Origin of the sequence: Xenorhabdus anantnagensis, from assembly GCF_028598555.1 — a bacterium.
In the GTDB taxonomy this organism is placed as follows: Bacteria; Pseudomonadota; Gammaproteobacteria; order Enterobacterales; family Enterobacteriaceae; genus Xenorhabdus; species Xenorhabdus anantnagensis.
The window spans coordinates 1-57,671 of the sequence record NZ_JAQRFN010000013.1; the positions used below are offsets into that span (position 1 = coordinate 1).

At 44.1% G+C, this 57,671-nt stretch carries 42 protein-coding genes, 3 pseudogenes and 1 CRISPR repeat array (1 of these 46 running past the window's edge); of the genes and pseudogenes, 23 read left to right on the top strand and 22 right to left on the bottom strand.

The features are described 5' to 3' along the window. Positions 1-367 precede the first annotated feature (367 nt). From PSI14_RS11415 to fes, 5 genes are all read right to left on the bottom strand, one after another. A complete protein-coding gene (locus PSI14_RS11415) occupies positions 368-3,487 on the bottom strand; it encodes an autotransporter outer membrane beta-barrel domain-containing protein (RefSeq protein WP_273576004.1) in 3,120 nt (1,039 codons plus the stop codon). 303 nt (positions 3,488-3,790) lie between these two features. Next, positions 3,791-5,077: an enterobactin transporter EntS gene (gene entS, locus PSI14_RS11420; RefSeq protein WP_273576005.1), complete on the bottom strand. Its 1,287-nt coding sequence runs from the start codon at positions 5,075-5,077 to the stop codon at positions 3,791-3,793. A gap of 56 nt (positions 5,078-5,133) precedes the next feature. Continuing rightward, positions 5,134-13,833: a non-ribosomal peptide synthetase gene (locus PSI14_RS11425; RefSeq protein ID WP_273576006.1), complete on the bottom strand. Its 8,700-nt coding sequence runs from the start codon at positions 13,831-13,833 to the stop codon at positions 5,134-5,136. 62 nt (positions 13,834-13,895) lie between these two features. Beyond that, positions 13,896-14,123, bottom strand: a complete 228-nt coding sequence (locus tag PSI14_RS11430; protein WP_273576007.1) for an MbtH family protein — start codon at positions 14,121-14,123, stop codon at positions 13,896-13,898. A gap of 46 nt (positions 14,124-14,169) precedes the next feature. Beyond that, complete coding sequence (gene fes / locus PSI14_RS11435; protein WP_273576008.1) at positions 14,170-15,498, bottom strand: enterochelin esterase; 1,329 nt, start codon at positions 15,496-15,498, stop codon at positions 14,170-14,172. Positions 15,499-15,815: 317 nt separating this feature from the next. On the opposite strand from fes, the gene PSI14_RS11440 reads away from it, so the two are divergent. The 6 genes from PSI14_RS11440 to PSI14_RS11465 all read left to right on the top strand — a co-directional run bounded on the left by PSI14_RS11440 (position 15,816) and on the right by PSI14_RS11465 (position 23,306). Further along, positions 15,816-18,002, top strand: coding sequence for a TonB-dependent siderophore receptor (locus tag PSI14_RS11440; protein ID WP_273576009.1), 2,187 nt, complete (start codon positions 15,816-15,818; stop codon positions 18,000-18,002). 139 nt (positions 18,003-18,141) lie between these two features. After that, positions 18,142-19,362: an isochorismate synthase gene (locus PSI14_RS11445; protein WP_273576010.1), complete on the top strand. Its 1,221-nt coding sequence runs from the start codon at positions 18,142-18,144 to the stop codon at positions 19,360-19,362. Further along, the gene (locus PSI14_RS11450) at positions 19,359-21,011 is read left to right on the top strand and encodes a (2,3-dihydroxybenzoyl)adenylate synthase (RefSeq protein ID WP_273576011.1); all 1,653 of its coding nucleotides are present in this window, start codon (positions 19,359-19,361) and stop codon (positions 21,009-21,011) included. The genes PSI14_RS11445 and PSI14_RS11450 overlap by 4 nt, the downstream gene beginning before the upstream one ends. Positions 21,012-21,030: 19 nt before the next feature. Further along, positions 21,031-21,921, top strand: a complete 891-nt coding sequence (locus tag PSI14_RS11455) for an isochorismatase family protein (RefSeq protein WP_273576012.1) — start codon at positions 21,031-21,033, stop codon at positions 21,919-21,921. After that, on the top strand, positions 21,918-22,691 hold the full coding sequence (dhbA, locus tag PSI14_RS11460) for a 2,3-dihydro-2,3-dihydroxybenzoate dehydrogenase (protein ID WP_273576013.1): 774 nt from the start codon (positions 21,918-21,920) through the stop codon (positions 22,689-22,691). The genes PSI14_RS11455 and dhbA overlap by 4 nt, the downstream gene beginning before the upstream one ends. 120 nt (positions 22,692-22,811) lie before the next feature. Next, the gene (locus tag PSI14_RS11465; RefSeq protein WP_273576014.1) at positions 22,812-23,306 is read left to right on the top strand and encodes a TIGR00645 family protein; all 495 of its coding nucleotides are present in this window, start codon (positions 22,812-22,814) and stop codon (positions 23,304-23,306) included. A 57-nt stretch (positions 23,307-23,363) separates the two neighbouring features. On the opposite strand, the gene PSI14_RS11470 is transcribed toward PSI14_RS11465, so the two are convergent. From PSI14_RS11470 to PSI14_RS11490, 5 genes are all read right to left on the bottom strand, one after another. After that, positions 23,364-23,849: a tellurium resistance protein TerW gene (locus PSI14_RS11470; protein WP_273576015.1), complete on the bottom strand. Its 486-nt coding sequence runs from the start codon at positions 23,847-23,849 to the stop codon at positions 23,364-23,366. A gap of 191 nt (positions 23,850-24,040) precedes the next feature. Further along, entirely contained in the window at positions 24,041-24,964 is a 924-nt protein-coding gene (locus PSI14_RS11475) for an HpcH/HpaI aldolase/citrate lyase family protein (RefSeq protein WP_273576016.1), read from the bottom strand. Further along, complete coding sequence (locus PSI14_RS11480; RefSeq protein WP_273576017.1) at positions 24,964-26,043, bottom strand: cysteine protease StiP family protein; 1,080 nt, start codon at positions 26,041-26,043, stop codon at positions 24,964-24,966. The genes PSI14_RS11475 and PSI14_RS11480 overlap by 1 nt, the downstream gene beginning before the upstream one ends. Then, the gene (locus PSI14_RS11485) at positions 26,036-26,839 is read right to left on the bottom strand and encodes a hypothetical protein (RefSeq protein WP_273576018.1); all 804 of its coding nucleotides are present in this window, start codon (positions 26,837-26,839) and stop codon (positions 26,036-26,038) included. Before PSI14_RS11485 ends, PSI14_RS11480 begins: the two co-directional genes overlap by 8 nt. After that, positions 26,832-28,001, bottom strand: coding sequence for a phosphoribosyltransferase domain-containing protein (locus PSI14_RS11490; RefSeq protein WP_273576019.1), 1,170 nt, complete (start codon positions 27,999-28,001; stop codon positions 26,832-26,834). Before PSI14_RS11490 ends, PSI14_RS11485 begins: the two co-directional genes overlap by 8 nt. A 461-nt stretch (positions 28,002-28,462) precedes the next feature. On the opposite strand from PSI14_RS11490, the gene PSI14_RS11495 reads away from it, so the two are divergent. From PSI14_RS11495 to PSI14_RS11515, 5 genes are read left to right on the top strand one after another with little or no spacing between them, the layout of a single operon-like run. Further along, the gene (locus PSI14_RS11495) at positions 28,463-29,053 is read left to right on the top strand and encodes a TerD family protein (protein WP_273576020.1); all 591 of its coding nucleotides are present in this window, start codon (positions 28,463-28,465) and stop codon (positions 29,051-29,053) included. Continuing rightward, the gene (locus tag PSI14_RS11500) at positions 29,053-30,201 is read left to right on the top strand and encodes a TerD family protein (protein WP_273576021.1); all 1,149 of its coding nucleotides are present in this window, start codon (positions 29,053-29,055) and stop codon (positions 30,199-30,201) included. The genes PSI14_RS11495 and PSI14_RS11500 overlap by 1 nt, the downstream gene beginning before the upstream one ends. Positions 30,202-30,243: 42 nt before the next feature. After that, on the top strand, positions 30,244-30,699 hold the full coding sequence (locus PSI14_RS11505) for a tellurite resistance TerB family protein (RefSeq protein WP_273576022.1): 456 nt from the start codon (positions 30,244-30,246) through the stop codon (positions 30,697-30,699). Positions 30,700-30,726: 27 nt separating this feature from the next. Continuing rightward, the gene (locus tag PSI14_RS11510) at positions 30,727-31,755 is read left to right on the top strand and encodes a TerC/Alx family metal homeostasis membrane protein (RefSeq protein WP_273576023.1); all 1,029 of its coding nucleotides are present in this window, start codon (positions 30,727-30,729) and stop codon (positions 31,753-31,755) included. A gap of 54 nt (positions 31,756-31,809) precedes the next feature. After that, positions 31,810-32,388, top strand: a complete 579-nt coding sequence (locus tag PSI14_RS11515) for a TerD family protein (RefSeq protein ID WP_273576024.1) — start codon at positions 31,810-31,812, stop codon at positions 32,386-32,388. A gap of 421 nt (positions 32,389-32,809) precedes the next feature. On the opposite strand, the gene PSI14_RS11520 is transcribed toward PSI14_RS11515, so the two are convergent. Beyond that, complete coding sequence (locus PSI14_RS11520; protein ID WP_273576025.1) at positions 32,810-33,484, bottom strand: tyrosine-type DNA invertase; 675 nt, start codon at positions 33,482-33,484, stop codon at positions 32,810-32,812. 731 nt (positions 33,485-34,215) lie between these two features. On the opposite strand from PSI14_RS11520, the gene PSI14_RS11525 reads away from it, so the two are divergent. Continuing rightward, the gene (locus PSI14_RS11525; RefSeq protein WP_273576026.1) at positions 34,216-34,566 is read left to right on the top strand and encodes a hypothetical protein; all 351 of its coding nucleotides are present in this window, start codon (positions 34,216-34,218) and stop codon (positions 34,564-34,566) included. A 124-nt stretch (positions 34,567-34,690) separates the two neighbouring features. On the opposite strand, the pseudogene PSI14_RS11530 reads toward PSI14_RS11525, so the two are convergent. Continuing rightward, a pseudogene (locus PSI14_RS11530) lies at positions 34,691-34,870 on the bottom strand (SDR family oxidoreductase); the annotation flags it as partial. Positions 34,871-35,077: 207 nt separating this feature from the next. Here PSI14_RS11530 and PSI14_RS11535 point away from each other — a divergent pair. The 5 genes from PSI14_RS11535 to PSI14_RS11555 all read left to right on the top strand — a co-directional run bounded on the left by PSI14_RS11535 (position 35,078) and on the right by PSI14_RS11555 (position 40,902). Then, the gene (locus tag PSI14_RS11535; protein WP_273576027.1) at positions 35,078-35,407 is read left to right on the top strand and encodes a DUF3761 domain-containing protein; all 330 of its coding nucleotides are present in this window, start codon (positions 35,078-35,080) and stop codon (positions 35,405-35,407) included. 692 nt (positions 35,408-36,099) lie between these two features. After that, a complete protein-coding gene (locus PSI14_RS11540; protein ID WP_273576028.1) occupies positions 36,100-36,873 on the top strand; it encodes a protein bax in 774 nt (257 codons plus the stop codon). 286 nt (positions 36,874-37,159) lie between these two features. Next, positions 37,160-38,581 (top strand): MBOAT family O-acyltransferase, encoded by a 1,422-nt coding sequence (locus PSI14_RS11545; RefSeq protein WP_273576029.1) that lies wholly within the window; start codon positions 37,160-37,162, stop codon positions 38,579-38,581. Next, positions 38,568-39,704 (top strand): SGNH/GDSL hydrolase family protein, encoded by a 1,137-nt coding sequence (locus PSI14_RS11550; RefSeq protein ID WP_273576030.1) that lies wholly within the window; start codon positions 38,568-38,570, stop codon positions 39,702-39,704. The genes PSI14_RS11545 and PSI14_RS11550 overlap by 14 nt, the downstream gene beginning before the upstream one ends. Beyond that, entirely contained in the window at positions 39,691-40,902 is a 1,212-nt protein-coding gene (locus PSI14_RS11555) for an SGNH/GDSL hydrolase family protein (RefSeq protein WP_273576031.1), read from the top strand. The genes PSI14_RS11550 and PSI14_RS11555 overlap by 14 nt, the downstream gene beginning before the upstream one ends. Positions 40,903-41,076: 174 nt before the next feature. On the opposite strand, the gene gntU is transcribed toward PSI14_RS11555, so the two are convergent. The 10 genes and pseudogenes from gntU to PSI14_RS11605 all read right to left on the bottom strand — a co-directional run bounded on the left by gntU (position 41,077) and on the right by PSI14_RS11605 (position 50,365). After that, on the bottom strand, positions 41,077-42,414 hold the full coding sequence (gntU, locus tag PSI14_RS11560) for a gluconate transporter (RefSeq protein WP_273576032.1): 1,338 nt from the start codon (positions 42,412-42,414) through the stop codon (positions 41,077-41,079). Between the two features lie 104 nt (positions 42,415-42,518). Continuing rightward, a pseudogene (gene gntK / locus PSI14_RS11565) lies at positions 42,519-43,040 on the bottom strand (gluconokinase); the annotation flags it as partial. Positions 43,041-43,292: 252 nt separating this feature from the next. Continuing rightward, complete coding sequence (gene gntR / locus PSI14_RS11570) at positions 43,293-44,288, bottom strand: gluconate operon transcriptional repressor GntR (RefSeq protein ID WP_273576033.1); 996 nt, start codon at positions 44,286-44,288, stop codon at positions 43,293-43,295. A gap of 196 nt (positions 44,289-44,484) precedes the next feature. Then, positions 44,485-44,682, bottom strand: a pseudogene (locus PSI14_RS11575) (substrate-binding domain-containing protein); the annotation flags it as partial. Next, the gene (locus PSI14_RS11580; protein ID WP_273576034.1) at positions 44,654-45,961 is read right to left on the bottom strand and encodes a 6-phospho-beta-glucosidase; all 1,308 of its coding nucleotides are present in this window, start codon (positions 45,959-45,961) and stop codon (positions 44,654-44,656) included. The pseudogene PSI14_RS11575 and the gene PSI14_RS11580, both read right to left, overlap by 29 nt. A 15-nt stretch (positions 45,962-45,976) precedes the next feature. Continuing rightward, positions 45,977-46,333, bottom strand: coding sequence for a PTS lactose/cellobiose transporter subunit IIA (locus tag PSI14_RS11585; RefSeq protein ID WP_273576089.1), 357 nt, complete (start codon positions 46,331-46,333; stop codon positions 45,977-45,979). Positions 46,334-46,357: 24 nt separating this feature from the next. Then, complete coding sequence (locus PSI14_RS11590) at positions 46,358-47,659, bottom strand: PTS sugar transporter subunit IIC (protein ID WP_273576035.1); 1,302 nt, start codon at positions 47,657-47,659, stop codon at positions 46,358-46,360. A gap of 24 nt (positions 47,660-47,683) precedes the next feature. Next, on the bottom strand, positions 47,684-47,989 hold the full coding sequence (locus PSI14_RS11595) for a PTS sugar transporter subunit IIB (RefSeq protein ID WP_273576036.1): 306 nt from the start codon (positions 47,987-47,989) through the stop codon (positions 47,684-47,686). 547 nt (positions 47,990-48,536) lie between these two features. Beyond that, positions 48,537-48,863 (bottom strand): hypothetical protein, encoded by a 327-nt coding sequence (locus PSI14_RS11600; protein ID WP_273576037.1) that lies wholly within the window; start codon positions 48,861-48,863, stop codon positions 48,537-48,539. 506 nt (positions 48,864-49,369) lie between these two features. Beyond that, positions 49,370-49,825: a CRISPR direct-repeat array (repeat unit 29 nt; unit sequence CGGTTTATCCCCGTACTCACGGGGAACAC). Between the two features lie 294 nt (positions 49,826-50,119). Beyond that, a complete protein-coding gene (locus PSI14_RS11605; protein WP_273576038.1) occupies positions 50,120-50,365 on the bottom strand; it encodes an AbrB/MazE/SpoVT family DNA-binding domain-containing protein in 246 nt (81 codons plus the stop codon). 464 nt (positions 50,366-50,829) lie between these two features. Between PSI14_RS11605 and PSI14_RS11610 the strand changes: the two genes are divergently transcribed. The 6 genes from PSI14_RS11610 to cas7e form a co-directional block, all read left to right on the top strand. Next, positions 50,830-51,081, top strand: a complete 252-nt coding sequence (locus tag PSI14_RS11610; RefSeq protein WP_273576039.1) for a transposase — start codon at positions 50,830-50,832, stop codon at positions 51,079-51,081. A 226-nt stretch (positions 51,082-51,307) separates the two neighbouring features. Further along, a complete protein-coding gene (locus tag PSI14_RS11615) occupies positions 51,308-51,706 on the top strand; it encodes a bleomycin resistance protein (RefSeq protein ID WP_273576090.1) in 399 nt (132 codons plus the stop codon). Positions 51,707-51,758: 52 nt separating this feature from the next. Further along, complete coding sequence (gene cas3, locus PSI14_RS11620) at positions 51,759-54,506, top strand: CRISPR-associated helicase Cas3' (protein ID WP_273576040.1); 2,748 nt, start codon at positions 51,759-51,761, stop codon at positions 54,504-54,506. Then, positions 54,506-56,122, top strand: coding sequence for a type I-E CRISPR-associated protein Cse1/CasA (gene casA / locus PSI14_RS11625; protein WP_273576041.1), 1,617 nt, complete (start codon positions 54,506-54,508; stop codon positions 56,120-56,122). Before cas3 ends, casA begins: the two co-directional genes overlap by 1 nt. Continuing rightward, complete coding sequence (gene casB / locus PSI14_RS11630) at positions 56,115-56,795, top strand: type I-E CRISPR-associated protein Cse2/CasB (RefSeq protein ID WP_273576042.1); 681 nt, start codon at positions 56,115-56,117, stop codon at positions 56,793-56,795. The genes casA and casB overlap by 8 nt, the downstream gene beginning before the upstream one ends. Before the next feature lie 128 nt (positions 56,796-56,923). Continuing rightward, a protein-coding gene (cas7e, locus tag PSI14_RS11635; RefSeq protein ID WP_273576043.1) for a type I-E CRISPR-associated protein Cas7/Cse4/CasC crosses the window boundary here: on the top strand, positions 56,924-57,671 show its 5' portion. It continues 290 nt past the right edge of the window; 748 of the gene's 1,038 nt are visible here — the first part of the coding sequence; its start codon is at positions 56,924-56,926; the stop codon falls past the right edge of the window.

Below are 57,671 nucleotides of genomic sequence, written 5' to 3' on the forward strand. Positions count from 1 at the left end.
ATTGCGGTACATTTGCGCACCTTTGAAAGCAGATATCTCCAGTATGAACAATCCTAATTGTTCGGCGATGAAGGTTTCATAAACTAAAAAATACCTCAGAAGGGTGTTTTATATTGCTATTTAAGTACATTGAATCATGCAATTATTTTTCATCTTAGCATCAGACCCTATCTCCATTTGTCTTTTACCTACTACGTTTTGCTCTCATTTCACGTTATACGCACAGGGTGGCGACAGTCAAAAACCTGCCACGACCGCATTTAAAAAAACAGACACCGGAAGATGTCTGTTTTTTGTCTAAAATCAACCAATTAACTCCAATTTCACTCCAATATTTCCTTATCAGATACTTACATCCTGCTCATCATCAGAATTGCCATTTAAAACCGACATTCATACTATTGTCCTGATGGCTGCTGGACAGCAATCCGCTATAACCAAGAGTGAATGAGATGTTGTTACTTGTGCTCATCTCTGCATTAGCTTTCAACACTACACCATCACGGGAAACCGGAACACTGCGGGTCACAAACGTCGTGTTACTGCCACGGAATGACAAGCCTGTTGCTCGTTCAGACTCACCGTATTGATGCTGCCATCCTAGCTCTCCATTCAGAGCAATCGAAGAACCCCATGAAGTTTGCCAGTTATGATTGGCGCGCAATCCCAATGTGGAGAGCGTCGCTTCGGTATGTTGACTGCCACCATGAAATGCGGCGGCGGCACCGTTTTCGTTAATCCCTTCATTGCGGAAGTTAACGTAAGCCAAATTAATGAATGGTTCCAAATTCACAGCGCCTGCCGGTAGATGATAAGCAAGCTCCGCAGACAACTGCGATGTACGCCCACTGTATTTTGCATTCTCACTATCACGCTGGCTGCCATAGATGATAGAGCGGGCAGTATCAATACGGTGCCATGTGAATCCGCCATTGGTGCGTAAAGCAAAATCACCAAACTGACGGTCACCATAAAGAGCGAGGTGATAGTTATTACTGTCAGCAGTAGCGCTGTTACCGCCATCAAGAGAAGTACGGGTGTAACCAGTAGCAATCCCAAGACGACTGTATTCGTCAACAAGGGCATCTACACCAAGGAATACACCGTAGTTGGAAGCCTGATAACCGCTCGCATTCTCTGTACCAGAAGCGTGGTTCCATGCACTAAGCAATCGAACCCATGCACCGTTATCATCTCCATGAATATCAGGCGATAATGAACGGCCTTCGGCCTGACTCAAACGAGAGTTTAAAGTATCGCGTAAATAACGGCTGTCATTCACCAACAGGGAAGCAACATCGGCGTGGATCTGCCCATTGAGCTGACGAAACGCATATCGGGCTTGCCCTTCAGAGGCGCTGGCCAAGATACTTTCATAGACAGGATTGCCCGCACCGAGGGTATCAGCGGCAACCGCTACAGCACGTTCATTTTGTGTCTTGGCAACATTCGCAAAAGCAGTATCATTGCGTCCGATATGGAGGGAGACTTTGCTAGGCTGATAGGACAATTTAGTACCAAGGAAGAGATAATTCGGGACGACAGTATCAAAGCGGCCGTTGATATTTTGCTTCGCATTAAGAATATTGTATTGCTGGCCAGCTAGGCTTTGTACTTCTTTAAAGGAAAGCAAATTCCCCGTATTTTCAAGGGAAACGCTAACTTTTCCGCCATTGAGCTGGGCACTTTTTTCAACCTGAATGCTGTCACTGCGTCCATCGGCTGCGATTTCAACAGCGTAATGAGAACCCGGTTCAAAAGTAATTTTGTCAGTGACTTTCAGTGTACCAATGGAGTTACCCGGTGCAACAGTACCACCACGCTGCACACTGAGTGTACCAACCGTGCCATTTCCACCAAGAACACCACTTTCCATTACCGAAACAGTGGAAGAAACGCCGCCACTGACATTCAGCAATCCCTGTTTGACCAGCGTTGGGCCAGAATAAGTATTTTGACCACTGAGGATCAGCGCACCTCTGCCTTGTTTAATCAGCCCGCCATGACCGCTGATATCATTGCTCCATAAATCCAGAGCACACTGAGCAGTCTCACAGACATGTTCAGTCGGTTTGCCCTTATCGATCACAGCACCGACACCCGGAATATCAGCAATAAACTGACCGTTGCCGTAGACCACACCATCAGGATCTGGGATGCGGAATTTTTCAGGAATATCCTCTGCGGCATAGAACATACCGGGGCCATTTATCGCTTTGCCGAGGTTGATTAATCCCCAGCCGTAAATCTCATCAATCCCCTTTTCGCCCATATCAGTCGCTGTAGTTAACAGCACAGAAGACGCTTGAGCTCCGGTCATATATGGGAAACGCTCCATCAATACCGCAATACTACCACTAACATGTGGTGCAGCCATCGAAGTACCATTGTAATGAGCATATCCAGTAGTCACGTTATCCACTTTTCCGCCAATGACTGAGCTATAAATCCGACTACCGGGCGCACTGACACAAAAACTGGCAGTATAGCCACAGCGTGAGGAAAAATTGCTGATGGAATAAGGAACACTATTGGTACTATTCGGATCTTTTTCCACACTGGCGACTGTCAGCCAGTTTGGTGCAATATCTGGCACAAACCAAGCCAGACCAGCGATGGCATCCGGATTACTGTAGTTCTGACTGTTACCCGCGGCAAAAATCGTCACAATACCACTGCGGGCAGCATCAATTGCCCCCTGATATGCACCACCGGGTTTTGTACCCAAAAGTGGCTTGATTTCATCAAACTGCTTTTGAGCCTCTGCTAAGGTAAAGTGAGCTGCGTTCGGATCGCCTCCGCCATTCTCAAGCTTCTTATCAATACCAATCCCCCAGCTGTTGTTTATGATGCGAGCGCCATTGTTTATCAGTGCATGCCAACCAGCTTGGTAAACGCCACCATCATTGCCTAAGATGATGCCATCTTCGGGGCCGGGATCACCGTTATCTGCACTGAGTATTTGCGCGTTATAGGCCACCCCATGCATTTTTTTGCCATCTCGGCTACCCGCAGCAATACCCGCAACATGGACACCATGCGCTCCTAATTCGTTGTATCCATCTACGGACGGTGCACCACCATAATTGAATGAATCGCCTTTTTTCACCTTAATATAGGGGTCGGTATATTCACGTATCCCAGAGGTAACTAAGTTGATGACCTTATCTTTTCCTACAAACTCAGGATGCTTGGCATAAACGACCTGATCGAATATCCCTAGCTTGATCCCTTTACCGGTATAGCCTCTGGCATAGGCTTCATCAGCGTGAATGGCACCAAGCCCCCATTCAGCCAAAAACTCACTGGAACGCCAGCTGGCAGGATCACCGAGCTGCCCTTTCTCGATATAATTTTCCGCATAAGCGCCAAAGCTTGCTGCTGCCAGACAGCAAGCTATGGCGTGGTAAAGCACGCGTGGCTGGGTTTTGACCGATAAACGCGCGGCAGTCAGAGTGCTCCGGGGTATTCTGTATCGCTTATTCATCTTAGTTATCATCCGTTATTGATTTGCAAAAATACCAGTTCTTAAGTTTTTTATTGTGTAGGCGGGTTGAAACCATCACCTGCATCACCTAAATACACCATAAAATGACACATTTTATTAATATTTTCCTAATAATTTTTTAACAAAAAATAACAAAAAATGTTATTTTGAAAAATTGGAATGGTATTTTTTATGTTGCGGTGTGATGGCATGATGGCATGATGGCGTGATATTGATACCACGCCGTGATTTGTTTAACTGTGGGATATTCTTGCTAATGATCATAGGCGGACTTTATTCCCATTAGCTATCGCTTTGCTTAGGTTCTCTTTCTAAAGGTTTTTTTTCTGCTAATGGCATGCTGCCACGCAATGTAGAATGGCGTAAAGGTTTTACTACTGCTGCAAGCAATAGGCAGGTAAGTGCAGCAAAAGCCCCGAACGAAAAGACGGTCATTACGGGAGACAACAAGCGTCCCATAAAACCCAAACCCAACGCTCCCAAAGAATCACCCGTAACATCTTGTGCAGTAACAAAACTGTTCACTCGCCCCAATAAATGATCCGGCGTATGGCTCTGCACAAGGGTAAATTGCAGTAAGGATGCAAACGCATTCAAATATCCATAACAAACCAGAACAAGTAATGCCAGAACGATATTTGTGACGACTCCCAGTAGGGATAATGTGATAAAGGAGCACAGTGCACATACAACAAGCAGAACTCCGGATCGTGAGCTTCGCCCGATCCATCCGCTGGTGAAGGCACCTAACATGGCTCCCAAAGGAACGGCAGAATACATCAGCCCAGTCGCTGACGGCCCTTGGTGATATACTTCCTGAGACAATGCAGGAAACAGAATGCGAACCGCTCCTGCGACACTGAGCAGCATCCCCACCAGTATGACACTGCCCACAATTTTATGCTGACAAACAAATTTCACCCCGCTTACCAACGCACTGATCGGGTGCTCTTTTTTGCTTGACTGAGGTTTCATTTCAGGAAGCCTCATCAGGGGTAATAATGTGGCTAATGTACCGATTGCCGCAACGGTAAAGTTCCATCCTGGCCCACCTGCAACAATAATAATACCTGCCAATGCCGGTGAAATAATGGCACCTATGCGAACGGTAATCATGCTCAAGGCACCTGCCGCGGCCAGATTTTCCCGCCCTACTAAATTGGGGATTGCCGCCATTAACGCCGTCATCCCCAACGCACCAAAAAAGCCATCCCAGATAGAAAGAAAATAGAGCATATACAGTGATGGCGAATCTAAAAATGCGTTAAAGCTCAGTGCCACAAAACCGATGCCACAAGTGCCACGGGCAAACAAAATAAGTTTACGCCGATCATAACGGTCTGCCAGTATTCCCCCCAGAATGAGGCCGATAAACATACCGACGCCATCCAGTGCGACCACAATTCCTACCTGTAAGGTAGATCCCGTCAGAAACTGCATCTGGACAGGGACGCCAACCGTCAGCATTCCCAATGCAAAGACAGATAACATACGGGCAATAAAGATAGCTCGGAAATGCGCATTATTTCTGAGCAAACTAAAATCCAAAAAGAGTGATGAACTGGCCATAATGCTCCATACAATGCGATGGCGTTAAACGCGATAAAGTTAACTGCGGTCTTGTTTCAACAGGTTATTCTTATCAACAGGCTATTCAGCAGTGGTCCCCACTGTTTCAATGAAACGGGAGAAAGGATATCTACATGTTCACAATCTTGCCGATAGACCTTTAAATGGCGAATCCAGGGAGCCCATGTCCCTTCAACATCCAAATCAGGAGGCAATGTCCGCTCAGCCACAAATAACGCTGCTTCGCCATCATATTTCTGATTAATGGCAGATAATAAACTGCGTACAGCATCTTGATAGTTAGCGACAATATCCTCGAACATTGCCTGTTTTTCCTGACGCAGTTGCGGATCACGCTCATCTTCTGTCGTCGCCATAAACTCCGCCTGTTCACGGGCAATTTCCTGTTTGGCTTCCTCTTCGCTTAACCCTCCCCAATCCTGCCCCTCCGGAGGATAGGCATCCAATAATCCCAAGAAAGCGACTTCCTCTCCTTCTTGCTGTAAACGAATGGCCATTCCCTGAGCCAACATTCCACCCAGAGAATAGCCCAGCAAGTAATAAGGCCCATGAGGTTGGATATTTCGCAAAGTTGCTAAATGACGTATGCACATTGCGTCGAGGCTATGACATTCAGCAATCACGCCACGAGGACGAGGGGACTGTAACCCGATAATCGGCCAATCTCCCTCCAGATAACGCAACAGCCCACTGTATTGCCAAGCAAAACCTGATGCGGGATGCACACAAAACAGCGCTGGCCCAGAGCCTTCCCTTAATGGTAGAACCTCTCCCATCCCGCTGTTTTCAGCTAAATTTTGCTTTTGTTCATCCGCGAGTTCATCAACTGCTCGTTCACCAAGTATTCGTTTATCAAGCATTCGTTTATCAAGCGTTTGCTTATGAACCAATAGCGCGCTCAATTTTTCTACACTTCGTGCGACTATGATATTGCCAACTGAAACAGGGTAATTAAAGCGTCGGTGTATTTCGGCTGCCAGACGCATTGCCAGCAACGAATGCCCTCCCAGAGCAAAGAAATCATCATCAGCCCAAACCATTTCACACTCTAAAATTTCAGCGAATAATTTAGCCAGCTGACTTTCTAAACCTGCTTGCGGTAACCGGCCTGTAGTTAGCTTCTCTGGCAGCGGGAGTGCCTTACGGTTTAATTTTCCATTTGCACTCAGCGGGAAATTTTCCTGTATCGCATAGCTGACAGGCAGCATATAAGCTGGCAATCGTTTCATCATCGCTTGTTGCAGTGCGGCAATATCCAATGTCACACCTGATTGAGGAATCAACCAAGCAATTAACTGGCGCGCATCGACATTTCCCATTACCTGACCTGATTTGCCCAGCTCACGTGCAGCAACCGCCGCCTGCGCCACTCCGGGTTGTTCCAGTAAAACTTGTTCAATTTCACCCAGTTCAATACGTTGACCACGTATTTTTAATTGCTCATCACTGCGCCCCAGATATTCGACCTCACCATTTTCTGACCAACAGGCAATATCTCCCGTTCGGTACATCCGTTCGCCAGATGCAAATGGATCAGCCACAAAGCGGCTGGCTGTCAGATCGGGTCGGTTCAGGTAGTTTGTCGCCAGTTGAATACCGCAGAGGTAGAGATCACCAGCGACTCCAATCGGAACAGGGCGCAACCAAGGATCTAAAATACGCAATTGGGTATTCCATACCGGACGGCCGATAGGAACACCAGAGCTACTGCAACGCGCCAATGCCTCGCCAAACGCCGGTTGCCATGTCACATCCACCGCCGCTTCCGTTGGCCCATAAAGGTTATGCAAAGGTGCCGACATCAATGTCTGATAGCGATGCGCCAGTTCACATGACAAGGCTTCACCACTACAGAAAACACGTCTCAGGCTGTGGCAGAACGGCGCTTCTTGTTCTCGTAACGCTAGTGAATCAATTAACGTTGCCAACATTGATGGCACAAAATGCAATGTCGTGACACGGTAATCATCAATAAGTTGGAAAAGCGCAGCGGGATCGCGATGTGCCTCAGGTGGTGCCATCACTAATTGGGCGCCTGTCATTAAAGGCCAGAAAAACTCCCAGACAGAGACATCAAAACTACATGGTGTTTTCTGCAATACCACATCATTCCCTGTCAATTGGTAGGCTTCTTGCATCCACAATAAACGGTTAACAATAGCTTGGTGGCTCACCATAACCCCTTTGGGTTTTCCTGTAGAGCCAGAGGTATAGATAATGTACGCCGTATGTTCAGGAGTCACATTGGCGGCAGGATGGACAGGCTGCTGTGTTTCATTCGGCGGCTGATCTAGCAACAATCCATTTAGTAACAACAAAGGGGCCTGATTGGCAAAACGTGCCTGATGTTCACTTTCCGTAATCACTAATCGAGGTTGGGCATCTTCCAACATGATGGTCAAGCGTTCATCAGGGTAGCCAGTATCAAGAGGCAACCATGCAGCACCCGCTTCCAGAATCGCCTGTAACGCCAAGCTCAGCCGAACCGAACGTGATAATGCCACCCCAACAATGTCCCCTGTTTGTACCCCCGCTTCAATTAGACGATCAACTAACAAGCGAGTTTGGAGGCGCATTTGCTGGTAAGTCAGACGATGATGGCAATCCAACAATGCCAAATTGTCGGGCGTTTTTCTTGCCTGTTCAATGACCGCCTGATGGAGTGTTACAGAAGGGAGGTCATGATAAGTGTTATTGATTTCTTCAATAAACGCGACTTCATCAACCGATTGCAAAACCCACTCGCGCAGTGCAATCTCAGGCTGTTCAATTAATTGCCGGATCAAGAGCCGTATGCGTTGTGCCAAACGCTCAGGCTGTTTAACGCTTTCACGATATTCCATCAATAAACGCAGACGCTTACCCGGCAGCACCAGCAACGTCAAAGGATAATGGGTATAACCCCGGTTATTGATGCTCTGGCAGGTAATGTTTTGGATCTCTTCTTGGTTCTGCTTCACTTCAGGGTAATTTTCGACCACCAGCAAAGTATCAAAAAGCGTGCCAGTACCGGCAATTTGTTGGATTTCACCCAGACCAATATTGTCATGTTCAATCAATTGGATCTGCTGGGCCTGTAGTTTTTCTAGTTGTGGCAATAGAGGTTGTGCCATATCCAGAATAACCCGAACTGGTAAGGTGTTACTAAACAGCCCAATATGCTGGTCTAGCCCGTCAGTCTGCCCAAATCGCCCTGAGACCGGGGAGCCAAAAACAACATCAGGTGAGCCGCTGTGGATACTCAATAGCAAAGACCAAATGCCTTGCATCAACGTGTTCAGGGTTAAACCTCGTTGCTGACATAAGCCGATTAACTGCTGTTCCATCGCTGGTTCGAGTAATATTTCAAGCTCCTTAACCTCACCAGTATGGTGTTGTTCACCGAACAAACATGTTGGTTGAACATCTTTCAATACCTGTTGCCAACATTGGCGGGCTGGCTCTGTCTCACGCGCCAATAATTGCCGGACTACGTTTTGATAACGTATTTCAGGTTTATGCAAGGCGTACTCGCTTTGATTCAGCAATGTCAAAAGGTCTTGCACCAGAATAGGTGTTGACCAACCATCAACGATCAGGTGATGGGCATTCAGCAATATCGTATGGCGTGAACTGTTACCGTGACGAACCAGCAATGCATGTAACATCGCCACTGGCTGCTGAAAGAGATCTCGCGCCAGTTCTGTTTTCTCCAGTTCCTGCAACGCCATCTCTTCCTCTTCCGCTGTTAATTCAGGCAGTTGATGAAAATCGAGTGTCCAATAATCTTTATCATCAGAGATGATCGGTATCAATTGCAGTGGAGAAGTGTATTGCTCAGTATCAAATTTCGCAGCAAGCTGAGGGTGATGCCGGACTAAAACTGACAACGCCCGACGTAATTCAGCAACAGTCAATGACCCGAACAGGGAAAGGCGTGTCAATGAATTATAACTACCATGCTCGGTGGCTGTTTGTGCGTGGAATAATAATCCTTGTTGCAGTGGTAACAACGGCAATACCGCAGATAATGGGCCATAACGCTCGGTCAACTGAGTGAGGTCGTTCTCCTCAAGCTCTGCCAGCCCGGTTTCTGCGGCGACTAACGTTGCCATCGCCTGTAAAGGCTGCTGTCTGGCGAACTGAATTAAGCGATCAGCCGCCCATGCCATACCGTGATGTAATTCTGCGATATCTTGATGACTAAAAATACCATCAACCCATTGCCAGTTAATGACCAACTGTGGAGTGTGTCCCTGCTCATCAACAAATAGGTTGATTTCCAAACTATGGTTCAGGGACATTTCGGGATCTTGATAAACAGCAAACGCATCCCGGAAAAGATTTTTAGTCCGTTGAGGCCCCCATAAATTATCTGCCTCAATAAAACGCCCCAGATAATTAAATAAGATCTCCGGCGTTTCTTGCGTTGCCAGTATTTCCTGTCCCGTTTGATCGAGATAGCGCAACAAACCATAACCTATCCCACGATCGGGCACCGCACGCAAAACACTTTTCACTGCCCTGACCATCTCTGCTGGATCTGCGGGCGGGTATTCTCCTGTTTGTGGCAGACCTACCACTATCGGGTATTCAGCGGTCAACCAACCAACAGTCCGGGCCAAATCGCCCTTTTCGTCTAATTCAATGCGGCCATGAGATTCTAGCTGGAAGCGTAATTGACTGACGTTAAAATGGCGATAGCAAGCCATTGCCAATATGGTTAATAAAACTTCTTCAATATTCGCGTGATATTGTTTGGGCAATATTCCCAATAATGCGGCTGTTTGCTCACCGCTCAATAATGTTCGTTCCGTACAGGCGTTTATTTGGCGATCCCGCTGTACATCCAACGGACGCTGCCCTAAGAGAGACGTTTTTGTATTCAACATTTGTTGCCAAAAAGGCAATTCGGCTGCACGTTGTGGCAGATTTTGGCATAGATAATCGTTCCAATCGTGCAAAGAATACTCTTCCGCTGGCAAAGTCATAGCTTTGTCATTTATATTTTTGCCATTTATAGCTTTGCCATTTATTACAGCTTCAACTCCCTGACGTAATTCATCCAATAATATTCGCCACGAAACGCCATCTGTTGCCAAATGATGAATAACAAACACTAATCCCTTAGATACACCGTCATTGCCATCGCCTCCCTGTTGTAATAAACAGGTGTGGAATAGCTGACCATTTGCGGGTTCTAGACACATAACCGCATCGTGGAAGGCTTGCTCTGCACAGGTTTCAATATCTTCGCAATTTTGCCGTATGCTGCAATACGTTGCCTCAAATACAGAAATCGGCTCATGGGTAAACTCACCGACTATAAGCTGATCATCACGGGTGAACGCGTGCAGTACAGGATGCGCTTGCCCTAAGGCAATCAATGCCTGCGTTAAATGTTGTGGCTGTAATTCTGTGGGGACTCGGATAAATACACCATGAGCGAAACGGGTATTAATCCCATGAGATTCGGCAAACCAACGCAAAATAGGCAAGCTATCGATCGCCCCTTTCTGAATGCGTTTCAAAGCCTGTTTTGCAATGGTAACCGGCGTCATTTTCAACGCCATGCGCGCAGGTGTACGCTCACTGAAAATATCCCGCGGACGTAACTGCCAACCAAGACGGCGTAATTGCGTTCCCAGCGCCATTGCAGAAATACTGTCGCCTCCCAGCACGAAAAAATCATCATCTGCACTGACTTCTGGCACAGCTAATAGGCTGGAGAATGCTTTACAAATCGATTTCTCCTGCTCATTTTCTGCTTTTCTGCCTACTGGTAACTGAAGTTGCTGTGGCTTGGGCAACGAGCTGCGGTCGATTTTGCCATTGATTGAGATAGGTAAGGTTTCCAACACCATTAAGAGGGAAGGAACCATATAATCAGGCAGTTTCTTTGCCAGTTCAGCTAACAGTAAAGCCGAGATATTCGGTAAAACGCGCCGTTGCCCATCTGGGACAGCACAATATCCCACCAGCCGATACGTTGCGCCGATTGGCTCAGCAATCACTACCGCAGAACTGACCTCCGGCAAATCAACCAGCGCATTTTCTACTTCACCTAATTCAACACGGAAACCACGCACTTTAACCTGATGATCCACCCGACCAATAAATGCAAGCAGCCCATCAGGCCGCCAGCGCATAAGATCACCAGTGCGATACATCACTTCACCATGACGGAACGGATTAGCAACAAAGCGTGTTGCCGTCATCCCCGGACGATGTAAATAACCTCGGGCGATACCCGCTCCAGAGAGATACAGTTCTCCCACGGCACCAATTGGCACCGGTTGTAAATAACTATCTAAAAGCCAGATATCGGTATTGGCAACCGGACGCCCGATCACAGGCTGATCGGCCATTTGAATACTGGCACCTAATGTATCAATGGTATATTCGGAAGGGCCATAATAGTTGTGGATATCCATTTGCGGCTGCTGTTTAAGTAATTCCCATAACCGAGGTGTGGCAGCTTCGCCCCCGATCATAATACACGCTGGCTGGTGATTACCTTTTTCCAACAATCCACTATCGATAAGTTGGGTCAAGAAAGAAGGCGTAATATCCATGATATCAATCGGCAGCAGATTCATTTGCTGTACCACGCCCCACGCATCCCGTCTCAGTTCCTCATCAAAAATATAGAGTTCACTGCCTAAGATCATACAAAACAGAGGTTCCCAAGAGGAATCAAAGGAGAAAGAAGCAGTGTGTCCTGCACGTGCCCTTCGGCCATGTCGCTGATAAAAATTCTCGATGACAGGCCCAAACAGATACGTTGCGTGGGAGGTTAACAAATTCAGTAACCCGCCATATGTGCTCATAACACCTTTTGGCTTACCTGTAGATCCCGATGTGTAGATTACATAAGCCAAATGCTCACCGCACAGTTTTTCGCGTCGTTCTTCGTCTGTGACAGGTAACGAAGATAAACCGGAACACTTTGCCACTATCTGCTGATCATCCAGACAAATAACCTTGGGTGCTTTTGGCATTTGTGCCAACGTATTCAGATGCGTGATCAACAAGGCGGGCTGAACATCGTCACACATTAACTGCAAACGTTCCGGCGGATAATCGAGATCAAGGGGAATGTAAGCAGCACCACTCGCCAATACTCCCAGAATCGCAATAATTGAATCCACTGAACGAGGAATGCCAATGGCAACCACATCCTCAGCCCCGATTCCCTGCGACAACAAGAAGCGTGCAAGCTGCATCACTTTTGTCATCAATTGGTGGTAACTAAGCTGTTCATTGCGACAACGTATAGCGATGGCATCAGGCTGACGCTCGACTTGCAGCAAAAAGAGATCCAGCACAGAAACACCCGTTACAGGCGCTTGGATTCTCGGCCCACGAGACCATTCATCAAGCCGTTGTTGTTCCTTTGGTGAGATGAGAGGGGCGAACGCAATAAGTTGCTGCGGCTGCATCAGCAATTGATTCAACAAATAACTGATCCGTTCGCCATGCCACTGTAAAGTTTGCTCACTATACTTTTTCCGATTCGCGATCAGCACGAGCTGGAGCTGATCATCGTAACAACACAATTCAAACTCTAAATCATCCACGGGTCCCATAGCGAGCGTATGTGTCTTAATGGGTTTACCATCTAGTTTCAACGTCTCGTTATAAATTTTGTAATTGAAAACAGGGCCATAAAGCGCATTTTTACTGCCTGATAACCCCAGATCGCAACGCAGCTGCTCGGCTTCATACCGCTGGTAACGACGAACTTGCTTCATTTCATCCACAAATGCTTTCGCTACCCCTGCAAGGGTCATACTCTCGTTCAGGTTTATTTGCAGCGGCAAGAGATTGACCACTGGTCCCATTGCACAAAGCGCCTGAGATCCCAGACGCCGCATAAAAGGAAAGCCAATCGACAAATGTTTTTCTCCGCTCATGCGATAGAAATAGATGCAGAGTGCAGCCATCACAATTTCAGCCGGCGGGAATTGCCGCAGTAAATTATCTTCCCTTGATGGGGCAAATTGAGAAAGTGGGAAATAGCAATGGTGATGTAAAGGTAGGGAAGTTCCTGTATTCACCATCTCTTCAGTGGAAAGTGAAACGGAAGCACCGCGCTCACGAGTATGCTGTTGCCAGAATTCGGCTGCCTTTGCTTTTGCCGGAGACTGTTCCCACTCCTGATACTCTTTAACGACCAAATCGAATGAACAGAAAGGATTTTCAGCGGGCTGCCTGCCTGTGTTTAACGCGTTATAGATATCAATAATACGCCGTGTCAGTGCCTCAAAACTGAAACCATCAAGCATAAGATGGTGAAAACGCTGATACCAGAACCAACGTTCAGGCTGAGCACCGATTTTCATGATTACTTGTCGGTAAAGCGGGCGTTCCCCATCTGCGGGCAATTCAGCGGCCAGATCCGCCTGCATTAATGCTTGTGACCTGTTTTCTCCCTGCTCAAGAGTAAAATCGAGCCACTCCGGTGCAATAACCTGTTGTACATGACAGAAAGCAGGAATTTGCTGTACAGTGTCTCCCTGTTCATTCATAAAATAACGCGCATGAACGGTATCGGCTTCAGCCAAACCTTGGCGGATAGCCACATCAAATAAGGAACGATCCAGTTTTCCCTTGATTTCAATATAATGCGCAATGGTAAACACATTGCGATGACTGGCAAGTTGGTCAGCCATCCAGATTCCGGGCTGAGCAGCCACAAGTGGCAACGTCAGATTGACTGATTTAATTTCAGAAAGTTGCAATACATTCGGCACGTTTGATTTCCTTGCTTATCTACTCTACAGACTAAACCATCGGCATTATCAATTTGATTTATCTATGTTTTATGCGGATGTGTTTTATGCAGACTGGCCGGGCGCATATCCACCCAATGCGCTTCTATGTATGCGATACAAGCTGTTCGTGAATCCGGGCCAATAATCTGCTTCCAACCAGCAGGATGGTCAGCAAAAGCTGGCCAAAGGCTATATTGCTGTTGATCGTTTATCAGTACATAAAAAGTGGCTTCATCATCATCAAAAGGGTTCTTTTGTTGCAAATTCATCGTTGGTTCTCATCATATTTGGGACTTCAATAATCGGTTTACCGCATCATTTTTCAGCCAGTAACCAACTAAGGCCATCAATTAACCCACCACGCCAGCACAGCACATCATGCCCACCATTAAACACGCGATAATTTACGTTGTGCCCTGCCTCCTGTAATGCGGCATGCATTTGCTCATTCACAAAATGGATATCTGCTTCGCGGGAACCCGCCTCCTGAAAGATTTTCAATGACGAAGGCATAACTTTTTGCTCAAGCAGTTGCTGGGTCAGCCAGCCGGGCTTATGTTCTGCGGATGATATAAACTGCCGCACAATTTTGCTGTCAGGCCACCAAAAAGAACCCGATTGCGTGAGAACACAACCAAAGCGTTGCGGCCAATGCAGTGCGGCATACAGTGCCGCCAACCCACCGTAACTCTGCCCTGCGATAACAGTTTGTTCAGGATCATCACTGAAAGCGGCATGCTGTGCGACAAGTGGCAAGAGTTCATCCTGAATTGCTTGCCAAAAATCAGGATTGCAGGGAAGCTCCCGCTCCCGATGAGGCATATCAATAACATCAATCAAAAGCCAAACAGCCTCCGGTATCTGCCGTTTTTCAGTCGCTGCATCAATCACCGGAAAAATCGGCATTCTCTCCGCCCAATTCAATCCATCCAAGAGAATGATAAGAGGACGAGGAGACGTAGTTGCTTTTCCGGTTTCTTCCTCGCTTTCTTCTCCGGTGGAATAAAGCCAGACACGCCTTTGGTTGTTGAGCCGATTACTATTCCAATGCAAAAGCAAAGGCTCTCGTTTATCTGCCTGCCCAATATGATTTGGGTTTATCCCATCAATCAGTACCCATACAGTCTGTTCTGGTGCTTTAGGCATATGAATTGCCGATAAAGGCAAACTAAGCCCGTTACGGTGATGACTCTGTAAATTCAAAGGATCTGGAATGGATAATGGGAAGAGTGAAATCCACCATTCACGTTGCTGTTGATTGCGCTGTTTACTTTCATCGGAAAATTCGGGGGGGAGATATGCGTCAGTGACAGGTATAAATCGATAACTTCCTCTCCAATCATCTTCAAGGTTCACTGACCAATACCAGATATCTGTTTCAGGCAATCGTTGTAAACTTTGCGGATCGGGACGATGGTGATTAGTAATGCCATTGATATCGATATAGATTTTTCGAAAATCTGAGTTTTGTTCATCCCCGTAAGGGTCTCGCCAGAAGAAGGTTGTCTGAACTTGCTGGTTCCTCGTAACTTCGATGATCGGAGTTCCCAAACTAGCAATATGTTCCCACCATGATTCACTACCAACATTAGGGGCAGATAATAAATTATCTGCTGTACCTGATGGCTGAAATACTAACTTCATTCCCTTCTCCCCTGCAAAAACACCCGCTCATAAGTGACATATGAATTTGATACACCGCGCCTGATATGTCGCGCCCGTAACGCCCGCAAAAGAAATGATTATCATTATCTAATGATATTGATAATGATTTTCGTTTGCAATATCATTCAATTTATTTTATTAATCTTAATCACTGGCTAACAGAGTTAATGGAGCATTATCAGGAAACGTGGCAGGAGGCCTTCACTATTCAGCTTAGCCAGAATGGTGTCGCCTTAGTTATCTAACTGATTTTTAAATTTTTATTTTGAAAATGTCTATATTGAGAGATGAAATCCATGGTACTGCCTATCAAGAACAATGCATCGAAAGCCGCAAAAAGAATGACGATAAACTATAACTATAATAAATTATTCTTAACCTTTACTTCTGCCCTGCTACTATCCCCATATGCCTCAGCAAACAATGGGACTGACAATAACAACGAATACACCGTAACTGTCACAAGTGAAATTAAAGGGAATTCTGAAAAAAACTTTGTAGAATCAGACAGTGCCGCAGGCACCAAAAGTCTCACTCCTCTTATCAAAACTCCCCAGTCAATCAGCGTCATTAATCGCACACAAATGGAAGCACAAGGTGTAGCAACTGTTGCTGACTCCTTGAATTATTCAAGTGGTGTGGTGACTAATTATCGCGGCTCTTCCAACCGCAATGACGAAGTGATTACCCGTGGTTTTCGTTATGCGCCTAAGTTCCTTGATGGCTTGAGTTATGGTAATCAGATCGATCCTTGGTTATTGGAACGGGTGGAGTTGGTGCACGGGCCAGCATCTGTGCTATATGGTCAGGTCAGCCCCGGCGGCTTGATTAATATGACCAGCAAAAAGCCAACTGCCCAGCCCATCCACAAAGTACAGATGAAAGCGGGCAATCAGAGCCTGGGTGAATTGGCTTTTGATTTCGGTGGGGCACTGGGTGATGATATTCCCGTTCTCTATCGTCTAAATGGCATACTCAGCACCCAAAAGCAGTTCGTCAAAGACTATAAAAAAGAGCGGATTGCCATCGCTCCTGCGCTGACATGGATCCCCAACAATAATACGACCTTTACGTTACTGACCAGCTATCAGTACGATCCCAAAGCAGGATACCGCAACTTCTACCCTAAAATCGGCACGGTAACATCTGCCCCCAATGTGGGTTATATTCCCTACGATATGAATCTCAGTGATCCTTCTTTTAATCAGGCCAGACGGGAGCAGGGATCCATCGGCTACCTTCTTGATCATGACATTAATGATGTCTTTTCTTTCCAGCAAAACCTGCGTTATTCAAGCTCAAACGAGCGTTATAAACTTTTCGTTTATGTATCGGATATAAAAGACCAACCAACTAGTATCCAGCGCCGCCCACAAAAGGAATACAGTGAAGCACAGACATTCAGCATGGATAATCATCTGAAAGCACAATTCTCAACCAGTAACATTGATCATAACGTCACCAGTGGAATCGATTACAAGTGGGTGGACAGCCACAATAAAAGGTGGCAAAAGAATGGTGATCAATACAAATTCGATTGGTCAAATCCAACCAGAAGTGTTCCCGTTGATGAAAAAGAGTTATCCCTGGCTTTAAATGATAAAAAGAAACTCCACCAATTAGGCGTTTATGTACAAGACCAACTCAGTTGGGAGAACTGGAATTTAGTCCTGTCGGGGCGTTATGACTGGACCGAAACCAAGCAACAAGACATCCTTAAAAGCAAATCAACAACCCAGAAAGATCGCGCTTTTACAGGGCGTGCGGGATTACTGTATGCCTTTGATAACGGTATTTCGCCTTATATCAGTTACAGTACCTCCTTTGAACCTAATCTCTCTCAAGGCGCGCCGGGAACCCCTGCCTTCAAACCAACAACGGGTGAACAAACTGAGATAGGCATCAAATTCCAGCCAAAAGACCACAATACCCTGTTAACCCTTTCTCTGTTCGATATCACCCAGAAAAATGTGACCAGCCGTAATCCGGTCACCCGCTTTAGCGAACAAATTGGCAAAATTGGCTCAAAAGGGGCTGAAGCCGAAATTCATTCCCAAATCACGCCAGAGATCAATCTGATAGCCAGTTACACCTATACAGATACCAAAACCAAAAGCGATAGCAATGCCTCACGGATCGGCAAAAGATCACCTTCAATTCCTGAACATGCGGCTTCTGCATGGGGGAGTTACAGCTTTACACAAACGGCCCTGAAAGGATTTACATTAGGTGCAGGCGTACGTTATACCGGTTCCACTTCCGGTGATTATGCAGAAACATTCCACGTAAAATCCTACACCCTTTATGACCTGATGGCGAAATATGATCTTGGTGAGGCTTCTCCTAGGTTAAAAGGTGCCAATATACAACTGAATGTGAATAATCTGACCAACAAACATTATGTTGCTTCATGTTCAAATACAGAAGCTTGTTTCTATGGTAGCGGACGCAGCATTGTTGCCATGATGGAATATAGTTGGTAAAAAAATTTATTGGCCTCAGTGGCATAGAGCAAAACTTTCTGCCACTGTGGATTGCTTCCATCAAGGCACATATATACTTATTGGAATCATAAAACTGAATCATAACCAATCTATTATTTAAAAATAATAGGGAAACATCGTGCTTAATTTAACAACTGAATATCACACATCCGAATTACTGGGCTTTAGTTGTGATGATTTTGTGTTCCTGTCCTCAAATAAAAGCCTGCATGCACAAGGATGTTTTACCAAAATAACAACGCCTGCCAATCATCATGATGATATTGGCAATTTATTAAGTAGTAATTCATTAAGTGGTAACTCATTAAGCGACAATCTGTCTCAATTATTTCATCAGGCTGAACTGGCGGGAATTAAAAACCCTATTGCAGTAGGGGCAATTCCTTTTGATAAACAACAACCGTCTGCTCTCTATATACCTTATGAACATCGTTGGTTAGAACGGGAAACCTTACATTTTTCCACTTTGTTCCCCATGTCACGGTTGCAATTGCAGCAGAGCCATTTATGGCCGGAAAAAGAAGAGTTTTGCCAGATGGTCTTTCAGGCAGTTGATGCCATACATCATGGCCTGCTTGATAAGGTCGTCCTTTCGCGCCTGCTGGATATTGAATTTGATCGGAAGCCTGACACTATCCGGCTTTTTATGCAGCTTAATGCCCAAAACCCTTATAGCTACAACTTTCATCTTCCGCTAGAGAACAGCACGTTAATCGGTGCCAGCCCGGAGCTTCTACTACGTAAACAGGGCAATACCATTATTTCTCAACCACTGGCGGGTTCGTCACGCAGAAGCCGCAATATCGCAGAAGATAATGCCCTGCGCCAATCGTTGCTGCATTCAGCCAAAGATCAGCATGAACATCAATTAGTGATTAATGCGATCCGAACCGCACTCACTGAACATTGTACTGAACTGATGATCCCTGATTCGCCTTCAATATTCAGTACCCCTTTACTCTGGCACCTCGCCACAGAAATACGCAGCGAATTACGCAACAAACATGCAGATTCCCTTTCAATTGCCAATTTACTCCATCCAACGCCAGCGCTTTGTGGAGCACCAAGAGAGCGAGCACACGAACTTATCGCTCAACTCGAACCTTTCAAACGCAACTATTTTGGCGGCATTGTCGGTTGGTGTGATGCCAAGGGCAATGGCGAATGGGTTGTTACTATTCGCTGTGGAGAAGTATTTGAAAACCATATTCGACTTTTTGCAGGAGCGGGCATCGTTGCTGACTCCCAACCCAATGCTGAATGGCAAGAAACCGGGGTGAAACTTGGCACCATGCTACAAGCACTAGGATTATCGGAGAGTAAGGAGCATGTATTATGAGTATTGAGTTTAATCGCTGGCCGGAAGCATTATCACAGCGTTATCGTCAACGCGGTTACTGGCTGGATCTTCCCCTTTGCGACATACTCAGCCGTCAGGCTGACAACGAAAATATCGCGCTGGTTTGCTCAAATCAGCAAGCTGTTAATCATCAATACAGCTATTACCAATACAGCTATCGCCAGCTCAATCAACTGGCGGATAATCTGGCTGCTTCCCTCAAGCGCCGGGGTGTCCGGCATGGTCAAACCGCATTGGTGCAGTTAGGCAATATCGCGGAATTTTATATCACCTTTTTTGCTTTACTGCGTTTGGGCGTGGTTCCCGCCAATGCGCTGTTCAGCCACCAGCGTAGTGAGCTATTGGCTTATGCCGAGCAAATTAAACCCTCACTCTTGATTGCAGACCGTAGCCATTCACTATTTTCTGATAATGTTTTTATTCACGAACTGTATACCCGCTACTCTTCACTGACAAATATATTTCTGCGGGGAGATAACCTCAGCCCGATAGATTTAACCGTATTGACCGATGAAAAAACAGACAACTTTATCGCTACACCCACACCAGCGAACGAAGTGGCTTTTTTCCAGCTATCAGGTGGCAGTACGGGTATCCCGAAACTGATCCCCCGAACTCACAATGATTACTACTACAGTATTCGTGCCAGCGTTGATATCTGCCATTTCAATGAGCAAACACGCTATTTGTGCGCCCTTCCTGCCGCACATAATTACCCGATGAGTTCACCGGGAGCATTAGGGGTTTTTTATGCAGGGGGACAGGTGATTATGGCTAATGATCCCAGTCCATCAAGTTGCTTCCCTTTGATTGAACAGCATCAGGTTAATGTTACTGCTTTAGTACCTCCTGCGGTAAGTCTGTGGCTGGAAGCCATTACACTGACAGGGGATAAATCACCCATTGAAAGTCTGGCGTTATTGCAGGTAGGCGGTGCCCGCCTGAGTGAATCGCTGGCACGGAGGATACCTACAGAGCTGGGTTGCCAATTACAACAGATATTTGGCATGGCCGAAGGGTTGGTTAACTACACACGTTTAGATGATGACGAACAAACTATTTTCACTACGCAGGGCCGTCCGATTAGTGATGATGATGAAGTGTGGGTCTCCGATTCTCTGGGTAACCCACTACCACATGACACTCCTGGTTTGCTGATGACTCGTGGGCCTTATACTTTCCGTGGATATTATCAAAGTCATCAATATAACAGCCAAGTGTTTGATGAAAATGGTTTTTACTGTTCGGGTGATTTAGTTGTTCAAACAGAGAAAGGTTATCTGAAAGTTGTAGGCAGGGAAAAAGATCAAATTAATCGTGGGGGCGAAAAAATTGCGGCGGAGGAAATAGAGAATTTACTGTTACGCCATCCACTCGTGCTGCATGTCGCATTGATCGCTATTCCTGATTCACTAATGGGAGAAAAAAGTTGCGCCTATGTCGTTACCCGCGAAGAGGTAAAGTCAGCCATATTGCGGCGCTTTTTACGTGAGCAAGGTATCGCTGATTACAAACTTCCCGACCGCTTTGAAAACGTTCCGTCCCTTCCTATGACGCCTGTCGGAAAAATTGATAAACAGAAATTACGCCAAATCGCACGCAGCACATTTATTCATGCCGTCCCCTAACGTATCACAGAGGTATAAAATGAGTATTCCAACACTTAATGATTATCTTCTCCCCACCACTCAAGAATTACCAACCAATAAAGTGAATTGGTCACTTGATGGCAAGCGTGCCGTGCTGCTCATTCATGACATGCAAAATTATTTCCTCAATTTTTGGCAGGCTGACAGCCCGCTGGTAAAGCAGGTTATCAATAATATTGCGCGTCTAAAAATCATGTGCAAAAAGCAGGGAATACCGGTTTTTTACACAGCCCAGCCCAATCATCAGAGCAATGCAGATCGAGGATTGCTGAATGATATGTGGGGGGCGGGATTAAATCAGTATCCTGAACAGCAAAGCATCACTGAAGCATTGACGCCTGAAAGTGATGACATTGTATTAACCAAATGGCGTTACAGTGCCTTTCAACGCTCAGATTTGGAGCAACAACTGAAAGTTATGGGGCGTGATCAATTAATCATCTGCGGTATTTATGCTCATATTGGTTGCATGACAACAGCCACAGATGCCTTTATGCGTGATATCCAGCCTTTTTTTATCGCTGATGCACTGGCAGATTTCAGCCACGATGAGCACATTATGGCATTACGTTATATTGCCAGTCGCTGTGGTCGTGTACTGACAACAGAAACATTGCTCAATGAATTATTTCCGCAACCTGCTCCACCTGAATGGACGCGTGAACGTCTCCGAACTGAAATTTTACCTCTATTGGATGATGATTGCGGTGATATTGATGATCATGAAAATATGCTGGATTATGGTCTCGACTCAGTGAATATCATGTCACTGGCGGCTCGCTGGCGCTATGAGAGTCATCACCAAATTGATTTTATCTCACTAATGAAAACCCCAACATTAGCAAACTGGCTCACTCTGCTGACTGGTAAACCAGAGTCCAAACAATGAACATAACTTTTGATTTCAGTGGTAAACATGTTTGGGTCACAGGGGCAGGACGTGGCATCGGCTATCACATTGCCAGTCGATTCAGTCAGGCCGGAGCGAACGTCATCGGATTGGATTTGGCATTTCCCGATCCTGATTTGCCTTTTACTGCCTATAAGTTAGATGTCAGTGACCATATCGCCGTGAGCCGGCTCTGTCGGGAATTACTCACCGCAGAACCTCATTTAGATGTACTGGTCAATGGTGCTGGCATCCTGCGCACAGGACGTACAGAGGCCCTGAGCTGGGAAGATTGGCAACAATGTTTCAACGTCAATGCCGGCGGGGCGTTTAACCTATTTCAAGCCGTGATCCCGCAATTTCAACGACAACGCAGTGGGAATATTGTTTCTATCTGCTCGAACTCCGCCCATGTTCCAAGAATTGAAATGTCTGCTTATGGTGCTTCCAAAGCTGCGATGCGCAGCTTGTGCCAAAGTGTCGGGCTTGAATTGGCTCCCTATGGTGTACGCTGTAATCTGGTTTCTCCCGGTTCAACGGATACGCCAATGTTACATGCCATGTGGAGAAATGATATGCGGCAAAGCGAGGCATCCAGACAAAACATGATTGATGGCTTTCCTGATAAGTTTAAGGTAGGTATTCCTTTGAAAAAAATTGCCTTGCCGGAGGAAATTGCAGATGCGGTTCTTTTCCTTGCTTCTGATCTCGCCAGCCATATCACCATGCAGGATATTGTCGTTGATGGTGGTGCAACTTTGGGTAGCTGAGTTGAAAGATCACCACTAAATATTACCCAAACAAAAATATATCACCAAGTTATTAATTAACCTAAATTCAGGTTATACTGCTGCTCTTTTTTATCCTTTTTGTAACTTATAGAACACACAATGGAACGCTTTTTCGAAAATCTGATGTACTCCTCTCGCTGGCTACTTGCGCCGGTTTATTTCGGTTTATCATTGGCATTACTTGCTCTTGCCGGAAAATTCTTCCATGAAATCTATGCCATCAGCATAGAATTTCATAAGATGGATGAAGCTAAGCTAATCCTGAAACTTCTTACTCTAATCGATATGGCTATGGTTGGTGGACTGGTGGTCATGGTGATGTTTTCTGGCTACGAAAATTTTGTCTCACGTCTGGATATCGACGCACACAAAGAGAAACTGAGTTGGTTGGGGACAATGGATGCCTCTTCACTCAAGAGTAAAGTTGCAGCCTCAATTGTCGCTATTTCTTCCATTCACTTGCTGCGTATCTTTATGGAAGCCAAGGAAGTACCAGACAATAAACTTATGTGGTATGTCATTATCCACCTCACCTTCGTTTTATCTGCATTTATAATGGGATACCTTGATAAACTTACCCGCAGTCATCACTAAGTGATCAATCAAATTAACAAGCATCTCCTGACGCCAATTGAATTCAATCGACTGGCGTCAGGGGATTTGCCGCTTTGATACGCTCCCATTCATATTCTCTTTTAACAACTTTTCAATAAACTGATCCACCACCATTTCAACCACTTCACTTCTGGTTGTCTCCAGACGATTAGCCAGGCCATCAATTTTTCTGAGCACAGACATTCTCAGAGAAAGAGAAATAGGCTTTTTCTTCTCTTTATCAAGGAAAACATGACTGATGGCTTCTTCAGCTTTGAGGCTGAGATGCTGAACAAGCAATTCTTCAATCCTTTTCACATCCTTTTTGGTCAGCATCCCTTTATCAACTAACTGATAGGTATTCCCCATTTTGCTAAACCGGATATCAGCACAGTAAAGATCTCTCAATTCCCGTAATGCACGCGTTAACGTTGGCTCCGAACAATTGAGTTCCCTAATGATCTTAACTTTACTAACCGGTTTGCCATGTGAAAGTAATAAAGTTAACTTGAAATTTCTGAATTGTTTGGGATTGAGCAGCATTTTTTATTACCAAGTTAGGGGTCAAAATCCCTAAGCTTCTTACTATTAACTAAAAAATAATTTTCAGAATAACCACTATCACAGGTAAATCAATATCAAAACAAATTAAAATCATTAATAATCTTTAACCTGTTTCGGGTTCTATGCTGCTCCAAGTTCTAGCTGTTCCAAGTTCTATACTGTTCCAAGTTCTATGCTGCTTCAGGTTCTATGCCATAATGTTCCGCTCTCTCAAGAATATTCACCGCCCAACGTTGATGGGTGGCAGGTTCACACATCACTCCCTGTGATTTGAAAACAGCCTTACTGGAATTGAGCACATTCAGCGCTTCAGCGTGATCATGGGCGCTGACCCTCAATGCTTGTTGGATGCATGTAATCTGCCTTGGATGTATGGCGGTTTTTCCCACCAAACCGTGGGCAATATCTAACTCCAGCTCTTTCTCAAGTAATTTCAAGTCGTCAATATGTTCACAAACTGGTGCAGTCAGAACAAAACCCCGTGCAACAAAAACGGCAACCAGCATTTTAATGATATATCCCATCGGGCCATCATAAAGGGTGAAATCCCGGGAACGCCGCAGAGACATGACATTCATCAGATCATTACCGCCAATACGTAGGGTAATAATACGATCCTTGCAAGGGTGAGTTTTGAGAATGTCAGCAAGCTGATTCATTTTCTGAACATCAAACACCTCTTCACTTTCCAATGTTGGCATGATGCACAGATGAGTTGGGCCAATGATATCCCACCAACCGGATAATGAAGCGTAGGTAAATTTGGGTAAAACCAGTCCATCAATGGCACTGAGATTCACATTGGCAACCAGATATTTCGCCATTATTTCATTACGCGGACGGATAAAAATCAGGGGACGATGGCTTTCGACATTAGATGAAAAATTATCAACTTCCGTCAATGCTTGCATAATCTCCCTGAGATTTTCGATGGCAGCAGGAATCTCCTGCTCACTGACCGCATCTTCCAGACAAATAACCAGAGAACGCAGATCAGGGATCTTATTCTGCAATACAATTTCTGCAATGTTTCGGCGGGTAGCTGGCATATACAAAGTAGCGCCAAGTTGATATGGAGAAGGAATCGGTTTCATCAGACGACCTTTTTGATGATAGTTACAGCACGATATTGACCTATTAAAGCACCGACTTCCGTGATTACTACATTTTTCTGACGTGCCAAATGAACCAATAGGGCAACATCAGGATCATCCTGGGAACGCACCAGCACATGTTCTGGTACACGCCGTAATACTGCGCGGGTTGCTTCTGCAATACCGGGTTTAATTCGGTTAATACTGTTAATCTGGTATTTTTCAGCAAGATCGGAAATCACTGTTTTGCTCAACTGCTGCAAAGGCGCTTTTTCCTGCGGCAACCAAACAGCTTCGGGTATAGCGGCCACATCCAATCGATCATACCAATCAGCGACAGTATCCACCAACAAGCGGCTGCATTCAAACTTGATCAGGTGATCACATTGCATACAACCGTGCAAACCTTCTTCACGCCAGATAGAACGCGATATCAGCCCCGATACTGGTGCCCCCATAATGCCAAAAGGAATTAACCAATCATCATCGCTGGCTGCCAGCCATGAACAGCCACAAGGATCAGCCAATACCACCAGACGAGGGATCCCTGAATAACCTTCTCTTCCCGCCAAAGATCGTGACAGCTCTGTGGTAATCGCGCCTTTGCCTGTCCAGCCATCAACAAATACCACCCCATCCGTGCCATGTTCCTGCTCGATATACGATAAAGCGGTATTATCAATGCCACGATCCCGAATAATGCTAATGCCATAATGATAAGAACGCTTGCCCATTTTTCTGAGAGCCTGATGCAACATAACCCCCAAAGGAACACCAGCCCTGACCAAACTGACCAGCACAATCGGCGTATCACCAAAGCGAGCTATCAGTGCCTTGGCAAGCATAACAACTTCCGTCGCCAGTCGAACAGCCCCTTGCTCAAGCGCTTTATCAAACAGTTCAAGGTGATAAGGCGTTGGCTCTGGCTCCTGACTTAACATATCTGAATAATGACGAGTGCCAGACTGGATCAACTGCTCCTTAACATCGACAGGCGTTATCTCAATTTGAACGGGTTCCAGCAGGAATTGAACATCATCAGAAGCATAACTCCCAGAGAAAGGGGGAAAGCTATTCATTATTTACAGCTCCAAATAAAGCATTCATTAATATGTCAGAAAACTGGCTTTGCTGGGGCATACCAAACCAATCGCAAAGTTGCATAAAACGGTGATCGCTCAGACTATCTCCCAAACCAATAACCGGAAAAACGCCTCTTTCGGCGCGAAGCCTTTGCAAAAGGTGATGAGTGGCTAACCCCTTGTCAACACACTTTGGCAGCACAGTAAGATTGTTATTGTTTTGATGAAAGTAGAAATTATCATTAAAATCAAGGCATTGATGGAAATTATTCTCTTGAGCCAAGGCTTCAGCCAGTATATTAAGTTCATTCAACCTATCGTGATTACGATGCTTAATAATCAGGAAAACCGGCACATCACCATACTCATAGTCAATGCGTGCCCATGCATCTATGCCATAAGACGCGATCAAACGATGGCTCAAATGTTCCAACTCACACAATTTATCCCGATACAGCATTAGTTCCGATAGTACGTGCGATTGCCAAGACTCATCAACAGAACCTTCTGGCGTAAGGATCACCGCACCATGCGAGGCAATGCGCCAAGAACTGAAAGGAATCTGTACACGGCTGAGCTGTTCTGTATTTCTGGCGGTGACCGGAATAACCTCCGAGTAAGCCAGCAGCCAATCAACCAACATAGACTGCTGTTCGGTCATATAACTGTGGGGAGAATTTTTCCGATCCAACGCTCCCACCCGAAAAGTCGATGTATCCGATATTTCTTTCAGCTTTCGACGAGATTGAAATAACGTGTCATCAAGATCGGTCAAAAATACGGGCTTAATCATATCCAACGATCTCTACAACCGGAGAAACTTGGGCAAGCTGTGCCATCAACGCCGGATCAACGGACATTTTTGGTGTTTCAAGGCAGAGCAGTATACGGTCAAACTTCTGGTGCGCGACATTGTAGAGAAAATTCGGAATGCTAAGCCCGTAATTATCTGTAAAAGCCATTACTGATTGAATGGCATGACCGCAAGAGATAGGGGAACGGGTTGTCGAACCAAACACCACCGATGCTCCCTCCTGCTCAAGCCGCTCAGCAAGCAGGAACGGCTGCCAGACAAATTCACTGGAACCCAATACCAACACATTTTCACCTGCTTCGGCCCTGATTGTTGTACCAATATCACACTGAATTTCATCCAGACCCAAACGTCCCCAATTCTGTTGGCCGATAATGCTGACTTCTCCCCGAGCCGTAACATTAACTGGAGGCATCACCGGAACAGGAGCAGATAGATCAGCATCCCACTGCCAGTTTCCTTCAATCAGAGATACCACAGAGACCGGCAATGGACTGCGTTTCTCTATTGATTTTCCACTCCAGTCCGTCAATGTCACGGTGACAATATGTTCAATATGCTCAAGCCCTGCATTACGCAGCGCATCCAGCAAATTCAGGAATGTGTTACCCGTAGTGGCTTCATCATCAATCAGAACCAGAGTTCTGGCATTGATCACCCTTTGGCGCAAGCGGCTTTCTGCTGGCCAATAAATCAGATGATCCGTAGCATGACTGTGATTTTCCTTAAACTCACACAATAAGTCTCCATCAACGGGATGGCGCGTCGAAGTCAAGAAAACAGACTCATCAACTTTGTGTTTCGTTTCCTGAAACACGCCTGCTGCGAGCCCGACCGCCGTTTCTGCCATACCAATATACAGGGCTGGGCCGGGAAGATTAGCAGGGAACTGCCCTGACAATTGCTGGTAAATCGAACGCATGATCGATGGCTTGGCCGGAATATGTCGTCCCAAAACCTTACTGACAAATAAAAAGGCTCTTTTGGGATTACGGCGTTCAGCAATATCAAACAATGTTTCCAAAGAAGCTGTGCCACGAGAAGACATCACCGTCAACGTCCCACTGTTTAATTTTTTTTGATAAATCTGTTTTTTATAATTTTGTTTTTTATAAACATGGGTGTCACCCAACACAGTCATGATGTTGCCTTTTAAAAAATTTCAGCGCATTTCGGATGATTGATGAAAACAGTGACTCCTTTTTCATCAATCAAATTCTGCTATTCAGTTATAAACAATATTGAAATGGGCAGATTACCAAGCCACAAAATTGTTAAACTGTTAAATATCCACAATTCAATGCCGTAACTGTCAGAATTTACTCTTAATTTGGTATGATAAAAATGGCAGTCTAGAATTGGTAATAAACTTATGTCAATCATATTATGATTTTTTAGTGTAAAATTTGTTTGACTTTTTTTTATGAAAAAGAAATCATAAACTACGAACTCAGATCGTTTCCTATCATACGATTAACAGCCAGACATACTGTTTATGGGAATCATAATATGACAGATTTCAGCTATCTATTTGTCATATTATGATTTTTTAATACGTGAAATTGCCGTGATTCACCGACAAACAGGATAGAGGTGTCATTAATGGTTTCGTTAAACAAAAATCAGTCAGTTTCGCTCGCCAAACAGAGCGCATCACTGGCTAAAGTAGATTTTGGTCTGGGATGGGATCCTGTCGTCAAAAAGAAAGGCTTTCTGGCGAGTTTATTCGGCAGTGGCAGTGATGAGATTGATCTGGATGCAAGCTGCATGATGCTTGATAAATCTGGCAATGCCATTGATACAGTGTGGTTCGGCCAACTGAAATCAAAATGTGGTTCTATACAACATACTGGCGACAACCTGACGGGAGAAGGCGATGGCGATGATGAAGTTATTCGCGTCGATCTGCTCAAACTCCCCGCGAATGTCGAATACCTTGTATTTACCGTCAATAGTTTCCGTGGTCAAACCTTCAATGATGTTGAAAATTCCTTCTGTCGCGTCGTTGATCAAAGCGGTAAAGAGCTGGCTCGCTATCAGTTGAATGAACAAGGGACCCACACAGGCATTATCATCTCCTCCCTACGCCGCAATGGTGGTCAGTGGGATTTTACGGCACATGGCGTTCCTTGTCTTGAACGTACCATTGATGCAATGTATCCACAGATCGTTAAGACGGTGGTGGTGTGGTAATGAATTTAACTCCTGGGGGCAATGCCCCCGTTTCTAATCAGCCCCTTACCGTACGGGTGCTGTCTGGTTCAGCCGTTGATGTTTCTGCTTTTCGTCTATATGCAAATGGTAAAGTCAAGGGCGATCCAGACATGGTGTTCTACGGTCAGCCAGTCAATAACGACAATACCATTCGTCTGACTGGCGGCAACATCAATACCTCATTCAGCGTCAACTTACCCGCATTGGGTCAGGATGTTGAGAAAGTCGCGTTCACAGTAACCTGCGACGGCAACCAAACGATTTCCAATCTGCGCAATCTAACTATTCGGGTTGAACTGAACAGCAGCGTGATTTTGCAGGGAGATGTTGAAGTACAAGGACGCCCAGAAGCCGCCTTAATCCTCGGCGAACTGTATCGCCGTAATGGCGAGTGGAAATTCCGCTTTATAGCCCAAGGTTTTAATGGTGGCCTCAAGCCATTGGCTGAGTATTTTGGTATGGATATCATTGATGATGGTGCGCCAACACCAGCTCCGGCTCCCGCAATATCAAGTAATGTTAATTTAAGCAAAGTTTCTCTGACCAAAGAAAAGCCGGCTATCAGTCTGAGTAAACGCGACAACTACGGTAAAATCCGCATCAATCTGAACTGGAATCAAACCACCTCCTCAAAGAGCGTATTGCAGGGTATGTTTGGTTCAAATAAAAATGTGGATTTGGATCTTGGTGCATTCATCCGACTGCAAGATGGAAGCCTGGACGTTGTGCAGGCATTAGGGAATAGCTTTGGCGATTACCGTTATGGGCCATATGTAGAATTACAGGGCGATGATCGCACTGGTAGTGTAAGTGACGGTGAATGGCTCCATATCAATGGTCTTGAATGGAAAAACATCAGTGAAGTTTTGATCTACGCCTTTATCTATGAAGGTGCACCTAGCTGGAACAAAACCGACGGTGTAGCCACAATCTATGTCCCTGACCAGCCACCCATTGAAACACGCATGACGGAAGGCCACAACAACAAAGGCATGTGTGCCATTGCACGCCTTGTAAATGAAAACGGAGCCATCAAAGTAGAACGTATAAATCAATACTTCAAAGGGCATAAAGAAATGGACAGAGCATTTGGATGGGGCTTTAGTTGGACATCCGGTAGTAAATAATACTCTTTTGTACAAGACATTTTTACACAAATGGAGGGGCTTATGTCCTTTTTAAACAAAATTAAATCAGCATTTAACTCAGGACGTGAAGAACTGACTAATCAAGTTAGTCGCTTCAAAAACAAAAAGTTCATGGAAGGTACTGTAGCAGTATGTGCGCACGTTGCCATGGCGAGCGATGGGGTCAGCTCAGAAGAGAAGCAGAAAATGATAGGGTTCATCAAAAACTCCCCTGAACTAAATGTCTTCGATACGACAGAGATTATCGGATTCTTTAACAAACTGGTCAGCAGCTATGAATTTGATGCTGACATTGGCAAAGGTGAAGCAATGAAATTCATCATGGCCCTGAAACAACAGCCGGAAGCGGCACAGCTTGCTTTGCGCGTAGGGATCGCAGTTGCTAAAAGTGATGATGACTTTGATGACAACGAGAAAAAGGCGGTTCGCGAAATTTGCTTAGCCCTTGGCTTTGTACCGGCTGACTTCGGACTATAATCGCAGATAATTTAAGAGACTTACTCTATGTCATCCACGCACATTGGTTTTCCGATGGAAACCGTTGCTGTATTCATTATTCTGTCGGTTGGCGCGCTCTTTATCGACCTATTTATGCATCGTCATAATAAGCCGATTTCGCTGCGTAGTGCCGCTCTTTGGTCTATTTTCTGGATCGCAATTGCTTTTGTTTTCGCGGGATTTCTGTATGTTCATCATGGTGCAGAAACAGCAAGTCTGTTTGTAACGGGCTATGCACTGGAAAAAGTGCTTTCCGTCGATAATTTATTTGTCATCATGGCGATTTTCTCTTGGTTCGCTGTTCCTGACCGCTATCGCCACCGAGTCCTGTATTGGGGAATTATCGGTGCTATCGTCTTCCGCGGCATTTTCGTCGCCATCGGGACAAGCCTTCTGGCACTTGGACCGTGGGTTGAAATATTGTTTGCGGTTATTGTTGGCTGGACAGCCGTCATGATGCTGAAAAGTGGTGGTGATGACGATGAGATCGAAGACTATTCACAGCATCTTGCCTATCGTTTGGTAAAGCGCTTTTTCCCAATTTGGCCGAAACTGCGCGGTCATGCTTTTATGCTGAACCAAAAAGAAGTAGATGAAGAGCTGGCTAAACCAGAAAACGCCGATGTGCAAGTGGGTCGAGTAGGCAAATTCATGCTTTATGCTACGCCACTGATGCTGTGTCTGGCAGTGGTTGAACTATCTGATGTTATGTTTGCCTTTGACTCTGTACCTGCCGTTATTGCTGTCAGCCGGGAACCTTTAATTGTGTATAGCGCCATGATGTTTGCTATCTTGGGCCTGCGTACGCTCTATTTTGTACTTGAAGCATTGAGAAAATATCTGGCGCATCTGGAAAAGGCAGTAATTGTTTTGCTGTTCTTCATCGCTATTAAACTGGGTCTGAACGCTTCTGAGCACATATTCCATCATGGCTATTCGATTTCAGCGACAAGCAGCTTGTTTGTGGTGATTGGGGTTCTGGCAGCCGGTATTATTGCCAGCCTGCTGTTCCCACAAAAAGAAAACGCAAGCTAAATCCGATATCAAGAATAATCAATTAACACGATGTAACAAAATGAGGAAATAACAATGGGTGTATCTCTCTCTAAAGGTGGTAACGTTTCTCTAAGCAAAGAAGCGCCAAGCATGAAAAGCGTTCTGATCGGTCTCGGTTGGGATGCTCGTTCGACTGACGGACAAGATTTTGACCTTGACGCATCAGCTTTCCTGCTGGCGGCAAACGGAAAAGTACGCGGTGACGCCGATTTCATTTTCTATAACAATCTGAAATCGTCTGACGGTTCCATCATGCACACTGGCGACAACCGTACCGGTGAAGGCGATGGCGATGACGAATCATTGAAAATCAAACTGGATCAAGTTCCTGCTGACGTAGACAAAGTGGTGTTTGTTGTCACTATCCATGATGCACAAGCTCGTAGTCAAAGCTTCGGTCAAGTTTCCGGTGCATTTATTCGTCTGGTTAACGATGATACTCAAGTTGAAGTCGCTCGCTATGATCTGACAGAAGATGCTTCTACTGAAACCGCTATGCTGTTCGGTGAACTGTATCGCCACAACTCAGAATGGAAATTCCGTGCAGTAGGTCAAGGTTACGCTGGTGGTCTGGCTTCTGTTTGTGCACAGTATGGTATCAATGCTGCTTAATTTAAATATTATTCAATATAAACATTTCAGTGTGAAGATGTAAGTTAATATATTGAAGTTAAAAGCCCTGCTGAATAATATAAGCAGGGCTTTTTTATTAGCTTATTAATTAAATGAATCTATTAACTAATAAATACCATCATCCAAATAACTCAAAGAAAATAACCCCAAATCTATCTAGTTGCTAATGTATCTTCCCGACTTAAAAGTTAACATTTAGTACCAAACTGTTAACACAAGATGATTGAACTCATTTTTAACATCATGTTGGTTTATTATCCCAACATAATGGATGGCGTTAAATTATACCGCTTTCGATGTCGAGCAATTTAAATTTTTGTTCAACATGATGAAAAAAGAGAAAAATGATGATGAGGAAAAAGTGAAAGGAGATTTTTAAATGGGTAACTATTTTTTAGGGTTAAATCAAAGAGTTGCTTTTATTTTTGTAGTTTGGACGTAGATAAGTGGAGTTGAAAAAGTGAGATAATTTATTGGTTAACAGTTTGGTACTAAATGTAACCCTTTTTCGCTTCCCTCTTGCCCGCCAAATTCCATCAAAACGCCCCGCATTACTCGCGGTATACCTGACTGTATGACGAATATTACGATGACCTAAATAGTCTTGAATCAATCGAGTATCGACACCATTATCCGCTAACGCGTAACCACAAGAGTGACGCAACATGTGCGGATTCGCGCAAATCGCAATTTCTGCCTTGATGCTTGTGTTCCTAATGATCTTATAAAACTGTTGCCGTGATAAAGGTTCTCCAGTTCTGGAAATAAACAACCATTCACTCTTGCCGAACCTCTCAATTTTTTTACGCACACTTAACCACTTACGCAATAATTGAATTTCCCGGAAAACCATGGGATGGATAGTGGAAAAACCGTTTTTCAAACGATTAACGCTCAAGCTCCGGTCACGTAGATCCACATCAGACATACGCAGCCCTAACAATTCAGAAACGCGAAAGCCGTGAATAAAGCCCATAAAAAGCATACAGATATTACGCTCTGCATTAGCACCTTTTTCTAATTCAGCCAATAGTTGTTCAATTTCAGATTGAGTTAAATATTTACGTTTTAGCATAGTGTATGACTCTCTGTAGTAGTTAGTTATCTTCTCTTATAATTAAAATCATTTTCATAAAAATTATCTTAATCTTCCAATGACACAAAAACACAATAAAATTATAAAAACCGAACAAATTATACAGAAAATTTATATTTTTACTGCCTGCAATAAAGCAAGGATATTTAAATTCATTAAATGATTCGATAAATAAAACAAGCAAGTAATTGCTTTTAGCCATCCAAAATAACAATGGAGGAAAGTCATATTAATATATCTTACTACACTGATAATGAGTGAAATAGGATATTAGTGAAGAGGCAAATGGCAATGACATGACCAATTTATGTCATAAATATGACAGTATGATTACAGTCAGATTAATTAATATAAATAGAAAAATAACCATCTGAAATTTATGGATTATAAAAATAACAACATCATTTAATTATTAAGTAATCCATATATTTGATAATCCAGAAAATCACATCAATATTTACCAAGTTATTACTTATTCGAATTTTAGATAGGTATTTCAAAATGGATAAATATACAGTTATTTTTTGCGAGTTGCTTCGCAAAGAGTAACATTACCGATGGCATATTAGCCAACTAACCGCTAGGGTAGACATCGATTCTTAACCAATGAATGCGATACAGATGAAAAACACGTATGAATTCGCGGTGCAGTACGGGCGAAGTGCTGATAGAGTATCGCTGTATATCCCAATAACACAAGGAACGTACAAATGAGCCTTCATGTTTCATTTCGCCAGACTGACATTGGTATCCCAGAATTAATACTGAATGGTAGTACGCTCAGTGATGCTGGATTTACCGCGAATGAATTATTTCATATCTCACAGTTTTCCAATGGTGTTATTATCTCCCTCGTTGATCCCAACGCAGACTTAGTTAGTTTGATCAATGAAGTAGAAGATAACCCATACGAAGGAATCGATAGTATTCGTGAAAATGGTGAACTTTATATTGCAGGAGATTGGCTAACCATCAGCAACTTAGAGGAACAGCCTATTAACATTGAAATGGAACTTGGCAAGATTATTCTTAAGCCTAAATTGATGGAAATGCTGGCTTAAAAGCATTGTCATTAAAAAATAACCTTCCATCAATTAGCCGGAAAATATTAAGCAGAATTCCGGCTTTTAATGTTTCCTAATATTAAATCTGCGTTATTAGAAACGGCACTTAAAACCCTATAACCTATTTCCCACCCGCTAAATCAATGAAATTGCCGGTAACATACGATGATTCATCAGATAATAACCATGCAATGGCCTGAGCAACTTCTTCCGGTTGCCCTCCCCGTTTCATTGGTAAGGAATCTTTAATTCGCTCAACTCGCCCAGACTCTCCACCATCGGCATGCATTTCAGTATAAATGAATCAATTGTAACTTTTTGCATTATTGTCACAATGCCACTCCCCCATTCGCTGTATTATTTTTTCACATCAAAAAAGAAATACAAATATGTTCTCTATAAAAATAGCAGCACTCCCTATGTTAAATTTGCAATCATAACATTCAAAACTATACTCCAAACTGCAAGAGTAGATTTCGGGTTTCAGTACTCTAATCAGAGGAAATATATGATGAAAAGCTTGAAGTTATCAGTTGCAGCATTACTGGTGTTGTTTTCAAGTGCAACGCTTGCAGCGCCAGCAGTATCAACCTCAGCCGAAGCCGCACCAAAAATAGCAACGGCAATAAAATATGATATTAAGACAGCAAAAAACAAAACTAACTCGTTAGAAAAAAAAGTAAGCAAAAAGGCAAAAAAACAAAAATCGTCAAAGAAGAAAAATAAATCAGTAAAAAAAGGAGCCAATACGGCTCTTTGTAAAGATGGGACTTATAGCAAGAGTAAATCCCGTAAGGGAGCCTGCTCGCGCCACGGCGGTGTTTCTAAGTGGCTGTGATATTTTAGTTAATTTTCCATTATGCATAATTAGGGGGTTTAAACTCCCTAATTATTTTCTGATAGTTATCGCATTTTTTTCTGAATATTATATTATGGGATGTAAATTTATTACAACTATAAAACTATTTTATTTTCACATTAAATATCAATCCTCTGATATAAAATAACGCTGTGTTAAATGTGACTTGAAAGATGGATTGTTCTTCCGCATTGAGTCACATAAATAAAAAATATTATTAATAGTATAATCACACCACCTTACGACACTGAAACTCAGATAATTAATGAAAAATTAACCACAAAAATAGATAAAATAATATAAACAATAAAGTTATTGATGATAGCTGTAATAAAGAAAAAACTCGCAATCTAATAAGAGTCAAGCGAGGAAGATAAATTTCAATTAAATAACATTAAGTTATTCTGCAATCAGCGATAGAACAAACTGTTTGAAAAAGCAGTATGACGCTATAAATCATCATATATACAACATTGTTCACCAGATAAAATCATAATAATTATTACACTAATTTACCATGCGAAGTGAAAAATATAGGTATTTGTCAGTAGGGTGCTAACATTCGTTATAGAAACGAAACTTATGAATGACGAATAACAGTAGCTATATATCGTCTGCTCTGCTAATATTCGTTTGTTTTTTATCCAGAGTAATAAAACGAGGAGAAGCAAATGCCCTCTCTAATAATGAGGACAAGTGCGGTCTTCGCTTTCTTTATCTCAATAATCTTTACCGGTTTGAGCCATGCCTCGACCAGTACCTCGAAAATGCAAGAGTATTCTCACAATGGCATGCCAGTAAATTTGCCTGATTTGCGAAAATACCCTTCAGGTACACCTCGGAAGAAAGCGTTTTTAAATATTATTGTCCCTGTGATTGATCAACATAATCAGAAGATTATGCAAGACCGCAAATGGCTCCTGACACACCAAAAAAATCATCATTGGTCTGTACAGGATAGTAATCGATTAAAAAAGATCTGCATGGATTACAAAATAACCTGCAATTCACCAAAACAGGTTAATTGGAAGAAATTGCTAAGTCGGGTTGATATTATTCCTACCCATTTCGTAGCCACACAAGCAGCCGCTGAATCGGGTTGGGGAACGTCAGAACTTGCCAAAAAGAATAATAATCTGTTTGGGATGCGTTGTAGCTCTTGCGGCAGAACTAAAGGAAAAGTCAAAGGTTATTCAGCTTATTTGACTATTAATGCTTCTGTCATTGCTTATATGAAGAATCTGAATACGCACCGTGCTTATGAGTCATTGCGTTCTTCACGTGCAAAACAGAGGACAACGCAGGAACCACTGAATACCAGTAAGCTGATCGATAATCTCAATGGTTATTCTGAACTGGGTGCTGATTATAATCGCTATTTACATCGAGTATTTAATGTCAATAGGAAACTGATCTCACAGGCTCAGGAAATGGCTATTCAATAACACTCTCCCGATAATCCACTTTGTATTAATTACAAGGTGGATTCTTTTTTTATAACCTACCTTTTATATACCCAATGGATTTCAAGATGCATCGCGGCGGCCAGGGAGCTAATCCCCGGGAGCATAGATAACTATGTGACCGGAATGAGTGAGTGCAGCCAACAAAGAGGCAACTTGAAAGACGAAGGGTATATTGCCTACTGTAAACATAGGCAAATTCCATACTATAATGCACGTCAGAATTACATTCTTTCTCCCAACGATAAATGATTAGCCAGAGCCTGATATGAATTTCTTCTCTTTTGAGTTTCTTGGATCGTTTGTTATTCTGCTGGTTGTTTATTGGCTTTTACAAAAAGCTCCCAGGCTACAGAATGGCGTGTTAATTTTAGTTAGTTATTTATTTGTATTCTCTTTTACAGCAAAGTTTGCCTACATTTTATTCGCCTATACCCTATTTATTTACTTTTTGGCGAATATTCTCAACCGTTATTTATCTAACAAAGTTATATTCACTCTACTGACATTCGGGATTCTCGGCTGTTTCACGGCTTTCAAATATTACTCTTTCTTTCAAGAGGCAATTCAACAAGCATTGGCCAATGTTGGGATCAGCGTGGAACTGCCTGTACTTGAATTATTGATGCCGCTGGGTCTGTCATTCTATGCGTTCCATTCGGTCAGCTATGTTGTATCAGTGTGCAAGAAAGAGCTACCCGCCGCACCATTGCCTGATGTCATTTTGTATCTTTGCTTTTTCCCCAGCATTGTCGCCGGGCCAATTAATCGGGCCAAAGATTTCATGCCACAGATTCAGGCAGCATCCCGAATTATGCTGGAACCATTGAAGGCGCTGTTATTAATTGCGCTCGCCATCGCAAAACTCTTTTTGCTCAGCTCTACGCTCTCTGAATATTTTGTGAATCCCGTCTTTGAAGATCCGACCAGCCACCATGCAGGACAAGTTCTTGTAGCAATTTATGCTTATGCCTGGAATATCTACTTTAACTTTTCCGGCTATACCGACCTTGTCACTGGCATCGCCCTGCTGTTAGGTTTCAAAGTGCCGCGCAATTTCGATGCCCCTTATCTTGCTGAAAACTTACAAGTATTTTGGCGACGCTGGCATATCAGCCTGTCAACTTTCATCCGCGACTATGTCTACATTCCATTGGGCGGGAACAAAAAAGGCATATACCGCAAAAACCTGAATATGTTCACAGCCATGGTGATTTCTGGTTTATGGCACGGTGCCGGCCTTAGTTTTATTATTTGGGGTGCTATTCATGGTTTGGGTTTAATTCTGCAAAATATTAAAAATGCCCTGTTTTCTGCTGCCAATAAACACAATAAGTCACAAACCAAGAATCCTATTTTATTATTCTTATCCCGTGCGGTGACATTCCATTTTGTCTGTTTTGCATGGATATTTTTCCGTAGTCCGACATTTAATGATGCTCTGGCGGTATTAAATCAACTGTTCTCTGGCGAAATATTTGTATCCTTGTTATCCAGTGGTTATCTATTAATGGTTTTCTGGGGATTCTTTATTATCTATCCGTGGTTGGTGAATCTCAGAAACCAAATTGAAAAAAATCATGGCCTGATCTCCTGGGTTTATTATCCAATTCCCTTAGCCCTGATCCTTACTTTGGTATTTATTTTGTCACCTTCAGGAATGCCAGGATTTATCTATGCCAACTTTTGAATTTACACCTAATTTAAAAAAAGTCGGACAAGTGATTTGTATCGTGACCTTGACCAGTTTGATGCTAATCTGGCTGAATCAGAATTCCCTGAATAACTTCTGGCAACAGAAATATCATCGCAATAGTCCTTGGGCATCTCTTAAGGGAGAACCATTGTGGGATTTGGGAAATAATATGCAACAAGGCGCTATTGCTGCCAGTGAGACTTTTATGGCATATGTGAAGGGTAAATATCAGGATACTCCATCATCAGTCATTAATGACGATAACAGCCGGACAGTATTTCCCCCTGAATTTCAGGTGGGTCTGCACTTTCTGAAAGGTTACTTGTATCCTATCGAAAATCTCTCTTTTACCTTTCCTGAACTGCTGAACAAAGACATTAAACTCGTTCAGCCTTTCTTGCTGCCAACTAACCCAACTGACAACCCTGTTACTGAAATTGTCCAGAAAACCCATGTCAATCTGAGCGTAAAAGATAAAGTGCTATTTGCCGGTGATTCGATGATGCAGGGAGTAGCCCCACATTTAAAACGTCGGTTATCTCAGGAATATGACATTTCCAGCATTAACTTAAGTAAGCAGAGTACCGGATTGTCTTACCCTGGTTTCTTTGATTGGCCAAGAACCATCAGTGATGCCTTGAGAACCAACTCTGATATTAAGTTAGTGGTAGTGTTTTTAGGCCCAAATGATCCATGGGATATGCCGTCAAGACGCGGAGGCCCTTATTTAAAATACGCCAGTGAAAATTGGGAGAATCTTTATCGCCAAAGAATTGAAGCTATCTTAAATGATGCGCGCCAACATAAGGTCGATGTCATTTGGGTTGGCCCGCCAAACATGCGCCAGAAAAAACTCTCCAGCAGTATGATTTACCTCAATAAATTATATCAAACAGAAGTGGGTAAAATGGGGGAGATCTATGTTGCGGTTAATGATATGTTTAAATATCAATCAGGTCATTATTCGGACTATATTGGCGATGGCAGTAGTACAATAAAACTCCGCAGTGGAGACGGTATTCATTTCAGTTTGAAAGGGCAACAAACCATCGCGGATTATCTATTTTCATTAATCACATTTATTCAGGAGCCAGTAAAAGAAGATGCAACCATTTAGCATGTTCCGTGGATTTTATCGGATAATGGGTGCAGGTCTGGTTATCGTGCTCTCCGTGAGCCTATTATCGTGCCAAGAAAAAAAATCCAAGCCTTCATCGGAACTCCGAACAATACAAATACAGCGTCAGCAACAATTGACGGATTTTGGTGATCCCAATCTCGCATTATTGGCGGATAAATTGCGCCACAGCGATACTCGCCAGCTCCATTTTGTGCAACTGGGGGATTCACATACAGCTGCCGATTTCTTTACCGGTAAGTTGCGTAGTTTATTGCAGAATCGTTATGGTGATGCAGGGCCGGGATTTATTCCCCCAATGAGCATTCCCGGCCAGCGTAACGCCTCAGTGCAATTCGCTGAGGATAAAACCGGCTGGTGGCTTTCAAGCAGCCGCAAAGACAATCGGGCGGATTACCCTCTGGGGGGATTTATTGCTATCCCGGAAAGCGCCAATAGCACAATACAACTCGATTCCTCCTCTGCCCACGGTAAATACTGGTTAAGTGCGCTCTATCAATCCCATGACGCGGCTCAAATCAAAACACCATTTACCACAATGAACTTATCTGCGACACAAAGTGAATGGCGTTTCTCACCAGAACAGGCGGTCAGTTTCCCAATCAGTCTCCATCCACAGGACACGCAATTGAAAATTGGCGGCTGGCTGATAAAACGCCAAAGCCCCGGCGTTATGTTATCCGCATTGGGCATTAACGGCGCTACCATTAATATGCTGGATAAATGGCAACCACAATGGATTGAGATGTTGGCTCATATGAAACCAGATATGGTGATCCTCGCCTATGGCACCAATGAAGCCTTTAACGATTCGCTGGATCTGGACGCTTATCAAAAAGACCTGACATCCAAAGTGCAAGGCATTCGCAAGGCAATACCGCAAGCCGTTATTCTGCTGATTGGGCCGAATGATTCCTTGAAGAACAAAACCGCGACAAGTTGTAGTGAACAACAACCTGCCCTGCTTGATAACGTGATTCATATTCAGCAAGCCGTTGCCAAAAAACAGCGCACTCTACTCTGGGATTGGCGGGAATATATGGGCGGACCATGTTCAGTCAGAGGATGGCAACAGCAAAACCTCGCACGTCCTGATTATGTTCATCTCTCCGCAGCCGGTTATGAACGCAGTGCCGAAGCGCTTTATGAGCAGTTTATGGGTTTGGTTGAACAATAAAGATACGAACTCAATGATAATGTTATTATTTTATTCGTGATTGCCGTCGGTAAACGAGCAGGGAATGAGATTTATTTAGCAGCAAGTGAACGTGGATAGCACAGGAATAACATAAAACGGCACCTTATGATGGATAAGGTGCCGTTAAAAATGACTTAAAAAGGCTTTAATGCATTACAGCATTGCAAAATAGATCATGCCAACAATCGCGCCGGTTGTACCGAGAATAGTTTCCATCATCGTCCACGTTTTCAGGGTCTGTGCTTCTGTCGCGCCGGTAAATTTACCAAACAGCCAGAAACCGGAATCGTTCACATGGCTAAGCACCAAAGAGCCGCCGGCAATACACACTGACAACGCCGCCATTTGCGCACCGGAATAGCCCAGTTCACCAATCACAGGCAGAACCAGCCCCACCGTGGTCAAACACGCCACAGTGGCTGAACCCTGAATCACACGCACCGCCCCCGACAGAATAAAACACGCCAGTGCGATTGGCAGGCCAGCACCGATCAAGGCATTACCCAACGCAGGGCCAACACCAGAATCCACCAGCACTTGTTTGAATACACCACCAGCACCCGTTACCAGCAGGATAATCCCTGCCGGTTGAATTGCCGCAGAGCAGACATCCATCACTTTTTCTTTGCTCATGCCGCGACGGATAGCCAAACCGTAAATCGCCACCAGACAAGCGATCAAAATCGCCGTGAAAGGATGACCAATAAATTCCAGCCAATGGTATAGCGTAGATTGTGGATCAACAAAACGCGCTCCAATGGTTTTCAAACCAACCAACGCTAATGGGAACAGCACCAATGCCAGGCTGAATCCAAAGGAAGGCATCTGGCTCTTGCCAATGCTTGGTGTACTCAGATCTTTCGGTAAATCCAGCGTCACATATTTGCTGATAAAGTTACCGTATAGCGGGCCAGCCAATAACATGCCGGGAACTGCGGCACTCAGGCCGATCAGGATCATCCAGCCAAAATCTGCTCCCATCTGGGAAGCCAGCATCATCGGAGTTGGCCCCGGAACCAAAAACGCAGCGGCGGCCGCAACACCTGCAAACAATGGGAGCGCCAGTTTAACGACATTGCCGCCGGTGCGACGCGCAACGGCAAATACCACGCCAATCAACAATACGACTGCCACGTCAAAAAACAGTGGCAATGCACAGATAAGCCCAGCCATACCCAATGCATAGTTAGCCCGTTTTTCGCCAAAGCCCCCCAGCAGTTTCACGGCAATCTGGTCTAAGGCCCCTGTTTCATGCAAGATCTTGCCAAACATCGCACCAAGCGCCACAACAACGGCAAGGAAGCCCAAAGTGCCAGCCATGCCGTTTTGCATTGTCTGAGTGATTTTCTCCAGTGGCATCCCAGAAAAAATTCCCGCTCCCATGGAAACCAACATCAAGGCAATAAAAGCATGCATTCTGGCTTTCATCACCAGAAACAATAATAGGAGAACAGAACCAACAGATGTCAGAACCAGAGTTAAAGTACTCATGAATGCCCCTCGCTGATACGATCAACGGTTTCTACATGATCAATAGCTTCTATATGATCAATAGCTTCTAAATGATCAAGAGCTTCTGCATGATTGATGGATTGAATATGTTCAATGGCTTTAATCGCATTTTTGATGACATCATCAAGATCAGATTTTATATCAATATGATGGACATCTTTTTCATCACAGGTCGGCTCTTCCAGTGTCTCAAATTGTGAGATCAGCATTTGCGGCTTGAAGAAGTGTCCTTTGCGTGCTTTCAGACGGCTTTCGATTAAAGAAAAATCCCCTTTCATATAGAGAAATGACAGATTTTTATTGCCATCACGCAGCGTATCCCGATAACTTTTTTTCAAGGCAGAACACACAAGCAGAGAGACAGGATTGGTACGCTGCATGGCAAAAATGGCATCATTGAGTGCCTTCAACCACGGCTGACGATCATCATCATCCAAAGCGTGGCCCTGTGCCATTTTGGTAATATTGGCGCGGGGATGAAGGAAGTCTCCATCCAGAAACGCAGCCCCCAACTCACGGGCAACACCACTGGCAACCGCGGATTTACCGCTGCCGGATACCCCCATCAATACAAAAACAGGGTTTGGTTGTTGGGTATCACTCATAACAAACTCCTTTATGCAGATCTTACTGCTTAGTGATCTCTGTGGCTTACCTGCAAACTTTTGGCTATAAAATATTACCCACAAAAATGTTACCGGTAACTTATTACCGGTAACATTAACAGCAGCGCAGGATGGTGAGCAATCAATCAAGATTGACAAAAAAAGAAAATGTGAGGCTTATCGCAATTGAAGATGGGAAAGCATCATTTTGGGCTACAAAAATTAAACACTTTCATCTACTAAACGCTTTTATTAAATGCTTTCGCCCAATGAAAGGGTAAATCCAACATCGATCAGAGTTTGTTCCAGCTTTTCCCCCTTCAAACGAGCAAGCAAGGATTCTGCGGCCTTGTGTCCCATTAGTTCACGAGGAGTCAACACGCTGGCAAGTTTTGGCGTCATTACCTGACCGATGTCATGACCATGGAATCCGGCTACCGCAATCTCTTCCGGCACTTTGATCCCCTGTCGCTGACACTCAAAAATAGCCCCGATGGCGATATCATCATTCGTACAAAACAGGCCATCAACCTCAGGATATTTCTGACAGGCTTCTTGTAAAAGCTGCGTTCCCAATGAATAGGATGAACTGGCTGGCGTCATCATTTTTTTCGGTTGAAGCCCGGCGCTGCGCATTGCCATTTCAAACCCCTGCAAACGGATCAGCGTCCGCTCGTCCTGCCTTGCTCCGAGATAAATCACGTTCTTGCGGCCACGTTCGATCATCGCCATCGTCATCTGACGTGCTGCTTCAAAATTATCGATCCCAACAGCAATATCAAGGCAAGGCGATACACTGTCCATCAGCTCGACCACAGGAATGCCGACTGTCTGCAACACTTTCAACGTCTTGGGTGTATGCGTGCGCTCCGCCAGAATCAGACCATCAATATTGTAAGAAAGCAGAGAAAGCAAACGCTCTTCTTCTTTCTGGGCAGAATAACCATAGTGGGCGAGCATGGTTTGATATCCATTGCAATCAGTCACTTGCTCGATGCCACGAATAACTTCAGCAAAAACCTGATTCGTCAATGAAGGAAGTAAAACACCTATTGCACGACTGGTGGAATTGGAAAGAATATCTGGCACACGATTGGGGATGTAACCAAGTTGTTCCACAGCTTCCGCGATTCGTTTTCCCAATGCTTCAGAAACCTGATCTGGATTGCGTAAAAAACGGCTGACCGTCATTTTGGTGACCCCAACGAGGTCTGCAACATCTTGTAAAGCTGGGCGTTTTTTCTTCATTTTGAATGTAATGCAATCAATTATTGATAAATACAGATGAATATCATTCGGTTTTAACATATTTATACAGCATAACAACATGCTTTTTAGTGAAAAATGCCAACACACTCTCATCCCATTTATCAACAATTCTTGAAATTGTGATGACTTACACGTGCTTGAGTGAATTTCAATAAATAATTTGAGGTATAAATGTGGGATGAATAAATGCCGCACGTTCACCACTGCCATAACAGATAATGGAAATATCTTCGGGAACATTCAAACCCTGTTCAGTGATTGCCAGCAGTGCACCGAGGGCCATTTCTTCACGACAGAAAAACAGGGCAACAGGCTGTAATCCCACATCTTTTTCTGTGTCTATTTTATTGAAACGCCGGCAGATACATACGATTGATTTCCAGCACTTCGTTCAATAGTGACGAATCCAGAGCGGCATCGGCAATCAAGGGATGTGTCACCAATGCCAGCAGGGCAGCCTTGCGATCACCATGCACTGCGGCCTCAATCGTCAAACGCTCGAAGGCTTTTACTTGCTGCGTCAAAGCAAACATGCTGTCCGGCAAGCGACCAAACGCAAGAGGGTGTGCTCCTTGAGCATCCACAATACAGTTGGTTTCAACCACTGCATCATCCGGCAGTCCATGAATGGCCCCACGATTTACCGTATTGACAACCAGCTTTGTGCCGAGATTGTTGTGGATTGCTGAGATCAATTCCAGCGCGACCTCAGAATAGAAAGATCCACCCCGAAAACGCAATTGCTCAGGTTTATGATCCAACGTTGGATCAGCATACAGTTCAAACAATTCCCGCTCCACTTGCATCACCTGCTCCGCCCGTGTTCCTTTGTTCGTCGCACTCTCTTTTTCTTCCTGCAACATTTTGTTGGTCTGGTAGAAATAACGATGATAAGGACAAGGGATCGCGTCCAATGCCCGCAAAAACTCCGGTGGCCAAGGTTCCTCCCTGATATTGTTCATCGTTAATTCAGCGCCGTTGCACAGCAGTTCCAGCGCTTTTCCCGTTTCATCCTTGCCATTCACCAATACCTGATGCACCCAAACCATATGGTTGAGACCAGCAAAACGCAATTGAACATTCTGATAAGGATACTGCAACATATTGGCGATCATATGGTGCATCGTGATCGGCACATTACACAGTCCGATGATCTTGGCCTTGCTATAACGAGAAACGGCTTCTGTCACAATCCCTGCCGGATTGGTGAAATTGATGATCCACGCATCCGGTGCGAGATGTTCGACTTTACGCGCAATTTCCAACAAAACCGGGATCGTGCGCAACGCCTTGGCAAATCCACCCACCCCGGTTGTTTCTTGCCCAAGCAAACCATATTTCAACCCCAAACGTTCATCAGCAGCACGGGCAGGAAGCTGACCAACACGCAGTTGCGTAAGAACAAAGCTGGCTCCTTTGATCGCCTCATCCAGCGAATAGTGGACACGAACCGCAACATGCTGCAAACCATGATGATCCAGCATACGGCGCGTCAGGCCAGCGATGATCTCCACCTTCTTCCGCCCGGCTTCCACATCCACCAACGCCAATTCAGAAAGAGGGATCGTTTGACTACGTTGAATAATTCCTTCGACTAATTCAGGTGTATAACTGCTGCCACCACCAATCACTGCAATTTTGATCGGTTTCATATACGCCACCCTTTTTTATTCTGTTTGACGATCAGGTGCTGGCAAGCGCAGATAAAGATCAATAATGTTGCCGGCAAGATCTTGAATGACCATCGCGTTCATCAAGTGATCCTGAGCATGAACCGAGATCAAATTAATAGGTAATTTTCCGCTTCCTTCATCCAACCCAATCAGTTTTGTCTGGATAACATGAGCGGCGCGGGTTTCCTGTCGAGACTCCTCCATCAGCACTTCTGCCTGCTGAAAATTTCCCTCTTTCGCCTGTTGCAAGGCCATTAAGGCATTGCTGCGCGCACTGCCGGCATGTACCAGTAACTCAATAATGTACTGTTCAAAATCCTGCTGTTTTAAATCCTGCTGTTTTAAATCAATAGACACGCTTCCATCCCCCTGAAATTATTGCTTCACCGAAACCTGTGCCGGCTGCTCTTCAGCCAAAAGCTGTTTTTCATACACTTTGAAGAAGGGATACCAAATCAGTAAATCAATCACCATCAATAACCCGACCAGCACAAGCGCCCGATAATCCCAGGCAGCAGAAATCAACGCGCCAATCGGGGCTGGTGCAGTCCACGGTGCGATGGCAATCATCTTTTGCACTAAATCCAAATGCAGGGCGCCATAAGCCAGTACCGCATTCACCAGAGGTACAAGCAACAACGGGATCAATAACGTGGGATTCATTACGACCGGAGAACCAAACAGCAACGGTTCATTGATATTGAACATGGCCGGCACAACGCTCAGTTTGCCAATAGTTTTCAAGTGAATTGAGCGGCTGCGCAGATAAAGGAACGCCAATACCAATGTCGAACCTGAGCCGCCGATACAAACGTAAAAAGACCAATAAGGTGCGGTCAGAATTTGCGTGGTCGCCATTCCCTGAGTCATCAACGCGGCATTGGCAGCAATATTGGTCATAAAGATCGGATTAAGCAGCCCGGTGACGATATTGTCGCCGTGAATACCGGCAAACCACAGCAAATTAGCGATCAACACCAGCAACATAACGGCAGGCAATGTATCTCCGACAGCAATCAGCGGCTGAAATACCTGCATTACGGCAGCGGGGAGCAATAGGTTGAACTCACTTTGCAGCAACAAACTCATGGGGTAAACCGTCAGCAAAATACCAATAACGGGATACAGCAATTCAAAAGATCGGGCAATGGCAGGCGGAACCTGAGAAGGCATACGGATGGCGATATTGTGTTTTTTAAGTAATCGAATCAACTCTACCGACCAAATTGCGCAGATCAACGCAGTAAATACCCCGGCGCCTCCCAGAAAATCGAGCGGCATTTTATTTTCAACCTGTGGCGCTGCCGCCAGCAAAAACGCCATCAAAGACAGCAACGCAGAAGTCAATCCATCCAATCCATAAGACTTTGCCAGACTATAGGCCGTCCCGATGGAGACAAAGACACTCATCAATCCCATCGTCATAAAAAAAGGCATCGTAATAGTTTTCCAATGGGTTTTGGCAAACGTTAGCCAAGCCTGACCAAAGGAAGATGAAGTTTGAGCATCAAAAGGCGGGTTAGCCACAATCAGCATAATACTGCCGATAATCAGAAAGGGCATGGCGGAGATAAAACCATCACGTATCGCGATAATATGCCGATGGCCACCAATCTTGCCTGCAATAGGAGCGATATGGCTTTCTACAATACGTGTCATGGAAGCATAAATACTCATAGATCCACTCCGTTTGGTAGAAGTTTATTCCAGCAGGTTCAAGGCATGATCCAACACTTTATCACCGCGAAGTGCGCCATAATCCAACATATCAATCAAGCTGATGGGCTTACCCAACGGTTCTGCCAGCGCGGTAAAACGGGCAAGTTCATACCGAATTTGCGGCCCAAGTAAAATCACATCGGCTTCATGAATACACGCTTCCAACTCCATCGCTGGCACGGCCTTGATAGCTAACTCCAGCTCCCGTTTTTCAGCTTCCGACTGCATACGTTGCACCAACATGCTGGTGGACATCCCTGCTGCACAACACAATAGAATAGTTTTCATGGTTTTGTTCTCTTTGTTGTTATCTCGTTATTATTTCTCTTAAATCAATTATGAGAGCGCTCTCATTTGAGTTAAGGCTAACAGGTTATTTTGCGATTGCTACGATGGGCGTCTCATAATTTTTATAAGCCATGATGGAGTCAATAGATGAAATGTTCGGTAATACAAATAATAAATAAAGAAAAATAAAAGGAAGAATTTGACTGATTTATAAGCGAAAAAAATGGTAGAATTTTCCCGCTCTAAAAAATGGTTATAAAACAGTTGGATAAAATTAGTGTTCCCCGTGAGTACGGGGATAAACCGATGGAGCTATGTCTCTGGAGGATAAACAATGAGTGTTCCCCGTGAGTACGGGGATAAACCGATATTACTCCCCTCTACCGCCACCCAAACAAAGTGTTCCCCGTGAGTACGGGGATAAACCGGCCATGTTCAAGAGCGGCATGATCGATAAATAGTGTTCCCCGTGAGTACGGGGATAATCCATAAAAAGCTGGCCGCCACACTAATTGTTGCGAAACCAGCTTGCTTAAGATTAAAACTATCAGGATTCAGATTCAGATGAGATTGCTGATGCAGACGCAGACACTGATGCTGAGTACAAGTGAGCAGCCCATTCACTATACTGACAAACAAATATAGCAGCAGCTTTTGATGATAATGGATCTGCTAATCTCTTAACTTTATCTCTTATCTGTGCCGCAGTATTTAATGAAGTTCCTACATAAGTTCCTGTAGGTAGAGCCATTATTTGACCATCGGAAAATCTGATGTTTCTATTAAAATCAATTAGCCTCATTGATTCATGAAGTAACTCATATTCTCTTAAGCCTGCCCCAAAAATTTCAACACGAACCATGTAAATAGCCATCTTTTAGCCCTCTCAATATTATTTAAGAAAAAACCAAACTATCTACTTTCTTGATCACAATAAGTTATAGCCACATCCCATATTTCTGAGGGTATTGTGGTTCGTTGGTGAATGTAACAGTCATTAATGCCGCCACGCCATATCAATAAATCACAGTTATTTGAGGAACCACTTTCCCTATTATTCGCGGTTGAATTCCTCGTAAGTTCGGAAATAACCGGATTAGGTATCAACTAGGAATACATTGAGTGTTTTGTAGCCACGAAGTTTATCAGTTTTGATTATTTGGAAAGGAAATTTTCCAGAAATACCATCCTGTTAATAACTGTTTAAACATATCAAAAGTTTTGAAAAATCTGACACAGGAAATTCTAAGGAATAGAAAACGTCCCATAATTGTTTGCAGACGTTTTTGTGGAAGCAACTGACTATTTCTGACAATCAACTTCGCTATTTAAATACATGGAAATTATTAGTAACGATTTTAAATCTGCTTAGTCAAATGCAGGTTTATCCCCGTACTCACGGGGAACACAGAAACAGGCAAGGATGAAAAATGGTTATCTGCGGTTTATCCCCGTACTCACGGGGAACACTATTACGCCATCTTCATTCATTTTTTAAATTCCGGTTTATCCCCGTACTCACGGGGAACACGACATAGTCAGCAAGTTCGTCCAGTGTATAGACGGTTTATCCCCGTACTCACGGGGAACACAAGATGTGGGATCTCTAGTATCAACACAAGAGCGGTTTATCCCCGTACTCACGGGGAACACTTTTCAATGTAATTCTGCTCATTATTATTTTCCGGTTTATCCCCGTACTCACGGGGAACACCTGCATAATTTTGAATAGTATTCATGATATAACGGTTTATCCCCGTACTCACGGGGAACATGTTATAGTAATAATACCTAATTCTTTATTTTCTGGTTTATCCCCGTACTCACGGGGAACACTAATTTTATCCGTCTGTCTTATAAGCACTTTTTAGAGAGAAAAAATTCTACCATTTTTTCAGCTTATAAAGCAGTCAAATTCGTTCTTCTATTTTTTCTTACTACCTTCTATAAATTAGATTGAAGTTCATCCATTTTTAACACTACAGAGTTCCCCATAAGTACAATACTAAACTTTATGAAATGATGACTTTCGTTAACTCAGTGACTCTATCGATAATATCTTAAAATGTTTTCTCGATAAATTTGACCTGATGGATATTAAACATCTTGCGAGAGATCACAAACGCAGGACTACGTTTTATGGTTATCATCGATCCACTCTCTATCCTCGTCTGTTACCGTAAAGCATTCTTTAGGACTTCCGGCTAACAGTGATTCCAGCGTCAGCTCTTCTTCAATGGGAGTAAGCACAATTTTGTTATCTTCAATCGATAGGTCTAACTTCAAACCTGTATGCAAGTTAAGCGTTTTCATAATGACTTTTGGAATGCTGATAATGTTAGCTCTGCCAGTTTGACTAATAACAACAGCAGTCATTTCTATCTTTCTTTCTGTTTAAATAAAAATAAAACCTTTCTCTGATTTCTACTACACTATGGGACTAGGCCATAAACACCATAAAGACGTATTTATGGTGATTTGCTAAAATTCGATCTCACTGATTCTGGCAAACATGGCAAGGTGTTCCCCGTAAATACGGGGATAAACCGTTATTATTTTCACTTGTATGGATTATCTATTTATGCTCCCCGTAGTTACGGGGATAAATACCATTTGAATAACAAATTTATACACTATAGCAATTTGGATGATACTACTCTTACTTTTACAAGTTATTTTTCTTTTTTATTATTCATTGAAGTTATTTTTTTCTTTCTTGTTGCTTATAAAAGTTATTCTTTTCTTTTGTCTGTAAATTGATGTCATAAGTTGACATCCAGTGAACACCGTCTACCATTATTACAATAATCGAACAGAAAATTTTTTATGAGAGGTCAGTTATGCCACGCTATCCAGCCGAATTTAAACGTGCTATCCAAGAAAAAATCATATCACCTCGTAGCGTTAGTATTTCTCTCCTAGCTAAAACGCTGGGAATTTCTAAAAATACTTTATATAGATGGCTCAGAGAGGCTATGGAAATGACAAATAAATGCCCAGGAGAAAAAATTAAACTTCTAGAACAAACAATGTCACCAAAATCCACTCAGAAATTATTACAAGTCACTATAACGACAGTAATTAAAATTTAAATCGTAACGCTATAGGACTTTCGTGCTTCTTCACATAACTTTAAATGTGATCAATATTCCATATAAGGAAAATACTAATGAGAGCACAATATAAAATAGGGTAATTTATCCAAATCTGTTGTTAACGTGAAATATTTAACTGCCATTTTAATTAGAGAGCTATTTTTTCAATCAGGAAAACACTTTGATCACCAACACTACAACAGAAACAACTTACTGGAATCGCATGGTGCCGGAGCTCACTGTGACTGATTTCCCTGCTTCACTCGATTTCTATCAGCGAATATTGGGTTTCAAAATATTAATTCAGCGAAAATATCCTGATTTTGTTTACTTGGGCTTAGGTGAAGCACAATTAATGCTGGAGGCATTTCATAACAGTGGCTGGAATACCGGAGAACTCAGTAAGCCTTTAGGCCGTGGAATTAATTTTCAAATTGAAGTGGATGATGTCACCCCAATTCTGGAAAATCTGAAAATTAACAAAATCGAGCTTTATCGCCCACTGAAAGATAATTATTACAAAATAGGTGATACCCAAGCCTGCCAGAGAGAATTCCTTGTTCAAGACCCAGATGGTTATTTACTCAGGTTCAGTCAATATATCGAACACAAACAAGATTAATGGTATTTCTTTAATGAGGCTCGACTGAAATCTTATTTCACCGTGAAAAAACATGCCTGAGTTAATAAATAATTTTGCTTACCTCACTCAATATTGGGGAAAAGCCAAAAAGAATCCATATTCTGGTGAAAATTATCACCTGCTGGCCTATCACTGTCTGGATGTTGCCGCTGTAGGCCAATTATTATTGGCTCCACACAAAAAAATCACTCAAGATCTCGCGGACTTTTTAGATCTATCACCAGAATCATTACAAAACCTGTTTTCATTCTTTTTGGTTCTGCATGATATCGGCAAATTTGCCTCCGCATTTCAGCAATTATATTCACCAGAAGATACCATTCTGATTAAACCTAATCAGCTTAAACCCTACGATTCCAGAAATTTCAGGCATGATCAGCTAGGATTATTTTTCTGGAAGAAAATTCAGGGCGATGTACTGTTTGCATTAGTGGGAAACGATAATCTGCAATTCAGGGAAAAAGACCGTGCTCAGGATACTTTGATGGTATTAATGCAATGTATGCTCGGTCATCACGGTAAACCCATTGATGATGGTAGCTGGAAAGCGATTGTTGATTTTACCGAACCCCAAAATATTGATGATGCAACAGCATTTACCCATGAGCTACTTAAACTTTTTCAACCTCATCTGCCACTGGAAAAATTACTGTCAAAAGAGTGGCACCACCGCCTGAAACAAGTGAGCTGGCAGCTTGCTGGTATTGTGGTGCTGGCAGATTGGATAGGCTCTGACAGTTATCACTTCCGTTATCAGACCAAAGCTTTTGCACTGGCAGAATATTGGCAGCTTACCCAAAAACAAGCTCAAATTGCCCTGAATGACATTGATATCCACAACACGCCGATAATATCGCCATACACCTCTATCCAAGAGTATTACCATTTCGCTCCCACCCCATTGCAGAAATGGGCTGAGGAAGTCCCGATTGATGATTCCCCACAACTTTTTATTCTGGAAGATGTCACTGGTGCGGGCAAAACAGAAGCCGCCCTTGCCCTGACTCATCGCTTAATGCAGGCCGGCGCTGCGGACGGCTTCTATTTTGGCCTGCCGACAATGGCAACATCCAACGCCATGTTTGGCCGGATCGCCAAACACTACCTTCAAATGTTCGATACAAAAAACGGCAAACCACCCAGTCTCGTTCTCGCTCATGGCGCACGTGAGATGAATGATAATTTCCAAGACATCATCCTGACCTCAGAACACAACGACAGTGATTACACCAGAGACGATACCACCGCAACAGCGCAGTGCCATCAATGGCTGGCTGACTCTAACAAAAAGGCTTTATTGGCATCAGTTGGCGTAGGCACTATCGATCAGGCATTGCTTGCGGTTTTGCCGAGAAAATACCAGTCACTCCGGTTGATCGGGTTAAATCGCAAGGTATTGATCTTTGATGAGGTACACGCCGCAGATGACTACATGTTTGCGTTGCTGGAAAGTCTGCTGAGCCTGCACCTGCATCAAGGGGGTTCCGTGGTATTACTGACCGCCACACTCTCTTTAAAACAGCGCCAACGGCTAGTGGATATCTGGTTATCCGCCAGAGGAATACCTCCACAGAAATTGCAGGAAACGGCCTTTCCATTGGCAACTCAGGTCACATTAAATCCAGAAAACCCGCTGATTGAAACGCCCTTGCGCAGTCGCGCGGATGTCAGCCGTTCCGTCACAGTGAAAACAGTGAACCATCTGGATGAATGTGTGCAAATCGCCCTGAACGCGGCTCAAAATGGGCAATGTGTGGTTTGGGTTCGCAACTCTGTGGATGATGCACTGCAAGCCTTCCGGCTTATTCAGTCACAAATGGAGCAGCCGGAAAAATGCCTGCTATTCCACAGCCGCTTTATTTTGCATGACCGCAAAACGATCGAAAACCGTGTACTGGATATATTTGGCAAAAAAAGTACACAAGAGAAACGACAAGGAACGATCCTGATTACAACGCAAGTTTTTCAGGAAAGCCTTGATGCAGATACCGATGTGATGATCTCCGATATTTGCCCAATCGATGATTTGATCCAGCGGGTTGGTCGTCTACACCGCCATACCCGCGATGCAAATGGAAAATATCAGAAAAGCATTGCCGACAATCGCACTGCTCCTGAGTTATATCTCCATGCGCCAGAATGGGACGATCAACCTAAAACTGATTGGCTGAGCAAAGATTTCCGCAATACCCAATATGTTTACTGTTCAGGTGGGCGTTTATGGCTTGGCCTGCGCGAACTGCGACGCTTGGGAGCCATTCGTATGCCAGCCGAGGCCCGAACTTTGATTGAAGCGGTTTACGGTGAAGATGCGGATGAACAAATCCCCGATACACTCAGAGCCAAAGATAATGAAGCGATAGCTGAAGGGCGTAGCAAAGACGCCATCGCACGATCGCAGGCCCTGCAATGGCAGCGCTATGAATATAGTAAACGCAGTGCTGGCGGCTGGTATGACGATGACAGAGATATCAATACCCGACTTAGCGACATTGAAACGGTAAGCGTACTGCTGGTCAAACTGACCGAAAACGGTGAGCTGATACCGTGGATAAATGATGAAAAATTCCCCGTTCAACTCAGTACCGTCAAAATCTCAAAAAACAAATTTGCCGATAAGTTGCAACCTGTACCGGAATCTCTTTCTCAGGCAGTGGAACGGTTACAGGAAAAATTCAAAGCCGTCAAATACCTGCAAATCTGGCTGCCTGAGCTTGACCCCAATTTTACTTACGATCCCAACATGGGTTTTTATGAACCCCCTAAGCAGGAGGCGTGATGAATCTCGTTAAAGACGCATGGCTGACTTTTAGAATGAAAAATGGCAGTGAGGAAAAACTGCCGCTGGCGGCAATCTGCGATCCCGCCGTGATGGATTTTTCCCTGCCACGGGCAGATTTTCAGGGGGCGGCTTACCAACTGGCAATTGGCTTGCTGCAAACAGTTTTTGCTCCCGAAGATAAATACGAGTGGCATGAATTTTATGAACAAGCTCCCACACAAGCAGATTTGCAGACCGCCTTTAATCGTGTGGAACATGCTTTTAATCTGACAGGAGATGGCCCACTGTTTATGCAGGATTTTGATTCACTGGATGGAGCAAAATCAACGGAGATCTCAGGATTACTGATCGAAGCACCGGGAGCAAATACACTTAAACTAAATACTGACCACTTCATCAAACGCGGTCAATGTGAAGTGATTTCTCCTGAAATGGCCGCCATTGCCTTATTCACATTACAGATTAATGCCCCTGCCGGTGGTGTCGGGCATCGTGTCGGGTTACGGGGCGGCGGCCCACTGACAACATTAATTCAGCCACAAGAATTGGGCGCTTCGCTATGGCAAAAACTTTGGCTTAATGTCATTAATCGAGAACGTTGGTCTTACTCAGACCCTGATCTCAGTAGTTCAGATATTTTTCCGTGGCTGGGTAAAACCCATACCAGCCAAAAAGCAGGTACAGAAATCTACGCCCATAATGTCCATGAATTGCATATGTATTGGGCAATGCCACGGCGAATTCGTCTGGAAATGGACAATAAGCCAACCATTTGCCAATTAACGGGGCAGGCAACCAGTCAGTCGGTTTCTGGTTATCGCACTCAAAACTATGGCAACAATTACTCTGGCACGTGGAAACATCCCTTAACGCCTTATCGATGGAATCCAAAAAAACCAAATGAAGAACACCTTTCGGTCAAAGGACAGCCCGGTGGTATTACCTACAAGATCTGGGATAGCCTGACTTTTTCCGATAACGAATATGGTCAAGATGCCGCCCAAGTTGTCGAACATTTTAACCTGCTCAGTGATTATTTTGCGGATGAGCAGAGCGCCACTCCACGGTTATGGGTTTTTGGCTACGATATGGACAATATGAAAGCCCGTGGTTGGTATTCCACCACCTTGCCTCTGTTCTCCATGCCGATTGACAAAAAAGATGCCATTTTCCGGCGGGTCAAAACATTACAAAACCTTTCTGCCTACGCATTAACTCAGTGCCGTACCCAAATCAAAAGCGCATGGTTCAATCGTCCGAATGATGTCAAAGGCGACATGTCGTTTATTGACGCTGCTTTCTATCAACGTACCCAAGCCGCTTTCTTTAAGGCAGTACAGCAAATTGTCAGCAGTCAACCCAAGGCTTCTTCTTTATCCACGAAGGAAGCCGAAACTTGGCTCCATCAACTCAAAAACACCTGCTTTGATCTCTTTGATGAGTTCGTGCTGTCGGAAGAGACCGATCCCAAACATCTGCCTAAAAAAATTGAGGCACGGCAAATTCTGACCAAATGGCTGATGGTTTCCAAAGATATCAAATCATTTATGACAGAACACAAGATAGCAACCAAATCATCTAAGAAACAGAAAAAGGAGGTTATTAATGAATAACCTGAGCGAAAGTCGCTTAATGCGCTGGTGGGAGAGCATGTTTTTATCCCCTTCGGCGTTGAAAGAAAAAAAAATCACCCCTGCACCAACGCTCTATAAAGCCGAATTAAAGCGTTGTCAGGATATTGACTCGGTGACGTTGGCCGAAGGTTTTCGGGCACTATGGTTCAATTTACCCAAAGACGTTACCGGCATTACCGGAGAAAGCATTACTGAAGAAAGCATTACTGAAGAAAGCATTACTGAAAAAAGCATTACTGAAAAAAGCATTACTGAAAAAAGCACTACTGAAAAAAGCACGGCTGAAACAGAGATTACCGAAGAGACCAGACAGAAAAACATAATTCTGTGGGCGATGATTGCCGTAACTCTGGTGTATGTAAAAACCAACACTACCACCAATCTGGCAACCGCTGCGGGCACTAAAACCGAAAATGACAAACCTATTGTCAGTACACACCGCTTTACGCAGTTGCAAGCCGCCAGAACGCCTGAAGAATTCATCATTCGTTTGCGACGTATTTTGCAACAACTAAAAGGTCAGGTTTCCGTTCTATCCCTCGCCAGAGATATTGAACAGTGGATGAAGGAACACCACCAACCCAGACCGCGTCGGGCCAATAAACGCCTCAGCGTGCAATGGGCGATGGATTACTACAAAGCCGCTAGATAATCATAATTTGCATAGCGTCTTATCTTGAATCGCTTTTTAACTCGAATGACTTTTTATTAACTCGAATAGCTTGTTATTAACTCGAATAGTTTTTTGTCCACAAGTTTTTTGTCCACAAGGAATTCCAAATGAGCCAATTTATTCAGCTACATCTGTTAACGTCTTACCCGCCTGCCAACCTGAACCGTGATGATCTGGGACGTCCTAAGACCGCCAAAATGGGCGGGTTTGAGAGATTAAGGATCAGTTCCCAGAGTTTGAAACGCCACTGGCGAATCTCTGATCTGTTTCAGGAAGCTCTTGCTGACCATCTTGGTTTTCGTACCAAACGTTTTGGCTTTCAGGTTTACCAACGCTTGCTAAATGGGGGAGTAAAAGAGAAGCAAGCGACTGAATGGGCTGTCGCTATTGCAGAAGTCTTTGGCAAAAATAAAAAAGATGAACCGCTGGAAATTGAACAACTGGCACATATCAGCCCAACAGAAAAAGAGGCAACCTTTGCACTGGCTGACAAACTTATTGCGGAAAATCGCGCACCCAAAAAAGAAGAGTTACAGCTACTGAGCACAGCAAAAACGGCCGTGGATATTGCACTGTTCGGTCGTATGCTGGCTTCCAGCCCAGCTTACAGTATTGAAGCAGCCTGTCAGGTTGCCCATGCCATCAGCGTCCACAGTGTTACCGTGGAAGATGATTACTTTACCGCAGTGGACGACCTCAATAACGGTAAAAGTGATTCAGGTTCAGCCCATATTGGCGAAACCGGCTTTGCGGCTGCCCTGTTTTACAGCTATATCTGCATCAATAAATCTTTATTGATAGAAACGCTGGCAGGCAATGAAGCACTGGCAAATAAAGCCATTGCCGCCCTGACAG

Coding starts and splice junctions, on each gene's coding strand:
- PSI14_RS11415 (WP_273576004.1), bottom strand. CDS start 3,487: ATGAATAAGCGATACAGAATACCCCGGAGCACTCTGACTGCCGCGCGT.
- entS (WP_273576005.1), bottom strand. CDS start 5,077: ATGGCCAGTTCATCACTCTTTTTGGATTTTAGTTTGCTCAGAAATAAT.
- PSI14_RS11430 (WP_273576007.1), bottom strand. CDS start 14,123: ATGAATTTGCAACAAAAGAACCCTTTTGATGATGATGAAGCCACTTTT.
- fes (WP_273576008.1), bottom strand. CDS start 15,498: ATGAAGTTAGTATTTCAGCCATCAGGTACAGCAGATAATTTATTATCT.
- PSI14_RS11440 (WP_273576009.1), top strand. CDS start 15,816: ATGGTACTGCCTATCAAGAACAATGCATCGAAAGCCGCAAAAAGAATG.
- PSI14_RS11450 (WP_273576011.1), top strand. CDS start 19,359: ATGAGTATTGAGTTTAATCGCTGGCCGGAAGCATTATCACAGCGTTAT.
- PSI14_RS11455 (WP_273576012.1), top strand. CDS start 21,031: ATGAGTATTCCAACACTTAATGATTATCTTCTCCCCACCACTCAAGAA.
- dhbA (WP_273576013.1), top strand. CDS start 21,918: ATGAACATAACTTTTGATTTCAGTGGTAAACATGTTTGGGTCACAGGG.
- PSI14_RS11465 (WP_273576014.1), top strand. CDS start 22,812: ATGGAACGCTTTTTCGAAAATCTGATGTACTCCTCTCGCTGGCTACTT.
- PSI14_RS11470 (WP_273576015.1), bottom strand. CDS start 23,849: ATGCTGCTCAATCCCAAACAATTCAGAAATTTCAAGTTAACTTTATTA.
- PSI14_RS11475 (WP_273576016.1), bottom strand. CDS start 24,964: ATGAAACCGATTCCTTCTCCATATCAACTTGGCGCTACTTTGTATATG.
- PSI14_RS11480 (WP_273576017.1), bottom strand. CDS start 26,043: ATGAATAGCTTTCCCCCTTTCTCTGGGAGTTATGCTTCTGATGATGTT.
- PSI14_RS11485 (WP_273576018.1), bottom strand. CDS start 26,839: ATGATTAAGCCCGTATTTTTGACCGATCTTGATGACACGTTATTTCAA.
- PSI14_RS11490 (WP_273576019.1), bottom strand. CDS start 28,001: ATGACTGTGTTGGGTGACACCCATGTTTATAAAAAACAAAATTATAAA.
- PSI14_RS11495 (WP_273576020.1), top strand. CDS start 28,463: ATGGTTTCGTTAAACAAAAATCAGTCAGTTTCGCTCGCCAAACAGAGC.
- PSI14_RS11500 (WP_273576021.1), top strand. CDS start 29,053: ATGAATTTAACTCCTGGGGGCAATGCCCCCGTTTCTAATCAGCCCCTT.
- PSI14_RS11505 (WP_273576022.1), top strand. CDS start 30,244: ATGTCCTTTTTAAACAAAATTAAATCAGCATTTAACTCAGGACGTGAA.
- PSI14_RS11510 (WP_273576023.1), top strand. CDS start 30,727: ATGTCATCCACGCACATTGGTTTTCCGATGGAAACCGTTGCTGTATTC.
- PSI14_RS11515 (WP_273576024.1), top strand. CDS start 31,810: ATGGGTGTATCTCTCTCTAAAGGTGGTAACGTTTCTCTAAGCAAAGAA.
- PSI14_RS11520 (WP_273576025.1), bottom strand. CDS start 33,484: ATGCTAAAACGTAAATATTTAACTCAATCTGAAATTGAACAACTATTG.
- PSI14_RS11525 (WP_273576026.1), top strand. CDS start 34,216: ATGAGCCTTCATGTTTCATTTCGCCAGACTGACATTGGTATCCCAGAA.
- PSI14_RS11535 (WP_273576027.1), top strand. CDS start 35,078: ATGATGAAAAGCTTGAAGTTATCAGTTGCAGCATTACTGGTGTTGTTT.
- PSI14_RS11540 (WP_273576028.1), top strand. CDS start 36,100: ATGCCCTCTCTAATAATGAGGACAAGTGCGGTCTTCGCTTTCTTTATC.
- PSI14_RS11545 (WP_273576029.1), top strand. CDS start 37,160: ATGAATTTCTTCTCTTTTGAGTTTCTTGGATCGTTTGTTATTCTGCTG.
- PSI14_RS11550 (WP_273576030.1), top strand. CDS start 38,568: ATGCCAACTTTTGAATTTACACCTAATTTAAAAAAAGTCGGACAAGTG.
- PSI14_RS11555 (WP_273576031.1), top strand. CDS start 39,691: ATGCAACCATTTAGCATGTTCCGTGGATTTTATCGGATAATGGGTGCA.
- gntU (WP_273576032.1), bottom strand. CDS start 42,414: ATGAGTACTTTAACTCTGGTTCTGACATCTGTTGGTTCTGTTCTCCTA.
- gntR (WP_273576033.1), bottom strand. CDS start 44,288: ATGAAGAAAAAACGCCCAGCTTTACAAGATGTTGCAGACCTCGTTGGG.
- PSI14_RS11580 (WP_273576034.1), bottom strand. CDS start 45,961: ATGAAACCGATCAAAATTGCAGTGATTGGTGGTGGCAGCAGTTATACA.
- PSI14_RS11590 (WP_273576035.1), bottom strand. CDS start 47,659: ATGAGTATTTATGCTTCCATGACACGTATTGTAGAAAGCCATATCGCT.
- PSI14_RS11595 (WP_273576036.1), bottom strand. CDS start 47,989: ATGAAAACTATTCTATTGTGTTGTGCAGCAGGGATGTCCACCAGCATG.
- PSI14_RS11600 (WP_273576037.1), bottom strand. CDS start 48,863: ATGGCTATTTACATGGTTCGTGTTGAAATTTTTGGGGCAGGCTTAAGA.
- PSI14_RS11605 (WP_273576038.1), bottom strand. CDS start 50,365: ATGACTGCTGTTGTTATTAGTCAAACTGGCAGAGCTAACATTATCAGC.
- PSI14_RS11610 (WP_273576039.1), top strand. CDS start 50,830: ATGCCACGCTATCCAGCCGAATTTAAACGTGCTATCCAAGAAAAAATC.
- PSI14_RS11615 (WP_273576090.1), top strand. CDS start 51,308: ATGGTGCCGGAGCTCACTGTGACTGATTTCCCTGCTTCACTCGATTTC.
- cas3 (WP_273576040.1), top strand. CDS start 51,759: ATGCCTGAGTTAATAAATAATTTTGCTTACCTCACTCAATATTGGGGA.
- casA (WP_273576041.1), top strand. CDS start 54,506: ATGAATCTCGTTAAAGACGCATGGCTGACTTTTAGAATGAAAAATGGC.
- casB (WP_273576042.1), top strand. CDS start 56,115: ATGAATAACCTGAGCGAAAGTCGCTTAATGCGCTGGTGGGAGAGCATG.